This window comes from Mesorhizobium sp. M0195 (assembly GCF_040322115.1).
Taxonomy (GTDB): Bacteria; Pseudomonadota; Alphaproteobacteria; order Rhizobiales; family Rhizobiaceae; genus Mesorhizobium.
Genome location: NZ_JAMYSV010000030.1, coordinates 1 through 42,938, shown reverse-complemented (window position 1 = coordinate 42,938; position 42,938 = coordinate 1). Strand labels below are relative to the sequence as shown.

Here is a 42,938-nt window from a genome sequence, read left to right as displayed (position 1 = left end):
TCCGAAGACCTCGGCATCAAGCTCGAGAATGTCGGCCTCAACATGCTCGGCCGCGCCAAGAAGGTGTCGATCTCCAAGGAGAACACCACCATCGTCGACGGCGCCGGCAAGAAGGAAGAAATCCAGGCCCGCGTCGCCCAGATCAAGCAGCAGATCGAGGAGACCACCTCGGACTACGACAAGGAGAAGCTGCAGGAACGTCTCGCCAAGCTGGCGGGCGGCGTTGCCGTCATCCGCGTCGGCGGTGCGACCGAAGTGGAAGTCAAGGAAAAGAAGGACCGCGTCGATGACGCCCTCAACGCGACCCGCGCGGCCGTCGAAGAAGGCATCGTTCCCGGCGGCGGCGTCGCCCTGCTGCGCGCTTCGCTGGCCATCACCGTCACCGGCGCCAACTCCGACCAGACCGCGGGCATCGCGATCGTGCGTCGCGCGCTGCAGGCTCCGGCCCGTCAGATCGCGGCCAACGCCGGTGCGGAAGCATCGATCGTTGCCGGCAAGATCCTCGAGAACAAGGGCGCGACCTTCGGCTACAACGCCCAGACCGGCGAATATGGCGACATGATCGCCATGGGTATCGTCGATCCGGTCAAGGTTGTGCGCACGGCTCTGCAGGACGCGGCCTCGGTCGCCGGCCTGCTCGTCACCACCGAAGCCATGATCGCGGAGGCTCCGAAGAAGGAGTCGGCTGGCGGCGGCATGCCTGGCGGCATGGGCGGCGGCGGCATGGGCGGCATGGGCGGCATGGACTTCTAAGAAGTCCATAAAGCACGCCCATGAACTCACGTTGCTCAAGCCCGCAAGCGGGCTTGAGTGGCGGCATGGATTTCTAGTCCAGCCCATCTACCTTCAGATACGGAAAGGGCGGCCGAGAGGTCGCCCTTTTTGTTTGCTTTAGCGGTTTGCCCGCTCAGACGGCGGCGTCAATCCGCCGCGAGGGTGAGATTTTGGCAGGCAATGCACCCTCAATCAGCGCCGCGACTTCATCGGCTACTGCCAGCACAGGGGCACGGTCGTGGGTGGCGCGTGCGATCACCATCAACCCTTCCAGCGATGATTCGACCAGCAATGCGAGCGCGTGCGCGCGGCGCTCGGGCACCCCTGCCCTGACGAAGGCGGCCCTGAGCAAGCCTATCCACTGCTCGAAAGCCGAGCGGCACAATTCGGCCAACTCCGGCATGTCTGCCGGCGAGTCCAGCACCACGGGCGCGATCGGGCAACCGAGCGTGAACTGGTTGTCTTCCAGCATGCGGGCGACAGACTGGTAGATGTGGTGGACAGCCACCGCCGGGTCCTTTTCGGCGGCGAGCGCGGCGCCCAGCCTCTGCGTCACCTCGTCGACGCTGTCGCGCGTCACCTCGATGACCAATTGGTCCTTGCCGCCCGGAAAGTGGAAGTAGAGCGAGCCTCTCGGTGCGCCTGAGGCGCTCAAGATGTCGTTGAGCGACGTGCCGTGGTAGCCGCGCTGCCTCAGCAGCCGCGCCGTCGTCTCGATCATACGGGTGCGGGTGTCGTTCGCCATGTCAACCTCTGTCAGGAGTGAACACTATAGGCCTTGCGTCCAATATAGCAATCGGTCTACTTAATATGTAGATCAGTCTACATATTCGGGAAGGAGAGCCGATATGCGCAGTTATCGCCTTGAAGGAACCGGCGGAATCGAACGCCTGGTGAGGCGCGATGAGGCGCAGCTGGCGCCGAAGCAACACGAGATCGCCGTGCGTGTGCGCGCCGCTTCGCTCAACCGCCGCGACACGATGATCCTCAACGGCACCTATCCACTGGCGCCACGCCAGGGCGTTATCCCGCTGAGCGACGGTGCCGGCGAAGTCGTTGCCGTCGGCGATTCCGTCACCCGCTTCGCCGTCGGCGACCGCATCACCGGCAGCTATTTTGCGCGCTGGATCGACGGCCACATCAATGCCGGGCTGATCGACCAGCTCGGTTGCACACTGGACGGGATGCTGACCGAATACGCGGTGCTCGATGAGCAATGGGCGGTGCGGCTTCCCGATCATCTCGACTGGCATCAAGCGGCGACGCTGACCTGCGCCGGCCTGACCGCCTGGAATGCGGTGACGGCAGCCGAAATGCCGAAGCCCGGCCAATGGGTCCTTGTCATCGGTTCAGGTGGCGTCGCGCTGTTTGCGCTGCAATTCGCCAAGCTGCTCGGCTGCCGGGTCGTGGCCGTCAGTTCGCGCAGCGAGAAGCTGGACCGGCTGCGGGCGCTGGGCGCCGACCTCGTCGTCTCGACAGCCGGCATGCCGGAATGGGGTGCTGCGGTGCGTGAGCAGACCGGCGGCGTCGACCTCGTCGTCGAGACCGGCGGCCCGCCGACCTTCGCGCAATCGATGATCGCCTGCGCGCTTTACGGGCGCATCGTGCTTCTCACCATACAGGATGCGAAAGGCGGGACGGTGCAGATCCCCGGCCCGGTCTACCAACGCAGCCTCGCCACCATCAGCCGGCTGTTCGTCGGCAATCGCGCCAACCTCGAAGCCATGCTGCGCGCCATCTCGGTGCATCGGCTTAAGCCTGTCATCGACAAGGTGTTCGCCTTCGACGAGGCCCAAGACGCCTATCGCTATTTCCAGCAAGGCGACGTCTTCGGGAAAGTGGTCGTCGACGGCGCCTGACTGGTTCACCCCCAAAATTCGATCGAGCCTCAAACTAAAAGGAGAGACGCAATGACCATTCGTGAAGCAGAAGCTCAATGGCAGGGATCGTTGAAGGAAGGTTCGGGTCGGCTGAGACTAGGTAGCGGCGTCTTCGAAGGTGCCTACTCCTTCCCGTCGCGTTTCGAGAACGGTCCCGGCACCAACCCGGAGGAATTGATTGCGGCGGCGCATGCCGGCTGCTTCTCGATGGCGCTAAGCGCCATTCTCGGCCGCGAAGGTTACACCCCCGCGCGCATCCACACGATCGCGAAAGCCCATCTCGGCGCCACCGCGGCCGGACCGACGCTGACCCGTATCGAGCTGGAGACCGAGGCAAGCGTCGCCGGGCTGGCGGCGGGGGATTTCGAGCGGCTGGCGCAGACGGCCAAGGAGAGCTGCCTCGTATCGCGGGCGCTGGCCGGCGTCGCCGTGATCACGCTCACGGCCCGCCTCATCGAAACCGCTACTGATCACTGAAGGGAAAGGAATATCCAATGACACAGGAACTCATCATCGACATCGCCGCGGCCAAACGCTCCGCCGAAACGGCCGAGATCATGCGGCGCTACAACGAGGTCTTCCAGCGCCACGACCCATCGGCGCTCGACGATCTGGTGGCGGAAGACTGCGTGATCGAGAACACCACGCCGGCCCCGGACGGCGGCCGCCGCATCGGCAAGGGCGCCTGCGTCGAACTGTGGTCGGCGATCGCGACCGGACCCGGCACGCGCTTCGACATCGAAGAAACCTTCGTCGCCGGAGACCGGGCGACGATCCGCTGGCGCTACTGGATGGCCGACGGCAATTCGCTGCGCGGCGTTAACCTGATGCGCGTGGCGGACGGGCAGATCGTCGAGGCCATGGGCTATGTGAAGGGATAGATTTGCGCTGCCCGCGACCTTCCTGTCTACCGGTCCGCCAGCGCCAGTTTGGCGCCGAGCATGACAAAGGCTCCGGCGAAGGTACGGCGCATCCAGGTCAGCACCTTTGGCCGCGACACGACATGGCTGCGGATTGACGCCGCGAAAACGCCGTAGCCGACAAAGACCGCCAAGGTGAGCAGCATGAAGACGCTGCTGAGCTCCAGCATCTGCGACAGCGCATGCGGTTCGGTGGTGCTGACGAATTGCGGGAGGAAGGCAAAGAAGAAGATCGACAGCTTCGGATTGAGGATGTTGATGAGGATGCCCGAAGTGATCACTTTGCCGGCCGAGCGCGGCGCAACATTTTCTTCGACGCTCAGGCCACCCTTCTCCTTCAGCGTGTTCCAGGCCATGTAGAGCAGGTAGGCGACGCCGAGATATTTCAGCGTCTCGAAGGCGACGGCACTGGTATGCAGCAGAGCCGCGAGGCCGGTGATGGCGGCCGCCATGTGCGGAATGATGCCGAGCGTGCAGCCGAACGCGGCAATGATGCTGGCGCGCGCACCACGCGAAAGCCCGGCGCTCAGCGTATAGAGAACGCCGGTGCCGGGCGAAGCCACGACAATCAGCGACGTCAACAGAAATTCGATGCTCACAGATGGTCTCCCGGTGCTGGCCCCGCCGCCGGCAGCGTAATCAGCGAAACGTGCGGGCACAAGCCAGCCTGAGAGCCTGTCCGCATTCAGATCATGCTATTGGCGTGCAGCTTGCTATCCGCGATGGGCTGCCGAACTTCCCAGTGTTCGACCAGCTTGCTGTCCTTCAGCCTGAAAATGTCGACAATGGCCAAGCCCTCCTCCTCCGGTTCGCGTTTTGCGTGCATGTGCACGATGACGAAATCCCCTTCGGCAAAAATCCGCTTCACCTCTCCCCTCACGAGGGGAAATGACTGTTTGAGCTGCTGCAGATAGGCTTTGAAACCGTCCGCACCATCGGCAATGTTGGGATTGTGTTGGATGTAGCGTTCGCCAAAATGCATCGAAGCAGCTTCGATGTTGCCTTGATTTACTGCTTTGTCGATGAAGTCCAGGACGATCGCCTTGTTGGTCTCGAGCGAATTATGGATCTTGGCTGGAACTGGATTTGATGGTTCGTCACGCATGTTTTTGCTCCTTCAGGTGCCTGCTTCTGCCTGTTGTGGACTGGAGCGTCCGCAGGCTCGGCCGACATTGCCAATATAATCAGCCACGCTTGTGAGATGATCGATATGCTATTCGCCTGGATTCTTATCCAATCGTCTAATATCGTCTGGTTCATTGTCGGAGGATGGTTCTCATGGACGCCTTGTCCGAACTTCTTGCTTCGCTGCGATTTGGCAGCGCCATGATCGGCAGCGCGACCCTGCATCGGCCATGGGGTATTTCGGTGGATCCGACAAGGAATGCCGCCATCCACGTCATACAGAACGGCGAATGCTGGTTGCGGCTGACTGGTCCAAAAGAGCCGATCCGCTTAGGCGAGGGAGATGTCATCCTTGTCGCGAGCGGTATCGGGCATGCCCTTTGCAATCCGGCGGATGCACCGACGGCATCGATATCCGCCGTCCTTTCCGCAAATCGGAGCGGACTGGAACCGAAAAGCGAGAGCGACGCGACAACTCTTCTTTGTGCGAGATATTCACTCGACGGCGTCGGGCCATACCCGATGGTTTCGCTGCTTCCTCCGCTGATCCATTTGACCCGAAATCAGATTGGCACCAGCGAGCCGCTGCGGCTTGCCCTGGAACTTCTGCAGGTCGAAGCGAAAGGCGATCTCGGCGGCCACGACATTGTCGCCCCACGCCTTCTCGACAGCACGTTGATCTTCTTGTTGCGTGCCTGGATCGAACATCAGCCACTCGGAACAGGGGGATGGTTTGGCGCCTTGCGCGACAAAGGCATTGCGCAGGCTTTGCGCCTGATCCACGAGCGGCCGGGCAATCCCTGGACCATCGCTTCCCTTGCCAGCGGCGCAGCACAGTCCCGGGCCACCTTCGCGCGTCGCTTCGCTCAACTGGTAGGACAGCCGCCGCTGTCCTATGTGACCCGGTGGCGGATGAACCTTGCCGCCAAGGCTCTGCGGGAAACGAACCAGAACATTGGCGAGATCGGGCGCGCCGTCGGATATGAATCGGTGCCGTCGTTCTCGCAGGCATTCAAACGATTGACCGGACGATCGCCCGGCCTCTACCGCAGCGACTTTCGCGCATCTGATTGACGAAATTCAAACTGAGACGCCAGCCCGAGGGCCGTCATTACAGCGTCGGCAGACCGTGAGCCCGACGCGCGATCAGGCAGTCGTCATCGCCCGGCATGCAGGCGCGGCAGACGTCGGGGCGGATGTCGTAGATGCCGCAGGCCGTCGACTTGCCGACCTCGCCGCACAGTGCCGAACAGCGCGCGCCGTCGCAGCGCATACCGGCTTCGTCGGCAGCCACGTATTTTTGCGGGATAAGGTCGAGCTGCGCGTCATCCTCGGTGGAGAAGCGCGGCCATCTGGACGAGTAGGCGCAGCAGGCGCCACAGGTCTGGCAATCGAAGGCAATCGGACCGGCGCCCTCTTGTAGCGACGAAAACTCCTCTGCGACCGCCAGGTCAAGCAGCCTTGGCGCAGATTTCCGGTCGGCATTTTGCTGCAAGGGCGCTATTTCTTCTTGGGCTTACGCGGCGGTGCTTCCGCCGGCGACCTGAACAGATCGGTGCCCGCTTCGGCGGCTTCGCCGGTTTTTGGCGCGGCCGCCGGTTTGGCCGGCTTCACGGCGGCAGCAGGCGCTGCCGGCTGGCCCTTGGCGGAAAACTTGATTGCCATATCAATCCTCGTCAGAGAAACGCGATGATGGCGCATTCGGATTGCGAAGGCGGCCGATGAGCGCCGAAACGGCCGTGATATTCATTTCTTCGGGCGACCAGTTCCTGGCTTCCTCGATGTGCCGGGGCGCCAGCTCGCGATGCGTGCTGCCGCTGTAGGCGGCATCCTGAAAGGTCACGCGCTCGCGGGTCTTGGCGTTTTCCCGGACGTATTCGATCAGATAATTGGGGCATTCGGCACGACCGCGCACGCCGAGCCGAACCTGGGCATCGCCGTGGACACGCCTGCAGCGCTCGAGCTTTTCGAGCACGCGCCGGACATATTCGACCGGCTTGTCTAGTTCGCCCACGACATCGGCGATGGTCGAATCTGCGGCGATCGCCTTTTGAGGCACGCGTTTGGTGGCCATCAGCGTTTGCCTGCGCGTTTCGGCGAGGCCGCGAGCGCAACCGCCGCCGCCATGTCGTCGGCTTCCTTCTCCAGGCGCAATTCGCGCAGCCGCGCGGTCTTGGCTTCGCGGGCCTGGCTGACGGCATCCCGTTCGGAATTGATGCGGTCGAGCGACATCGACTGGGTCCGCGTCTTGCTGAAAATGGATTCGGCCTGGTCGCGGGGTTTTTTTGAAGTTGCGGTCAAGGTCTTTCTCCCGGTTCGGAGCACGCCGCCGAAAAGTGGCGAGACTGGTCTTTCGGCCAGGATCCCGCACAAAGCAATACGGCAGCCGGTTTCAAATTGCTGGAACGTCCTTAGCACGTCCGGGCCGTCGAGCAGCGCTCTTTCGGCGATCGAAGCGCAAAAATGAAAAAGGCCAGGCACCGCCTGACCTTCCATGAGAGCGCCCGAGCATCCCGAGAGACGCGCAAGGAAACGTTCTTCTCATGCGCATGAGCGGGGACTTAACATCCCCGCGATCATGCGCTGGAATTTGCCATTCACCGGTGCCAGTACATCCGTGGTCACCGGTGAGGCTTAATTCCGTTTTAGGCCGCCTTCAACTGGTCGGCGGACATCTTGCCCGACTTGTTGTCGCGGACCATCTCGTAGCCAAGCTTCTGGCCCTCGACGATGTCGCGCATTCCGGCGCGCTCGACGGCTGAGATGTGGACGAAAACGTCGGCAGAACCGTCGTCAGGCTGAATAAAACCAAAACCCTTGGTGGCGTTGAACCATTTAACTGTGCCTGTGCTCATAACGAACCCTTTCCATGGCAAATATTCGTTCGCCGTCATGCGGATGCACAACAACGTTTGTCTCGATTTTGATGGGGGAAGTTCGCCAAAGGCGCGCCTAAGCACGCGGATAACAAAAGTCGGTCAAACAAATATCGACAAAATTCTTATAGACTTCTTTGCGCGTTGTGTCAATTTTTTTGATTTTCCACACTCGCGGAGACGCGCGGCGGCGGCCCGCGCCAGCACATCGGACGGCGAAAGCCGGGCTATTGCCCGCCGAAAAAACCACTTAGCCGGGAACCATTTTGGCACCGCGGGCATTCTTTCGGTGTCGAAAGCCGTTCTTGAAAGAGCGATCTTGAGAGAAGCGGACGACAAACAGGACGCCCCCCGCGCAGATAAAAGGCACGAGGGGCGTTCCTGTGATGCGACCATTCGCGCCGCTTCACCCTGCCCCTCACAGCATGGCCCGGCTGAGCCCGCCATCCACCGGCAAAGCCACGCCGGTGATATAGGCGGCGTCGTCGCTGGCCAGGAATGCGGCAACCGCGCCGAATTCGGCGGGGGTGCCGTAGCGCTTTGCCGGGATCTCGGCCTGACTCTCGGCGGCGACCACGGCAACGTCGACACCCCTGTCGGCTGCGTCCACGACGTCGAACTGTTTCGTCCGGTCTGTTGCAAAACGGCCCGGCAGCAACAGGTTGACGGTGACGCCGTCCGCCGCCACTTCGCCGGCCAGGGTCTTGGCCCAGCCGGCGAGCGAGGCACGCAACGCGTTCGAAGCGGTAAGGCCGGGGATCGGTTCGCGGACGGAAGTCGAAGAAACGGCGATGATGCGTCCCCAGCGCCGCGCCCGCATGCCTGGCAGGAAAGAAATGGCGATGCGCATCTGGCTCAGGACCATGCTGGTGAACTGCTTCTCCCAGACGCTCGCATCGAAGACGCTAGCCGCGAAGGGTGGCGGGCCGCCGCCATTGAGCAGGACGATGTCGATCCGCTGATGCTCGCCCTCGACGGCACGGATCAGCCGGGAGACGCTGTCGTTGTCGGAGAGGTCGGCGCTGAAGGTCGAGCAGATGTGGCCTGCGGGCTCGATTGCGCGTCGCGCCGCATCCAGGGTCGCCTCCCCTCGTCCGACCAGGATGATCTCGGCGCCTTTCGCCGCGAGCGCTTCGGCAACGCCGAAACCGAGGCCCTTGCCTCCGCCGAGAACAAGCGCCCTCCGCCTCTCAAGATTTGCACCTATCAAGCCAAGCCTCCTCTGGTTTCACTGCGCACTCCCGGATAAGCGCCGAGTGCATGCTTTGGGGGTGCATCAGCGGACATGCACGATAGCGTCGGCTTCGACCGGAACATTGGCCGGCAAGCCGGCCATGCCGAGCGAGCAGCGGGCGTGCTCGCCACGCCCGCCGAAAACATGGAGCAGAAATTCGGATGCTCCGTTGCCGACCTCCGAATAGGCCGAAAAGCCGGCCGCCGCATTCACATAGACGGTCAGCTTGGCGAATTTCACGACGCGGTCGAGATTGCCGTCCAGTTCCTTGTCCAGCCAATAGACGACGTTGGCCGCGCAAAGCCGGGCGGCGTTGCGCGCAGCAGCCAGATCGATCTCTGCGCCAACCTGGCCGATCGCGGCGATTTCCTGCCCGATTTCGGGGATCTGACCGGAGACATAGACGATGTCGGCAACGCGAACCGTCGGCGAGAACGGCAAAGCGGGCCGGTCGAGCGACGGCCAGGCGACACCGAACTCCTCAAATCTTCTTCTGTAGGACAAGGTGGCTGCTCCTGTTTTCGTTCGTGCGAGCAGACCTTGAATTCAGATCGGGCTTTCGGATAGCCTGATAGTGCTGACACAGCTATCAGGAATTCTTATGACCGGAGATATCGACGTCAGACTGCTGCGTGCCTTCGTCACCGTGGCCGATACCGGGACGGTGAGCCGGGCAGCCGATCGGCTTGCCCGCACCCAGGCGGCGGTGAGCATGCAGCTTCAGCGCCTCGAAGGCGAAGTCGGCGCGGAGCTGCTGCACCGCTCGCCGCGCGGCGTGACGCTGACCGAGCCCGGCGAGATCCTGCTCGCCTTCGCCCGCAAGGCCATCGCGATCGGCGACGATGCCAGGCGTGAGATAGAAGGCCGCAGGCTGGTCGGCCGTGTCCGGCTGGGCATCGTCGAGGATTTGGCGGTAACGCGGCTGCCGTTGATCATCGCCGACTTCCGGCGCCGGCATCCTTTCGTGGAGATCGAACTGACATCGGCCAGCAGCAGCGATCTCAGCAAGTCGCTGGGCGAAGGAAAATGCGACATCGTCATGGCCGATCCGGCGCGCTTCACAATGGCGCCGCGAGGCCATCTGTCGCGACAGCTGGTCTGGGCGGCAAGCCGCATGATCGAGATCGACGACGAGGTCGAGCTGCCGCTGATCATCTTCGAGGGCGCCTGCTCCTGGCAGGACAGGATGCTGGCTTCGCTCGCCAAGGCGGGAATCGGCTGGAAGATCGGCTGCCGCGTGTCGACCTTTGCGACACTGATCTCGGCGCTGAGGGCCGGGCTTGGCATTGGGCTTCTGCTGCATGAAGGACTGCCGCCCGACTGCCAAAGCCTCAACGGACGCTTCAACCTGCCGCCGGCGCCGACGGCGGATTTCGGCGTCTACCTTGCGAGGGACCCGTCGCGGCTGGTCGAGGAATGTGGCGATTTCCTGCGGACGGGATTTGAGGCGTAGTGAAAAGATCCGACGCCGTTCATCGTTCCTGGTCGGTCGGGCGGATGACGATCTCGTTGACGTTGACGTGTGGCGGCTGGCTCACGGCGTAGAGAATGGCCGCGGCGATGTCCTCGGCGGTCAGCGCCTCCATGGCGGCGAGCCGCTTGTCCAGATCAGCCTTGAACGCCGGATTGGTGATGTGGTCGCCGAGCTCGGTGCGCACCAGGCCGGGCTCGATGACGGTGACGCGAACCTTGTCGGCGTAGACTTCGCGGCGCAGCGATTCGGAAAAGCCGACGACACCGAACTTGGTTGCTGCGTAGCCGCTGGCCCCCGGATTGGCGACACGGCCGGCGACCGACGAGACGTTGACGATGTGACCCTTGGCGGCCCTGAGATGCGGCAGCGCCGCCTTGGTGACCCCCATCAGCGCCAGCAGGTTGAGCTCGACCATGCGGCGCCAGTCGTCGAGCACCGCTTCGGCGGCGGGCGACAGAAGCATCACCCCGGCATTGTTGACGAGGATGTCGAGGCGGCCCCATTCGGCGACAACCTTGTCGACCATCTCGGTGACATCATCGTTGCTGGTGACGTCGGCCTCGATGCGGAGCGCCGCGCCGCCGGCCTTTTCGATACGCGCGGCCAGCGCTTCGAGGCGATCGGCGCGGCGTGCGGCAATCGCCACCTTGGCCCCGGCGGCGGCCAAAGCCGCAGCCGTCGCCTCGCCAATGCCCGACGATGCGCCGGTGACCAGCGCGACCTTGCCGGCCAATGCGGAAGGAACAGATATCATTGTGAAGTCTCCGAGGCCCCAGCCCGATCTTCAGATAGGCCGCGGGCGGCGAAGCGGAAGACCAGCTTGCGGGTTGCTCGGCTCTATTCGTCTGGGCCGGGCTCCGGCCAAGGCTCTTTTGCCGCCTCGGCATACCAGTGGCGCATCGCCGGCATCGAAAGCACAGCGTCGACATAGGCGCGGGTATCGGTTGCCAGCGTGCCGCCATAGGTGTCGAAGCGGGTGACGACCGGCGCGTACATGGCGTCGGCCGCGGTGAAATGGCCAAACAGGAACGGGCCGCCTTTTGCCGTATTTTTCGCGGCATTCGCGCCATAGCTCCTCGATGCGCGCCCGTTGTGCCTCACCTTCGGCGTCGAGCGGCTTGTGGCCTTTTGGCCGGCGCAAATTCATCGGCCAGCCGTAGCGGACCTCGCGAAAGCCGGAATGCATCTCTGTCGCCGCCGAGCGGGCCAGCGCGCGGGCGCCGATGTCGGCCGGCCAGAGCTTTTTCCCGGGAAACAGCTCGGCGAGATATTCAAGGATGGCAAGGGTTTCCCAGACGATCCGGACCGCGCCATTCGGCAGCCGATGGTTCAGCACCGGCACCTGGCCTGTCGGCGATATCCTGGCCAGATTGGCCGCGGTCTCGGGCGTGCGCAGGCGCACAAGACCTTCCTCGAACGGGATCTCCAGATACTTCATCGCCAGCCACGGCCTCAGCGACCACGACGAAAAACATTTGTTGCCGATGAAGAGCGTGAATTCAGCCATTGTCCCTCCGGCCCCTGTCTGTTCGGGCGTCCTGGTGCACCCTATCCTGTCGGCTTCGCGACCGGAAGCTATGCCAATCGACGGGCCGAACCCGGAACCTAAGCGATCCGCGACCGTTTCTCCAGGCGAACGGATCAGGAGATGCGAGATGGTGAACAAGGATCAGGTTGCCGGCGTTGCCAAGCAAGCCAAGGGCTCGGTCAAGCAGACCGCCGGCAAGGCCACCGGCAACAGGCGCACCGAAGCCGAAGGCGACGTCGACAAGGCGACCGGCAAGATGCAGAAGGCTTACGGCGACGTGAAGCACAAGGTGAAGAAGGCGCTTTGACGCCGAGCCCTTCGCAAACCAGAAAAAGGCGGCTCGGCCGCCTTTTTGCGCCCTCTCCTGCCCGTCAGAAAGTCAGACTTTTGCTGTAGGCATTGGTGAAGGCGACCTCGCCATGATCTCCGGCGGCTTCGCCCAGCACCACATCCATGCTGCTGCCGGTCACCCGCGCCAACGCAAAGCCGCCCATGAAGGCAGCCTTCGGCTTGAACAAATCGAGCCCGTCACGGTGATAGATCATCGGCGTCGCGTGCTGGTGGCCATGGAAGATGCCGACGATGTTGTAGCCCTTCAGCACAGCCAGCAGCGCCTGCCTGTCGGCTTCGCTCCACCAATGCGGTGGGCCCGTGCCGTTGTCGTCGAAGGTCTTCTCGGCGGCGTCCCATCTTTCGATCGAAAAATTATCCCAGCCATAATGCTGGAACAGGATGACCGGGCGGCCGTCGCCGGCATAGGTCGCCAGGTCCTGCTTCAGCCATGGCAGGCTGCTGGTGGCGCCATGGCCGGTATCGCCGGCAAAACGGTGCGTCTGGACAAGATGCAGACCGCCCCAATCCCATGAATAGCAATCGGTCTCGAGATCGTAGTTGGTCGCCGGCGCGGGCGGCTTGAAGAAAACGCCGGGGCGGTGATTGACCTCGACGTAGTCGCGCATTTCGCGGCGGTACCAGTCGACATGCGAGCGCGGGCCGTTCTGGTCGAGGTCGTGATTGCCGAGGCCGACATAGACCGGCATGTGCACGCGGTCGGGGCCAACGCCCTGCTGGTAGCGCTGGCTGAACTGGAGCAGCTGCGTGCCTTCGCTGGGCTGGGTGATCTGGCCGCCACCATCATCGGTGATGTCGCCGCCAACGACGAGGCCGAGCGGCGTGCCGATATTGCCCGTCGAATGCAGACCGGTGGCGACGCCGTTGATTTCAGCCGGCCATTGTCTGTCGGCGATGCCGTTGAGCGCGGCGACATTGCGCAGCAGGGCGGCGTCGGTCTTGCCTTCCTGCTCGCAGTGCGGGCTCAATCCGTTCGCCATGCGGCAGGCATGGACATCAGCGATAAACAGGAAGGTGGCGTCGATCGGCGGAATGCGCTGCCCGGTCTGGCCGAAGGCCGGGCGCGAAACGGCGCCGGCCGCGGCAACGGCCGCTGCCTTCATCAGGAAACTGCGCCGGGAGACCGGTCGGGCGGAAATACGATGCATCATGCGCTAAAATTCAGCACGACGCGAACCGGCAGTCCAGTTGCTCGCAAAGTGTGTCGACACGTTCTCCCAGGTCTGGCATTGCTTTCGGCATTCAACTTGCGCGGGCAGAGGAGGACGCCATGAAAACTGCATCCAGCGGCATGACAATGGCGATCCTGGCGATGACGAGCGCAGCGCACGCCTCGGCGTGCATCGACGCCAAATCGGCCAAGGCCGGCTTCGTTCTCGAAAGGCCTGGCATCCACAGCGAATTTCGTCCGGCGGCGGGCGGAATGGTGGCGGTTGCCAACAAAATACCAGTCGCAATCGCCGCAGTCGCAGTACCTGTTCGGCGGGCTGATCGAAGTGTTTCGCGACAGCAGCACAGGGGAGATGGCGATGATCCCGTTTTCCGATCTCAGGAAGGTGTTCCCACTGAAGGCGGGGGCCAAGAGCAAGATCGTGTTTGCCCGTCTTGCACCGAACAAGCCGCCGAAGGGCACCGAGACGCTGGAGATCAACGTCAAGGGCAAGGAGACGTTCAGCCTGGGTGATTGCAAATACGCCGTGCTCGCGGTCAAGCAGACGATCAGGAGCGAGGCCGGCGAGACGCGGGACGAGTTCACCGCGCTTTACGCACCCGATCTGCAGGCAGTTGTGGCCAGGCGCTATGACGAGGGCACCAGCGCCGAAAGCGTGGTCGGCTACGAGCTGATCAAGCCGCTAGCGAATTAAGAGCTCGGCCTCCCCGCCTCGGTCATAGTGAGCGACGGTCCTGCGGGCGTCAAAGGGCTCTGTGCAATATACTGCTACGTCGCCTCGTTCCTGTTTTGGACGACATAACTCCCTGCTCCAACGCCATCAGGCAGTCGCGCAGCACGCTTGCGTCCTGTGCGGTCTTGGCCATCGACATGGCGCCCGAATAGCTGGCGACAGCAAGCGCTGCGAAGCGCTGCGGATCAGTGCCCAGCTCCCGTCCCGCCCGCTGGTCGGCGCTGATCTTGTCGGCGATCGCCTGGCGCCAGGCCGAAAAAATGCCGGCAAGGGCAATGCGGAAATCCGGATCGGCAAGCGACAGTTCATGCGCCAGGTTGTTGAGCGGGCAACCGCGCACGAAACCTTGCCGCTCCAGCTCCGCCGCGACGGCCGTGAACACGGAGCGCACGCCCTCGCGCGCTGAGGGAGCCATCCGCACCGGTGCGATCCATGTCTCTTCGACCGCGGCGGCGACCCGCTCCTCGATCACTGCAAGCGCCAGCGCCTTCTTGGTTGGGAAATGGTGGTGCAGCGCGCCGCCGGTGACGTCCGCCGTCGCCATCAGGTCGCCCATGCTGGACGCATGATAGCCGCGTGCCTGAAACGCCTCCTCGGCGACGTCGAGCACTTTCTTGCGCATGCCTTCGGGGTCGTTGGTGCGTTTTTGAGGCCGCGACCTTGGGCGAGCGGATATCTCTGCTGACATCTTCACACGATAGCAGATTGACAAAACAGGACAACCGGTCTGTTTTGCAAAACAGGATGACTGTCCTGTTTTGGAGCTCGCGCGATGAACCTGCCTTTGAACGCCATACCTAATCCCGATCTGCTCGCCTTGCCCGTCTTCGAACTCAGGCAATACACGCTGAAACACGGCCAGCGCGAGACGCTGATCGGCATCTTCGACAATCACCTGATCGAGGGCCAGGAAACCGCGGGAATGACCATCATCGGCCAGTTCCGCGATCTCGACCGACCGGACATGTTCGTCTGGCTGCGCGGCTTCGACGGCATGGAAGCGCGGAAAAACGCTCTGACCGCCTTCTATGACGGGCCGGTCTGGGCAGCCTGGCGCGACGCCGCCAACGCCACGATGATCGATTCCGACGACGTGCTGCTGCTGAGGCCGGCCTGGGCGGGCGCCGGCTTCGATCTCTCGGGATCGCAACGAGCAATCCAGACGGATCTCGAAGAACCAAGCACAAGCAGTGCTTTGCAGACAATTGTTGTCATCAAGATTCATCATTTGCGACCGGGCCTGGAAGCCGGCTTCGCCCGGGACTTCCAGACCGCGGCTCTTCCGGTGCTTGCCGCATTTGGCGCACAGCCGCTGGCCGCCTTCGTCACCGAACATGCCGAAAACAGCTTTCCGCGGCTGCCGGTGCGGGCCAGCGAAAACGTCTTCATCAGCGTCACGGGTTTCGCCAGCGCCGAAGCGTATGCCCGCCATGAGGCAGCCTTGGCTGCCTCCCCGGACTGGCAGGCGCTTCAGCAGACCGTACAAGGGGAATTCGCCAGGCCCGCGGAGGTTTTGCGTCTGTTACCGACGGCGCGATCGCTGCTCGGGCAGCACCCAATTTCGGTATGAACCAACATCGTCGACGCCCCCCTACGTCGCCGGAGCCTCCTGGTTCATGCCTGAAAGTGCCTGGCATGGATCGCCTGGTAACGCGTGGTCCATGCGGTTGCCTGCTCCAGGTCAAGGGAAACGCGAAGCAGCCGGTGGTCCTCGTTCTTGCGGCCAATAAGCTGGATGCCAATCGGCAGGCCGCCTTTCGACTGGAACAGCGGCAGGCTGGCGGCCGGTTGCCCGGTGACGTTGAAGATTTCCGTGAAGGGCGCAAAGCCGTAGGCCCGGCTCGCCCAAGCCTCGTAGTCGAAGACAGCACCATCGCCATGGATGGCGCCAATCCGGGGCGTAAGCTCGGCCGTCGTCGGCGTCATGATCAGGTCGAACGCATCGAATGCCATCGCCATCGCCAGCGAAGCGCTGTGCACATGGTCCTGCGCCTTGAGATAATCGGCGGCCGAGGATCGCCGAAAACAGTCGAGCGCGTGACGAGTCAGGCTTTCGATTTCGCCGGCACCCGGCATCCGCCCGATCTCATCGGCGCGCTCGTCAACCAGCCGCGCGACCTCCGACATCCAGAAGATGCTCCAGTCCGCTTCGGCGCCGGCTTCCCGCGGGAAACGCGCCTCTGTGACCTCGAGCCCCCTGTCCTCGAGGAGGCGCATGGCTTCCTGGAATTTTTCCCCGATCTCGGACGCGACCGGCGTGCCATCCGGCCGGTGCGCCAGGCACGCGACGCGCAGACGCTCGCCGGGCGAAAACAGCGAGTCCAGGTAGGATGGCACCGATTTCGGCACGGAGTAAGGCGCTCCTTGTTCTGGACCGGCAGTCATGTCCAGCATGGCGGCGCTGTCCCGAACGGTGCGGGATAGGACACTGTCGGCGTAGAGCCCGGCGCCGACCTGACCTCGATCAGGGCCGACAGGCGTGAGCCCGCGCGACGGCTTCATGCCGAACACGCCGCAACAGGCAGCCGGCACCCGGATCGAGCCGCCGATGTCGGAACCGTGGGCGACCGGCACCATGCCGCTTGCCACCGCGGCGGCAGCTCCGCCGCTTGAGCCGCCCGCCGTCAGCGAAGGATCCCAGGGGTTCAAGGTGGGGCCGCGAAAGCTGGGTTCGGTGACGAAGTCGTTGGCAAATTCAGGCGTGTTTGTCTTTCCCAGCAAGATCAGACCGGCGGCCCGCCAGCGCCGGACGATCTCGCTGTCGGGCTTCGGCGCGGCATCCTTGAAGTAGAGCGACGAGTGCGTCGTCGGCCACTCCCGTACATTGACGCCGGTGTCCTTGACCAAGAAGGGAATGCCGGCGAGTGCGGCCTGCCGGTTGCAGCTTGCCGCCACGGAAAGCGCCCGGTCCGCATCGATCAGTGTCACGGCATTGATGGCGGGATTGATGCGTTCGATCGCTTCGATAGCCGCCTCAACGACCTCGACAGCCGACAGTTCACCCGAGCGAACATGCCCGGCCAGGGCGACGGCATCCAACGCCACGTATTCGGAAAGGTTCATGACTGCTCTCAGCCCAGATTGCCGGTCGCTTCGAGGTCGGCTTCATTCCAGACCTTGAAATACCGGGCGATGGCTGCCGCAACCAATGCCGGATCCTCCCAGTGCGGGTTGTGTCCGCATCGCACCGCGCTTACAAGCGCGGCGGCGGGGATTTCTTCGAGGAGCCGCCGTTGGTGCGTTTCGTCGAAGAGCAGGTCGCGCCCGCCCGCAATGACAAGCGCCGGCAGGTGCAGCGTGCGCGCCTTGTCGGTCAGATCGACGCGCCGAACCTGCTCCAGGATTGCGCACCAAAGTGCCGCCGGCATGGCTGACGCTTCCTTTGCAGCCATGGTCAGGAAGTCCGCTGGAACCTCGGCCTCGCAGGCATGCCAATATTCGTAGAACGGATCGGCCGGCGATATCGGGTCTCGAAGTGCCCGCACACCAATGGTCATCGGGTGATCCTCACCGATCTGCGGGCGCAGCGTTCCGGCCATCAGCACCAGGCCACCGATCATCTCGGGGTAGCGCGCGGCTGCCTCGATCGCCACCATGCTGCCCAGGGAATGCCCGACCAGAACCGGCCGCTCGAGCCGCAATCGCTCGATCAAACTCGCCACATCTTCCGCGAAATCCGCCGGGGCGAAGCCGCGTGTCCCGGCCGGCGAGGCGCCATGCCCGCGCAGGTCTGGAATGACACGCCGGCGCCCGGCGAGATGCGGCGCCAGCAAGGAGAAGCTGCGGCTCGTGTCGGAGAAGCCGTGCACCAGCACCAGCGCGGGCTCCTGCCCGGCGATTTCGACGCAGGCCGTTTCAGCACCGACCTTGCGCTTGCGGCCGTTCCAGCCCGCCTGATCGGCCGATATCACAGGCCGAGCTGCTGCTTGACTGCGTCGAGCGCGGGCTTGCCATCGAATGTGGTGACACCGGCAAGCCAGGCGCCGAGCCTATCCGGATTCTCCTTGACCGCCTTCAGGCCGGCTTCCTCCGGCTTCATGCCGTCATTGATGAGATAGCCCATGCCGAGATTTTCGAAATCGATGTCGAAGGCGAGATTCTTCAGCAACTGCCCGACATTCGGGCATTGCTGCAGATAGCCCTTGCGCACCTGCGTCGTCACCGTCGCGGCGCCGAAGTTCGGTCCGTAGAACTTGTCGCCGCCGCTCAGATATTTGAAGTCGTACATCGTGTTCATTGGATGCGGCGCCCAGCCCTGGAAGACGATGAAGCGCTTTTCCTTGATCTCGTAGCCGACCTCGGAAAGCATGCCGGCTTCACTCGATTCGACGACCTGCCAGCCATCGAGGCCGAGCGACTTATCAGCGATGGCGTCCATCATCAGCTGGTTCGAGCCCGGCTCGATGCCGTACATCTTCCTGCCGAACTTGTCGGCGAACTTTTGCAGGTCGGCAAAGTCCTTGACGCCGGCCTCCCAGACGTAAGTCGGCACGGCAAAAGTGTATTTGGCGCCGACGAGATTGACGCGCACATCGTCCACCGAGCCGTCCTTCTTATAGGGCTCGTAGTAGGTGATCATCGCCGGATCCCAATAGCCAAGGAACACGTCTAAATCATTGTTCTTCAAGGATTCATAGATGACGTTGATGCCCAGAAGCGAACTTGCCGGCTTATAGCCGAGCGCATCGAGCAAGACGCTGGTGACGCCGGTGGTGAAGGCAAGGTCGTTCCATCCAGGCTCGGCCATGCGCACGACCTTGCATTGCTCGGGTTCAGCCGCAAAGGCCGGCCGGATCGCCACCAGGACGCAGAGCGAGGCTCCTATTCCAAGGCAACGAAGCATTTCGGTTCTCCTCATTTCACCAACGACGTTGACCATTCGGTTTTTAAATTGTCCCAACGGTCAATCATTGATCTCGGCGGACAAAAATGTCAACGTCGGTTTTCGATGCATGGATCCCCGCCCGTGAAACTCAAGCGTCTCAGCGACATACGCCGCAAGGAGCTGCGGCAAGCCGCCTTTGCCGTGCTTCAGCGCGAAGGCATAGCTGGCGCCACCATAGAAAAAGTGGCGGCACAGGCCGGCGCATCAAAGGGCATCGTGCTGCACTATTTCAACAGCAAGCGGGAGCTTTTCGAGCATGCCATGCGCGAATCGAACCTGGTGCTGCGTCATGCGGTGGTGGAGCGGTTGAGGCAGGCGCGTACGCCAATGCAACGGATAGATGCCATCATCGAAGGCAATTTCGAGCCGCATCTCTTCCAGCCGTCCCTCTGCCACGCCTGGCTTTCACTTTGCGCGGAGGTGCCGCGCGACGAAAAGCTTGCCCGCATCCAGAAGGTGATCCATGCGCGCATGCGCTCCAACCTGCTGTCCGGCCTGCGCGGTCTGGCGCCGGGGCGCGATGCTGACGAGATCGCTTTCGGCGTCACCGCCCTGATCGACGGGCTGTGGTTGCGGCTTGGCCTGCAGCCCGGCAGCGTTACGCGTGAACAGGCCATTCATCAGGTCAAGGATTTCGTCGCTACCCGCCTGGCTGTTCGGCGCGGTGCAGCCGCTGCCGAATAGACAGGCGCATCAGCCGAAAGTTCATATTGTAGGATAAGCCGGAGGCTTGACCACAATCGGCAACGGCGCTGCTCTCCTTACCAGACAAGACGGCAAAGCGCGGGCGTGTTGGATGAGACTAGGCGGCAAACGGGCACTGGTCACCGGCGGTTCGGACGGGATCGGGCTGGCAATCGCCGAGGCGTTTTTGCGCGAAGGCGCGGACGTGCTGATCGTCGGCCGCGACGGCAAAAAACTCGACGCCGCCCGCAAGCAGCTCGGGGATAATGTCGAAACGCTTTCGGCCGACCTATCGGCCAGCGCCGGCATCGATGCCGTGGTCGAGCATGCCAGGCGCGGCCCACCTGTCGATATCCTCGTCAACAATGCCGGCGTGGCGTTCCTTGTGCCGTTCGAAACCGTCAGCGAGGATCAGTTCCAGCAGTCCTTCGCGCTCAACGTCACGGCCGTATTCTTCCTCACCCAGCGGCTGTTGCCGCATCTCGCGCCGGGTGCGGCTTCGGTGATCAACATCTCGTCCTATTTCGCGCACAAGATGATCCCGAAGCGGCCGTCCAGCCTCTATTCGCTGTCGAAGGGCGCGCTCAATTCGCTGACCAAGTCGCTCGCCTTCGAGCTTGGGCCGCGCGGCATAAGGGTCAACGCCATCGCGCCCGGCACGGTCGACACAGCGATGCGGCGCAGGTCGATCGAAAACCTGCCTGAGGCCGCGCAAGCCGAGCTCAAGGCCTATGTCGAGCGCAGCTATCCGCTCGGCCGCATCGGCCGAACCAGCGACCTTGCCGGCATCGCCGTCTATCTCGCCAGCGACGAAGCGGCATGGACCAGCGGCGGAATCTTCGCCGTGGATGGAGGATACACGGCGGGGTGAGGTTGCGATCTCCCCCCTCGAGGGGGAGATGGCCGGCAGGGCCAGAGGGGGTCGTCTCGCGTGGAACACCAGCCTGTTCCGTCCGCTATGGGAGTTGCGTCAAGACCTACCGACCCCCTCTGTCGCCTTCGGCGACATCTCCCCCTCAAGTGGGGAGATTGCCAGCACCTTCAACCGATTTGCATTCCCGTCACCCGCAATCTCCGCTTGAAGGCGTTTGTGCAACGCGATACGCCGTTTGCAAATTGCAAACCGGAGAGACTGCGTGAGCGCGCCAGAGACCAGAACCGAAACCGACACGTTCGGTCCCATCGAGGTCGCCGCGGACCGCTATTGGGGCGCGCAGGCGCAGCGTTCGCTGGCCAATTTCAAGATCGGCTGGGAGAGGCAGCCGGCCTCGATCGTGCGGGCGCTGGGCATCGTCAAGCGGGCGGCCGCCGAAGCCAATATGGAGCTGAAGCGGCTCGATCCGGCGATCGGCAAGGCCATTATCGAGGCCTCCCAGGAGGTCATCGACGGCAAGCTGAACGACCATTTCCCGCTGGTCGTCTGGCAAACCGGCTCAGGCACCCAGTCCAACATGAACGCCAATGAGGTGATTTCCAACCGCGCGATCGAGCTTTTGGGCGGCGTCATGGGGTCGAAGAAGCCGGTGCATCCCAATGACCACGTCAACATGAGCCAGTCGTCGAACGACACCTATCCGACGGCCATGCACATCGCCTGCGCAGAGCGCATCATTCACGACCTGCTGCCGGCGCTAAGGCATTTGCATGCGGCACTCGACGCCAAAACCAGGGCTTTCGCCCACATCGTCAAGATCGGCCGCACCCACACGCAGGATGCGACGCCGCTGACGCTCGGCCAGGAATTCTCCGGCTATGCGGCGCAGGTCGCCTCGTCGATCAAGCGCATCGAAATGACCCTTCCCGGCCTGCAGGAATTGGCGCAAGGCGGCACCGCGGTCGGCACCGGTCTCAACGCGCCGGTCGGTTTTGCCGAAAAGGTGGCGGCGCGCATCGCCGCGATCACCGGCATCGATTTCGTCACCGCGCCGAACAAGTTCGAGGCCCTGGCCGCCCATGATTCCATGGTGTTCTCGCACGGCGCCATCAATGCCTGCGCGGCGGCGCTGTTCAAGATTGCCAACGACATCCGCCTGCTCGGCTCCGGCCCGCGTTCGGGCCTCGGCGAATTGTCGCTGCCGGAAAACGAACCGGGCTCGTCGATCATGCCTGGCAAGGTCAATCCGACCCAATGCGAGGCGATGACACAGGTTTGCGTGCAGGTGTTCGGCAACAATGCGGCGATCAGCTTCGCCGGCAGTCAGGGCCATTTCGAGCTCAACGTCTACAATCCGCTGATGGCCTATTGTTTCCTGCAATCGGTACAACTGCTGGCCGACGCTTCGGTGTCCTTCACCGACAATTGCGTCGTCGGCATCGAGGCCCGCGAAGACAACATCAAGGCGGCGCTCGACCGTTCGCTGATGCTGGTGACGGCGCTTGCGCCGACGATCGGCTACGACAACGCCGCCAAGATCGCCAAAGCGGCACATAAGAACGGCACCACGCTGCGCGAGGAAGCGCTGGCCACCGGGCTGGTCAGCGAAGCCGACTATGAGCGGCTGGTGCGGCCGGAGGACATGACGCATCCGGGCTAGGCGGCGTGGACAAATTTGAGCGGCCTGCAAATCGCTCGTTGTGTGATTTTCATGGCTTTGGTTAGATGAGGCATGCAAGCAGCCACACGCTCCTCTTGGAAAACGCTCCCCCTCCCAGCGCAGCAAGATCGGATAGATCTTGCATTGCTGTATTCGGACGCCGAAGGCGAGAAGATCAGGCTTGGGCACGTTCCGCGGGATATGGACGATAAGTGGTTCATATTTTTTGAGAATGGCTGGCTCTATTTTCATCGTTCGTGGACAGGAGCCTGCATCTATGGCGTCCGTCTCGAGGGTTCGCCGAATGGTATTCGTGTGACTGATGCATGGGTCAGCGGGGATAAAGAGTGGTACCAATCGCCCGGCCCTGAGCACGACGCACGTTTGATCCAGCAACTCATCTCCGGCCGCCTGCTGTCGTAAGGTCGACACGCACTGCCAAGCCTTGCGCAGCGGCTATTGACGACGTCGCACTGTATTGATTCAAGGCTGCTTTTGGAGGCGGACTTGAGCAGAGGCGATCTGACAGAGGCGGAATGGCGAATTCTGAAAGGATTGCTGCCGATCAATGGTCCATACCGCCACCGCCAGATACCGGCTAAAATTTGTCCACGCCGCCTAGGGTGTTGATATGCCTGGATCACAACACCCATGTTCATCGCGAAAACGTTACCTGGGTGAACAATCCGTAACCAATCTGGCGTCTTTGGTGAACAGTCGGCCTGCGCTAACTAGGCGGGTATCCCAAGCCGTTTGGCCAAACCCTTCTGGAGAGTTACGCATGTCCACCAACACGTCCACCAACACTTCGTTTGCCGGTTCCGGCACCGCCGCCGGCGCCTCGGGCACGATCCTGCTCGGCCGCATCCTGCTTTCTGTCATCTTCCTGCTTTCCGGTTTCGGCAAGCTGACGGCGATTGCCGGCACCGCCGGCTATTTCGGCAGCCTTGGCCTGCCGCTGCCGATGGTGACCGCCATTGTCGTCGGCCTTATCGAACTGCTTGGCGGCCTGGCCATCCTCGTCGGCTTCCAGACCCGGATCGTCGGCTGGGTAATGGCGATCTTCACCGTCGCCACCGCGCTGGTCGCCCACACCGGCTGGGCCGATCAGATGCAGATGATCAATTTTATGAAGAACCTCGGCATTGCCGGCGGCTTCCTCGTGCTCGCCTCCTCGGGCCCAGGCGCGTATTCGATCGACGCCAAGCGCGGCTGAAGCAGTCCAGCGTTCCTGAACAAAGGGGCGCGGAATTTTCCGCGCCCCTGTTTCGTTGTCGGTTATATCCGCTGGCTGGAACTCTGCTAGGATCGGTCGCCGATATCGGAGGACACCATGCCTCGCAATGCGCTGCTCTTGCTTTCCCGGCTGCTGCTCGCCGCGCTGTTCGTGCCGTCCGGCTTCCATGCGCTTGCCGACATCGCCGGCACATCAGGCTATTTCGCCGGCCTCGGCCTGCCGCTGCCGACGCTGGTGGCTTGGGCGACAGGCCTGTTCGAGCTGATCGCCGGGCTGCTCATCCTCGTCGGCTTCAAGACGCCGGTCGTGGCGCTGCTGCTCGCTGCCTTCTGCATCGCGGCGGGCTTCCTCGGTCATTATGGCCAGGGCGGCGACGATCCGACGCTGACCTTCATGCATTCACAGATGCTGATGAAGGACATCGCCATAGCAGGCGGTTTCCTGGCGCTGGCAATGGCTGGTGCGGGCGCCTGGTCGGCCGACGGGCGGCTGGTTGCAGCGAGCGCCTAAGCTGCCGCCCGGTTTATTCAGTGTCCAGAAAAACGAACTTTGCGAGACGGCTCACATTGACGGGCCCGCGAAGAGGACGAAGATCCCGGCAACCAACAGCTGAAGAACCTGCCTGGATTTCACGGCGTTTCCCTTCTTTCCTCAACGGTCGCGACGCGACAGCGCGGGCGTCTATTTGACAGACATGCTAGGCCCGCCCTCGACCGCCAGCACCAGCCGGCGGTTGGTGACCCTTGCCAGCTGTGCCAGCCGGCCGGCCGGCCGCTCGCCGTAAAGATCGGCCAGCGCTGCCGGCAGCACCAGCGCCAGCACGCCATTGCCGCGGTTTTCCCATTTCAGTCGCGGCATGACGCCGGGCATTGCCGCGCTCAGCAAATAGACGACGCGCAGCAGCGCGGCCAGCACGCGGGCGCGCTCGAGATAGCGCGGTGTCGCCAGCCCGCGGATTTCCGGAGCGGCTTCATTGAACACGCCCTCGTGACGAAACAGGCTGACAAGCGCCAGGAAGGCGCGGCCGGGATGGTCGACGCCAATAAAAGAGGCGTGAGCGATGATGTTGAGCGATTGCTTGCCGCGATATTCGGGATGGGCACGCCAGCCGATATCGGCGAGCAGGCAGGCGGCGTGGCGGTAGCGCGCCTCATCCCTGGTTTCGTCGATGCCGAAGGCGGCGAACGCCTTGCCGGTCCATTCGACAAGCTCATGCGCGTGGTCGACCGAGCGCGAGCGCAGGCGGGCAAGCTCTTCCGCAGCCGAGATCAGCGGATCGGCCTTCTGCTCGGCCTTATCGAGCAGTGAATAGAGAAAGCCCTCGCGCACGCCCAGCGCCGACACGATGATCTTCGACGGCTGCATCGCCGCCATGATCTCCTGCAGCACGATGGCGCCATAGGGCAGCAGCGAGCGGCGGTTCTTGGAGATGCCCTCGATGCCTTTGATCTTATCGATCTCGGCTTTGGCGACCTGCCGGAGGAAGTTCGCGGCGCTTTCGATGCCGATCTCGTAGTGGTGCATGACGCCGAGCGGGTAGTTGGTCATTTCCATGTGCAGCCGGGCGAGGTTTCGCCAGGTGCCGCCGACCGTGTAGAAGGCCCTGCCCTGCCCGCCCTTCAGCAATTTCGCCCGCGCCAGTTGCTCGCGCGTGATCCTTGCCGCCTGGGCCAGCGAGTTCTTCGCCATGTCCTGCAGGCGCAAGCCGCCCAACGGCAGCGTGATGCCGTCACCGATCGTCTCACCGTCGATATCGATCAGTTCGAGGCTGCCGCCGCCAAGGTCGCCGGCGATGCCGTTGGCCGGATGGAAACCGGAGATGACGCCGAGTGCCGAATAATGAGCTTCCTCGCGACCGCTCAGCACCTGGATCTCGGTCCTGAGCACATCCTCGGCGCGGTGGATGAAGTCGGGGCCGTTGACCGCCTCACGAGCGGCGGCGGTCGCCAGCACATACATGCGCTCGGCGCCGGCCTGGTCGGAGAGCGCGCGGAAGCGGCGGAACTCTTCCATCGAACGTGTCACCGCCTCGGGATCGAGCTTTCCGGTCGAAACGATGCCGCGGCCGAGGCCGGCCAGCATCTTTTCGTTGAACAGCAAGGTCGGCGAGCGCGCCAGCCCCTCATAGATCACAAGACGGATCGAGTTCGACCCGATATCGATGATGGACAGCGGTCGGCGGTCCTGGAGCCGGCCCTGGGACGCTGAAATCATCAGCCCGTCGCTGCGTTCTGTTTCTTGCGGCGTTTGAACTGCGCGATGCGCTTGGGCGCATGCGACTTCAACGCATCGCCCCGTCCGGACAGGCTCGGATTGGTCATGAAATATTCCTGCGCGTTGAACGGTTCCTCGCCCTCCTCCAGCACGACGCGCCGGGAGGTTCCATCAGCCAATACGTCGAAACTTTGCTGGTTGTCCATGATGTTGCCGAGCATGATCTGGCCGAGCACCTGCTCATGCACAGTTGGATTGGTGATCGGCACCATGGTCTCGACGCGGCGGTCGAGATTGCGCGGCATCAGATCGGCCGAGGAGATGTAGACGATCGCCCCGTCCGAGGGCAGGCCGTGGCCGTTGCCGAAGCAATAGATGCGGCTGTGCTCGAGGAAGCGGCCGACGATCGACTTCACCCTGATGTTCTCCGATAGGCCGGGCACCTGCGGTCTCAGACAGCAGATGCCGCGCACGACGAGATCGATCTCGACGCCGGCGCGGCTGGCATCGTAGAGCGCATCGATGACGATCGGGTCGACCAAGGCGTTCATCTTCATCCAGATGCGGGCCGGTCTGCCCTCCAGCGCGTGGCTGATCTCATCCGAAATGTGCTGGAGGATGCGGTCGCGCAGCGTGAACGGCGAGATGGCCAGCCGCATCTGCTCGGCCGGCTCGGCATAGCCGGTGATAAAGTTGAACAACTGGGCGACATCGCGCGCGATTGTCGGGTCGGTGGTGAAGAAGGACAGATCGGTGTAGATGCGGGCGGTGACCGGGTGGTAGTTGCCGGTGCCGAGATGCACGTAATTGCGCAGCCTGCCGTCCTCGCGCCGCACGACCAGCGACATCTTTGCGTGGGTCTTCAGTTCGAGAAAGCCAAAGACGACCTGGACGCCGGCGCGCTCGAGGTCGCGCGCCCAGCGGATGTTGGCCTCCTCGTCGAAGCGCGCCTTGAGCTCGACCAGCGCCGTCACCGACTTGCCGGCTTCCGCCGCATCGACCAAAGCCCGTACGATCGGGCTGTCGTTGGAGGTGCGGTAGAGCGTCTGCTTGATCGCCACCACTTCCGGGTCGGCCATTGCCTGGCGCAGAAACTGCACCACCACGTCGAAGGATTCGTAAGGGTGGTGGACGATGATGTCCTTCTCGCGGATCGCGGCAAAACAGTCGCCGCCATGCTCGCGGATGCGCTCGGGAAAGCGCGGATTGTAAGGCGTGAACTTCAGATCGTCGCGGGCGACGGCGACGATCTCCGAGATCTGGCTGAGCGCCAGCGGACCGGTGAGCACGCTGATCCGGCTGGCCGAGACGCCGAGCTCGCCGGCGACGAAATCGCGCAATTCGGCCGGCATCGACCTGTCGAACTCGATGCGGATGACCGAGCCGCGGCGTCGCCGCTTCAGCGCCGTCTCGAACAGCCGCACCAGATCCTCTGATTCTTCCTCGACCTCGATATCGCTGTCGCGGATGATGCGGAACGTGCCGGAGCCCTTGACCTCATAGCCGGGGAACAGCTTGCCGATATAGAGACTGACCGCCTCTTCGAGTGGAATGAAGCGGACATGATGCTTGCGATCCGGCAAACGGATGAAGCGCCTCAGCGCCACAGGCAGGCGCAGAAGCGCGCTCATTTCCTCGCCGTTCTTGCGATGGCGCAATTGCAGCGCCATCGAGAAACCGAGATTGGGAATGAACGGAAACGGATGCGCCGGGTCGATCGACAGCGGGGTCAGGACCGGAAATACCTGCTCCTGGAAATGGTCCTCGAGCCAGGTCTTCTCGTCCTTGGTCAGCGCATCGCGGGTGATGCTTTCGATGCCTTGTCTGTCGAGCAGCAGCATCAGCGCCGAAAGGCTGTTCTGCTGGTCCTCCTGCAGGCGCTCGACCTCGCGCAGCAATTGTTCGAGCTGCTGCTCGGGAGTGCGCCCATCCGGGCTCTTCAGCACGATGCCCTCGCGCACCTGGCCGGCAAGACCGGCGACGCGGACCATGAAGAACTCGTCGAGGTTGGCGGCCGATATCGACAGAAAGCGCACGCGCTCGAGCAGCGGATGATTTGCGTTCAGCGATTCCTCGAGCACGCGCCGGTTGAATTGCAGCCAGGAAAACTCGCGATTGACGAAGCGGTCGGGATTGCCGCCTTCGTGGCTCGCGGCCTCGACGGTGATGAATTCGCTCTGCACCGGCTTCAGTTCGTTCATGGTTTCCGCTCTTCCCACACCGTTCGACGACCACAGCCTTAACCGGCTTAACTTATCCTCTGACAGGCTTTTGCGACAGTTTCATTTCATCGATCTTGCAAAGAGATGGGTTATGATCCAGATGCAATCGACAAGATCAGGAGACGACGATGGCAGGCGGTTCCATTCCCCATTTCCAGAACGATGCGGGCTATCCGGCAATCGACATCGGCGTCAAGGAATTCATGTGCACCGGCGCCAATCCGCCTTTCGACCACCCGCATGTATTTCTCGATATGGGCGACGACAATGAAAAAGTCTGCCCCTATTGCTCGACGCTCTATCGCTATTCGCCCAAGCTGAAGGCATTGGAAACGCAGCCGCCGGGCTGCCTCTATATCGACCAGGCCGCCTGATTCTTCCGCGACAAGCCTGATGCGAGAAACGCAGTCCCGGCAGGTGGTCATCGCCGGGGCGGGCGTCGCCGGACTGACCGTGGCACTGGCCTTCGCCGAGCGCGGCTATCGGACAAAACTGTTCGAACAGGCGCAGCACCTCGAGGCTGCCGGTGCCGGCATCCAGCTTTCACCCAACGCGACATGCATCCTTCGACAATTCGGCCTACTCGATCGGCTGCTGCCGACGGCGGTGCGGCCGGAGGCGGTCGTGCTGAAGGATGCCGTCACGCTGCGCGAGCTGGCGCGCGTACCGCTTGGCCAGGCGGCTGAAACGCGCTGGGGAGCACCCTATCTCGTCGCCCACCGCGCCGACCTGCAGTCAGCGCTGATGGCGCGGATAGCCGAGCGCTCCGAGGTCGAGCTTGTCACTGGTGCCCGCGTCGGCGGCGTCGCAACCGGACCGAATGGCATCACCGCAACAGTCGAGATTGCCGGCACGACCATCGAAGCCGAAGGATCGTTGCTGGTCGGAGCCGATGGCGTCTGGTCGTCGGTGCGAGAAACGCTCGCCCGCAAGGCGGCCGATTTCCGGAGAAGCCGCTTCTCGGGCGAGCTTGCCTGGCGCGCAACGGTGGCCGCGGACAGCCTCGCCGGACAAGCCTTCAGGGTGATCGGAGCGCCCGATTGCGTTACCGCATTCCTCTATCCAGGCTTCCATATGGTCGCCTATCCGGTCAGCCGTGGCGCGGTCTTCAACCTCGCGGCCTTCACCAAGGGCGAGCGCATCGCCGAGAACTGGTCGGGGCATGCCGACCCCGCCATCCTCGCCAACGCCATGCGCGGTACCGCGCCGGCGCTGGTCCGTCTGGCGAGCGAGGCCGCGCCATGGACGGCATGGCCGATCCATACCGTCGAGCAGCGGCGGTGGACGACGCCGGAGGGCATAGCGCTGATTGGCGATGCGGCGCATGCGATGACGCCGTTTGCCGCACAGGGAGCGGCGATGGCGATCGAAGACACGGTAACCCTTGCCGGTTTCGTTGCCAGCTCGCCTGCCGACCTCAGCAGCGCGCTTGTCGCCTGGGAACAGGCGCGGCGGCCGCGCGTATCCCAGGTCGCCCGCCGCGGCGCCCTCAACCGCCTCGCCTGGCATGCGGCCGGGCCGGTGGCGATGGCCCGCAACCTGTTCCTGGCGATGCGCTCACCCGAAAAACTCGCCGCTGATCTGGACTGGCTCTATGGCTGGCGGGCGGACGCTCGGCGGTCCTAAGTCATCGGAGCCTTGTCAATTGTAAAGCCGCATCGACAGGCTAAGCGAGGCCGGCAGCGGGTTCCACCAGCCGGTGCGCAGGCCGGCGGTGCGCAGTGCCGCCGCCGCCCAGGTGTTGCAGCCGACCAGCGCGTTGAAATGGCCATTGGCTTCGAAGAAACGATCGAAACGGGAGTAGGCCGCATCCTCGATCGGCATGGCCCCGTTCGGTCCCTGCTGAAAACTCGCTGCAATGAAATCGAGCAGCGCCGCAAAGCGTTCCTCACTTACGTCGAAGCCGGCGACGTCGGGATGCGGCTCGGCGATTTCGCCTGAAATGTCGACATGCATCACCGAGGCATCGACGGTCAGCGCCTTCATCACCGGCACTGCCTTCAGTTCCGACCAGGTCGGCGTCTCGAGATAGAAGGCGCGGCCGCCCCAGCCGAAGACGATGTAGCGGACCTCCGCCATGTCGGCCGGAATGCCGGCATCGACCAGGAAGTGGAAGCGCCGGCGCACATCGTCGTCGACCGGGATGGCGATGTCGGTGTGGATCGGATTTTTCAGCACCACGATGCGGTGGCTTGCGCCGATCGGATCGGCAGCGGCCGCCGGCCAGAGCGGGCGCGGCAGCAGCGTGCCCAGCGCCACCGCAAGGACTGCTGCAACGACCAGCAGGTCGAGAAAACGAGCAAGCTTCTTCATGGGGAAGGCATAGGCCAAGCAATGTTCAAGGTGAAGCCTCTCCGGAAATTGCACAGCTGACTTAGCGCTTGACGCGTATCCTCCCGGGGAGGATATGCAGAGGCATGTCAGATCACCTCCACGCTTCGCATCCTTCCATCATAAAGCGCCTGAAGCGCGCGCAAGGCCACCTCGCGGCGGTGCTGGCGATGATCGAGGCGCATCGCCCTTGCGTTGATCTGGCGCAGCAGCTTCATGCCGTCGAACGGGCCATCAGCAGCGCCAAGCGCGAGCTGATCAATGATCACATCGAGCATTGCCTGACGGACAGCGTCGAAACCGGCGGCAACTCGCTGGCGGAACTCAAGCAGCTGGCGAAATATCTATGAATGCCATCGTAGCCCGCATTCTGGAATGGCTCGGGTTCGGCTCGCACGCCGCACATCATCACGGCGATCACGGTCCGCACGGCCACAGCCATGGCGTCATCGATGCGACAATTGCCACCACCGATCGGGGCATCTGGGCAATCAAATGGTCGTTCGTGATCCTGGCGATCACCGCAGCATTGCAGATGGTCGTGGTTGTGCTGTCGGGGAGCGTGGCATTGCTGGCCGATACGATCCATAACATCGGCGATGCGACCACGGCGATCCCGCTATGGATTGCGTTCGTGCTGGCGCGGCGCAAGCCGTCGCGGACCTTCACCTATGGCTTGGGCCGGGTCGAGGATCTGGCCGGCATCATCATCGTGCTCATCATCCTGTTCAGCGCTGTAGTCGCCGCCTACCAAGCCATCGACAGGCTGATCAATCCACAAGCGGTGACGCACCTGGGCTGGCTGGCGGCGGCGGGCATTGTCGGCTTCCTCGGCAACGAGGCGGTTGCCGTGTTCCGTATCCGCGTCGGCCGCGAAATCAACAGCGCGGCACTGATTGCCGACGGCTATCACGCCCGCACCGACGGACTTACCAGCCTTGCCGTGGTCATCGGAGCCACCGGCGTCTGGCTTGGCTTTTCCTTGGCCGACCCGATTGTCGGCCTGCTGATCACGATTGCGATCTTCGGTATCGTCTGGCAATCGGCCCGCTCGGTGCTGACCCGCGTGCTGGATGGAATCGAACCCGGTGTGATGGATGAAATCCGACATGCCGCCGAGCACGTTCCGGGCGCACGCATTGTCGATGCCAAGGCGCGCTGGATCGGTCATAGATTGCACGCCGACATCGCAATTGCCGCAGACGAAACCCTGCCGCTGTCGGAAGCGAATAACATCGCGGCGGCGCTGAAGGACGAACTGTCCCAGCATATGCCGGCCTTGGCTACGGCGAATGTGCGGTTTTCAACCGAACGTGGAGAGAACGACCATCCTCACCCTCACGAGACGTGCATGACGAAAACCACGGCCACGAGCACTGAAGGTCCCTTTTAGACGGCTACGGTCAGGTGACATCGATGACGACCATCAGCCCGCCGCCGCCCTTCTCCTCGACATTGTTGTTCGTGGTGTGATGCGGGATGTGGCAATGGATCAGCCATTTGCCCGGACGCTGCGCCTTCCAGATCACGTCGTAGCGCTGACCCGGCCCGACATTGACCGTATCGGCAAGGAAACGACCGGGGGCAGGGATCGTTTCGCCGTCGCGGGCAACGACCTCGAACGGTCCGCCATGGATATGCATCGGATGGATGAAGCCGTTGTTGGTGCCGATGAGCCGCACCTTGAGCGTCTCGCCAACCTTCATTTTGATCGTCTCGGTCGAGGGATAGGCCTTGCCGTTGATGGTGAAGAAATTCGGCATGCCGCCGTCCATCGGCATCGACGGGTAGGTCAGCCCTTCCCGCACCAGCCATTCCTGAAGCTCGATGACGTAATCATGGTCGGCCGCGACCTCATCGGCGGGATTGGCGGGATCGATGATCAGCGCACCGTAGAGGCCGAGCGCCTGGGTCCGGTCCGGCTTGGCATGGGGGTGGTAGAAATAGGTTCCGTGCTGGGTTGCGGTGAATTCGTATGAATAGGATTGGCCGGGCTCGATCGGCGCCTGCGTGATCTCGGCCGGCCCATCCATCTGGTTCGGCAGGATCAAGCCATGCCAATGCACCGTCGTTTCCTCAGGCAGGCCGTTGGTGACGTTGATCCTGACCCGATCGCCCTGGCGAATGTGAATTCGCGGACCAGGAATCTGGCCATTATAGGCATAAGCGTCGACTGCAACATCCGGCAGGATCTGCCAGCGGACCACCGAAGGCCTGAGGTCGAATACCTTGATGCCGTTCTCCATCCGAAACGGCAGGTCCTGGTCACCCCTTGTCGACAGACCATAAGAGGCGGCAACGAGGCGCGGATCGGTAGCGGCCATGTCGCGCATTGCGTCGGCCGGCGTGTCGCGATCCATGATCATGCCCCGCGCCATGATCACCCCGCCGACGTCGCGTGCCGACAGCGTCAGGTTCAGCCAGTTCGCCGGCGCGACCATGCCGATGGCGAGCGCCAGCAGGGAGACGGCACCCAGGGCAGCGACCTGCGGCGTCGTGGCATCTGTCTCCATGTGATGGCCGCCGCCTTTGCCTTTGTGGGAAGCCATATCGTGGCGCTGCCCGCGATGGCCGCTGGCGTCGGCCTGCTGCATTTGCATCTGCGCATGTTGCCTCGTCGCAGGCTGCTCCTGACCATCGATGCCGGCTGCCTGCGCGCGCTGCGTCATCAGCCCATGCTTCAGCCCCCGCGCGACCAGCCAGACATTGGCCGGATAGGCAAGCGCAAAACCGGCGATGACGCCGATCGACATCACGCCCCAGAACAACAGCTCCATCGGTTCCATCGCGCGCATGTCGCGGCCCATCATCAGGAAGCTCATGACCGGCGCCATGCCGGCCATCATGAAGTTCATGGAGATGAACTCGGGCAGGAAGCTCTTGCGCACGTTCTCCCAATAGGTGCCGCCCATCATCGATTTCATGAACAGCGATTGGAAGATGAACAGGCCGAAGGCAAAGCCGGCCAGATATTCGACGATCAGGTCGATCCACATCGGCAGGCCGAGCGCCGCCGTGACGGCGGCGGCAAGAATGATGCCGGTGGCATCGCCGGCGACGCAGTGGATGGTGGAGCCGACGCCCTGCTTCCAGAGCGGGCGGGTGAAGAGTTCATGCTCGCCGGGCCGGGGCTCCTTGTCGGCGAGCACGTAGAGCAGCAAGCCGAGCGGACCCATATAGAGGGTGACCAGAATGAAGCCCCATTTCATCACCACCGGCTCGGGATTGTTGCGATATTGGTCGAAGCCGACATAAAGCGTCGAAGCCAGCGCCAGCGCGAACCAGACGACGAGGAAATAATCGATCGGTTGGATGAGCATCAGGATGAACCCGTGACCTGCCGCCGCACGCGCCCACGCGGCTCGCTATACAACTCCCAATGGCAATGAACGCAGCCGGCGCGCTTATGATCCGCGCCGGCCTTAGTTACCAGGTTGCAACGTGACCACTCGAACGACCTGAAGCGCGCTTGCTATCTTCTCGCGCAGTGCACGGTCAGCGCTCGTCGAATACGCGCGAAGCCAGCAAGACAGAGGCTTGATCCGCCGCTCTTGTCCGAACCGGGGTACAGGATCAGTGCAGGATCTGGGACAGGAACAGCTTCGTGCGCTCATGGCGCGGGTGGTCGAAGAACTCGGCCGGCGTGTTCTGCTCGACGATCTGGCCTTGGTCCATGAAGATCACACGGTTGGCGACTTTACGCGCAAAGCCCATCTCGTGGGTGACGCAGAGCATGGTCATGCCTTCCTCCGCCAGCCCGACCATCGTTTCCAGCACTTCCTTGATCATTTCCGGGTCGAGAGCCGAGGTCGGCTCATCGAACAGCATGATCCGCGGGTTCATGCACAGCGAGCGGGCGATCGCCACGCGCTGTTGCTGGCCGCCGGAAAGCTGGCCGGGATATTTGTTGGCCTGTTCCGGGATCTTGACGCGCTTGAGGAAATGCATGGCGATTTCCTCGGCCTGTTTGCGCGGCATCTTGCGCACCCAGATCGGCGCCAGCGTGCAATTCTCCAGAATGGTCAGATGCGGGAACAGGTTGAAGTGCTGGAACACCATGCCGACCTCGCGGCGCACCTCGTCGATCTTCTTCAGATCGTTGGTCAGTTCCTTGCCGTCGACGATGATCTTGCCCTTCTGGTGTTCCTCCAGCCGGTTGATGCAGCGGATCATCGTCGATTTGCCGGAGCCCGACGGGCCGCAGATGACGATGCGCTCGCCGCGCATCACCTTTAGATTGATGTCCTTCAGCACATGGAATTCGCCGTACCATTTGTGCATGGCGATGATGTCGATGGCGACATCGGTGGTGGAAATGTGCATCTTGGCGGCATTGACCTTGATCTCTTCCGCGCTGACGGCGTTTTCTATGGCCATGACAAGGTCCCCTTTTTAGCGTTTGTGGCCGGTGTCGAGACGGCGTTCCGTGTACATTGAATAGCGCGACATGCCGAAGCAGAACAGCCAGAAGATGAAAGCCGCGAACACCAGGCCGGATCTGGCCGTCTGCGGCGTCGCCCAACTGGCGTCGGAGAAGTTCTGCTTGACGATGCCGAGGAGGTCGAACATCGAGATGACGATGACCAGGCTGGTGTCCTTGAACATGCCGATGAAGGTGTTGACGATGCCGGGAATGACCAGCTTCAGCGCCTGCGGCATGACGACCAGACCTATCTTCTGCCAGTAGCTGAGGCCGAGCGAATCGGCGCCCTCATACTGGCCTTTGGGGATCGCCTGCAGGCCGCCGCGCACCACTTCGGCCATGTAGGCGGCGGCAAACAGCGACACGCCGATCAGCGCGCGCAGGAACTTGTCGAAGCTGACGCCGGCCGGCAGGAACAGCGGCAGCATCACGCTGGCAAAGAACAGCACCGTAATCAGCGGGATGCCGCGTACCGTCTCGATGAAGATCACGCACAGCAGCTTGACGATCGGCATGTTCGAGCGCCGGCCGAGCGCCAGCACGATGCCGACCGGCAGCGACACGGCTATGCCGACGAAGGACAGGCTGAGTGTCACCAGCAGTCCACCCCAGAGCGGGGTTTCGACATAGGGCAGGCCGAACATGCCGCCGACCAGCAGAACGAAGGCGACGACCGGCAGTACGAAAAAGAGAAGAATGGCGTTCAGCCCCTTGCGCGGTACGCGCGGAATGAGCAGCGGCACCAGCAGCGCCACGAACAGGATGGCCACCAGGATCGGGCGCCAACGCTCTTCCAGAGGATAGCGGCCGAACATGAACTGGCCGAACTTGGCGTTGACGAAGGCCCAGCAGGCGCCGGTCCAGCCGTCCGGCTGGATGCCGCCCTGCGCCACGGTGGCGCAGACCGTGCGGTCCGGTCCCGTCCACTGGGCGTTGATGAAAGCCCAATTGACGATCTGCGGCAGGATCATGGCAACCAGCACGATGCCGATGATGGTCAGGATGGCGTCGCCGGTCGATGCGATCAGATTCTTGCGGACCCAGGCGGTGAGGCCACGCTCGCTCGATGGCGCCGGTTGGGCCAGCGCCATCTCCGTCCGCACCCAGGACATGTCGTGTTCCTGCATGTCCCTACCTCTCCACCAGCGCCATCCTGGCGTTCACGACGTTCATAATCGCCGACGTGATCAGGCTGAGCGCGAGATAGACAGCCATCATGATCACCACGCCTTCAACCGCCTGCCCGGTCTGGTTCAAGACCGTGCCGGCAGTCGCTGTCAGGTCCGGATAGCCGATGGCGATGGCGAGCGAGGAATTCTTGGTCAGGTTGAGATACTGGCTAGTCAGCGGCGGAATAACGATGCGCATCGCCTGCGGCACGACGACAAGCCTGAGGATCGATCCCGAGCGCAGCCCGAGTGCCGCGGCCGCCTCGGTCTGGCCTGCGCTGACGCCCCTGATGCCGGCGCGCACGATTTCGGCGATAAAGGCGGCCGTATAGCAGGACAACGCCAGACAGAGGGACAGGAACTCGGGCCTGACCTGAAAACCACCGACGAGATTGAAGGTCGACTGCTTTGGAAATTCGAAGCTCAGCGGAAAGCCGCTCAGCGCGTAGGCCAGCAGCGGCAGGCCGACAATCAACGCTATGGATGTCCAGAACACCGGGAATGGCTGTCCCGTCGCCATCTGCCGCTGCCGCGCCTTGCGGGCCACGAACCAGGCCATGGCGATGCCGAGGAGCAGTGCGACCAGGATCAGCCAGGAGCCCTCGCCCCATATAGCGCGGGGAAAATAGAAGCCGCGCTGGTTGAGGAAGGAGCCGAACGGCAGATTGATGCTCTCGCGCGGCGGCGGCAGCACGGCGAGCACGCCGGAATACCAGAAGAAGATGACCAGCAGCGGGGGGATGTTGCGGAACACCTCGACATAAACGGTGCAGATCTTCCTGATCAGCCAGTTATGCGACAGCCGGCCGATGCCGACGATGAAACCGATGATGGTGGCGGTGATGATGCCGACGACGGCCACGATCACGGTGTTGATAAAGCCGACCAGGATGGCACGGAAATAGGTCGAATCCGATGAATAAGCGATGGCGCTTTCGCTGATGTCGAAACCGGCGCGGCCCTTGAGAAAGCCGAAGCCGGAAGCGATGTGCAGCCGCGTCAAATTGGCGATGACGTTGTGGGTAACCCACCAGACACCCGCTACCAGCAGGACGAGGACCAGCGCTTGAAAGAATATGCCGCGGACGCGCGGATCATTGATGAAGGAACCGCGGCTTGGCTCCTCGCGAAGAACTTCCTGCGATGCCATTCGACAGTCCCCTGGAAAGAGAGACCGGAAGGCAGACGATCTGCCTTCCGGATCCATTTTCGATCAGCGGATCGGCGGAGCGTACTGCAGGCCACCCTTGGTCCACAGCGCGTTGATGCCGCGGGCGATCTTCAGCGGGCTGCCGGAGCCGACATTGCGTTCGAACATCTCGCCGTAATTGCCGACGGCTTTGACGATGTTGACGACCCAGTCATTGGAGACGCCGAGATCGGTGCCGATCTTGGTGTCGGCTTCCTGGCCGAGCACGCGCTTGATCTCGGGATTGTCCGAGTTCTTCATCTCGTCGACATTGGCCTGGGTGATGCCCAGTTCCTCGGCGTTGAGCAGCGCGAAATAGGTCCACTTGACGATGTGGTACCACTGGTCGTCACCCTGGCGCACGGCCGGCCCAAGCGGTTCCTTGGAGATGATCTCGGGCAGCACGACGTGGTCGGCCGGCGAGCTGAGCGTCAGGCGAATGCCGTAGAGACCCGACTGGTCGGTGGTGTAGACGTCGCAGCGGCCGGCGTCATAGGCGGCGTTAACCTCATCCAGCTTTTCGAAGACGACGGGGTTGTACTCCATCTTGTTCGACTTGAAATAGTCGGCAAGGTTGAGCTCGGTCGTGGTGCCGCTCTGCACACACACCGCCGCGCCCGAAAGCTGCAGTGCCGAATTCACGCCCGGAAGCTTCTTGGCGTTGATCATGAAGCCCTGACCGTCATAATAGGTGACGCCGACGAAGTTCAGGCCAAGCGCCGTGTCGCGGTTGATGGTCCAGGTGGTGTTGCGCGACAGGATGTCGACCTCGCCCGACTGCAGCGCGGTGAACCGCTCCTTGGCACTGAGCGGCGTGAACTTGACTTTGCTGCCATCGCCGAAGACGGCGGCCGCCACGGCGCGGCAGAAATCCACATCGATGCCTTTCCATTCACCCTTGTCGTCAGGCGCCGCGAAGCCAGCAAGACCCGTATTGGTGCCGCACTGGATGAAGCCTTTCGCCTTGACGTCGTCGAGCGTGCTCGCCGACGCAGCCGAAGCCGCGAATCCAAACGCGGCGGCGCCCAAAACGCCGATTGCAATGTGTTTCATGACCCACAGACCCTTTTCTGTTTTTTCCAGGCGAACCTGACTTTTTCCCGTGTGAACGCAGCTATGTAATCCCGGCCCATCACCGGAATCGCGCATCGTAACCGACGCGCTGCCTCCCATTCACGAACAACATCGAAGGCGATTATTCCTGTGAGGTCAAGGGAAATGACCAAATCCGAAAGACTTTGAAAACCAACCGCCTGAAATGCCTCAATTGCAGACAAACGCGCTCGCAAATTGGTCAGCGCGCCAATTAAGCCGGCAAAGTCCGACCGTGACTTGCCAAGCGCACCTGGCAGCCGTTCAGAGGATCTACGGCGCATTGCTGAATTGGCATATTCAAGACCTTGGCCTGGCGAGTGCGGTGCGGTTGCGCGGCCAATGCCGCCGCACTATGGCTAACGACCAACCCATGGGACGAAAAGCAATGGCAAAAGACGGCAGCGAGATGGGCGTCAACACGCGGCTCGCCCATTCCGGCAACAACCCGCATGACTATTTCGGCTTCGTCAATCCGCCGGTGGTGCATGCCTCGACCGTGCTCTATCCCAATGCGGCGGCGATGGCTTCACGCAGCCAGAGATACACCTACGGCACGCGCGGCACGCCGACCACCGATGCGCTGAACAGCGCGATCGATGCGCTGGAAGGTTCGGCAGGCACGGTCGCGGTACCGTCCGGCCTTGCGGCGGTGACGCTGCCGCTGCTCGCCTTCCTGTCGGCCGGCGATCATCTGCTGATCGTCGATTCCGTTTATCATCCGACCCGCAACTTCGCCGACACGATGCTGAAGCGGCTGGGCATCGAGGTCGAGTATTACGAACCGCGCATCGGCGCCGGCATCGCGGCGCTGATCAAGCCCAACACCAAGGTGGTGTTCACGGAATCGCCGGCCTCCAACACTTTCGAGGTGCAGGACATACCGGCCATCGCCAAGGCAGCACATGCCGCCGGCGCCATCGTCATGATGGACAACACCTGGGCGACGCCGCTCTACTTCCGCCCGCTCGACCACGGCGTCGACATCTCCATCCACGCGGCGACGAAATACCCGGCCGGCCATTCCGACGTGCTGCTCGGCACGGTGTCGGCCAATGCAGCTTACTGGAATCAGCTTTGCGAGACGTTCAACACGATGGGCTGCTGCGCTGGACCGGACGACGTCTACCAGGTGCTGCGCGGCCTGCGCACGATGGGCGTGCGGCTGGAGCATCATCAAAAGACCGCGCTTTCCCTCGCCGGCTGGCTGGAGGGTCAGCCCGGCGTAGCGCAGGTGCTGCATCCGGGGCTGCCCAGTCATCCCGACCACGCTATGTGGAAGCGCGATTTTTGCGGATCGAGCGGCATCTTCTCGATCGTTCTCGCGGGCGGCGGACAGAAGCAGCAGCACGCCTTCCTCGACGCGTTGAAGTTTTTCGGCCTCGGCTATTCCTGGGGCGGCTATGAGAGCCTTGCCGTGCCGGTATTCCTGGGCGACCGTACTGTCGCCAAGGGCCCGTATGACGGGCCGCTGGTGCGCCTGCAGATCGGGCTCGAGGATGTCGAGGATTTGAAGGCCGACCTGGCGCGCGGGCTGGCGGCGGCCGCTGATGCCTGAGCCAGCACCATTCCAGACTGAGTCAGAAAATCGGCGTAACAGCCTGGAAAAATTGCGATCCTGAGCGATATCACGGCGACCGATCGGTCGACTCTACAAAACAGGGGCGGCAGTGTGGTGAAGGCGGTAGAATAGTCTCTGCCAGTCCTTGAAACGGATCGAGGTTGGCCGGCGGGATCGGTCGGGAACCTTTTGTCGGCCGATGCATCCAATGTCGCGATGAGAAGCCTATCAGGAGATCGGCCATGCCTGCTGCGTTGACGGCAACGCCCGCCGCTTCCCGCGATATGCAGCTTGTCGGCCGCGCGCTGGCACGTGATGGCGATGCATTCCGCACCATCATCAAGACGCACAACCAAAGGCTCTACCGCATCGCCCGCGGCGTTGTGCGGAACGACAGCGAGGCCGAAGACATCGTCCAGGAGGCCTATGTCAGCGCCTTTGCCCATCTCGAGGCCTTTCGCGGCGATGCCTCGCTCGCCACATGGCTGTCGCGTATCGTCATCAACGAAGCCCTCGGCCGCTTGCGCAAAAGGCGGCGAATGGTAGCGATGCCTGAAAACCCGCAAGCCGAAATCATCCGGTTTCCCTTCAACCCGAGCGACGATCCGGAGCGGACGATGGCCCAACGGCAGATCCTTGAGCTTGTCGAACGGGCAACCGACAGTCTTCCCGATGTCTATCGGATCGTGTTCGTGGCGCGCGTCATCGAGGGATTGAGCATCGAGGAGACCGCCGAACTGCTTGGCGTGCGACCAGAAACCATCAAGACGCGGCTGCACCGCGCCCGCGCGCTGGTGCGCAAGGCGCTGGACGACCAGATCGGCCCGGTGCTGCTCGACGCCTTTCCGTTCGCGGGCCGGCGCTGCGAACGGCTGACCAATGCCGTGATGCAGCGGCTTGGTCTTTCCGGATAGGCCGCGGCGATTTTCGCGGGAACGTTTTCCCGTGTCCTGCATCCAATGAGCATCACTGAAAACGAAGCCCGATGCAGTTCCGCGTCGGGGCGAAGGAGAGCATCATGTTTATTCGATCGACCACGGCACTGGCCGCAATTTTCCTGCTTGGCGCAGCGCCCTCGTCGCAAGCTGCCGACAAACCGACCGATCCGCAGATCGCACATATCGCCTACACAGCGGGCGTGCTTGACGTCGAGGCGGCCAAGCAGGCGCTGAAGAAATCCAAGAACAAGGAAGTCGTGGATTTCGCCAAGGACATGGTGCGAGATCACGAGGCGGTCAACAAACAGGCTCTCGACCTAGTCAAGAAGCTCAAGGTCACGCCTGAGGACAATCCGACGAGCAAGGCGCTGACCAAGGCGGCGGCCGAGGAACGTGCCAAGCTTGCCAAGCTCAAGGGTGCGGCTTTCGACAAGGCCTATGTCGCCAGCGAGGTGGCCTACCACAAGCAGGTCAATGGCGCGCTCGAAACTCTGCTGATCCCGTCCGCCAGCAACGCCGAGCTGAAGAGCCTGCTGGAAACCGGCCTGAAAATATTCCAGGGCCACGAACAGCACGCCGAACACGTCGCCGGCATGCTGAAGTGAGGATCGAGCCAATGATGTCGCGGCGGCATCTGTGGGTTGCTCTGGCATTGGCCATGGGTGCCGCGCCGGCCAAGGTCGAAACCATCGAGGTGACGATCGAGAAGCTTGTGTTTTCGCCGGCGAAGATCGAGGCGAAGGTCGGCGACACGATCAGGTGGGTAAACAAGGACGTGTTCGCCCACACGGCAACCGTCAACGGCGCCTGGGAAGTGATGATCCCGCCGAAGAAGGCGGCGAGCCTGACGGTGAAGAAGGCGGAATCGGTCGATTATTTCTGCCGCTTCCATCCCAACATGAAAGGCCATCTGACGGTGACATCGCCCTGACCGGCTAATGCATGCCGCGCAAAAGTGTGCAGCGGTTTTGCGACAACGACATGATGAAAAAGAGCCTAATGCGCGCCGCATGAGGTCGGTCGAATGCGACGCGCTTCTAGGCCGCCAGCCATGCCGTCCCGGCAAGAAGGGTGACCAGCGTCAACGGCAGGCCGACCTTGAAGAAGGCGATGAAGCCCAGCGGTTTGCCGGAGACCCGCGCGTGCTCGGCAACGATCAGATTGGCGACCGAGCCGAGCAACGTGAAATTGCCGGCCAGCGTCGAGCTCATGGCGACGACCAGCCAGGCCCGCTCGGGGTTTTCCAGTCCGGGCACGAACGGCTTCAGCGCCAGCACGGCCGGGACATTGCTCATGATGTTGGACAGCACCGCGGTGAAGCCGGACAGCCGCCACACATCATTCAGCCCAAGGTCTTTTGCCGAAGCGACGATGTCGGGCGTAAGCAGCGTCTTCTCGGCTCCGGCGACGACGATGAACAGCCCGGCGAACATGAACAGCAGCGGCCCATCGATCTCGCGATAGATGCGCTCAGGTTTGATGGCGCGGGTCAGCAACAGAATCGCGCCGCCGATCAGCGCCGCCTTGGCAACCGGAACGCCGGCAAAGAAGGCGATGGCCAAACCGATACAGACGACCACCGCCTTCAGCACCTGTCCCGGCAGCATGCGGCCTCGGTAGACTTCGGGGCTGAGCTCGGCCTTGCGCGAAAATTCGGCATGGTAAACGATACGGACGATGACGATGACGGCGACGAGGCCGAACAGGGCCACCGGCGCAAGCGCCGCCGAGAAGGCCGGATAGGAAATCCCCGACAGGGCGCCGATGACCATGTTCTGCGGATTGCCGGTGATGGTCGCGACACTGCCGCAATTGGATGCGGTCGCCGTGGCGATCAGATAGGGAACCGGGTTGCGGTTGATGACGCGGGTGACATGGACGACGATCGGCGCCATGACCAGGCAGATAGCGTCGTTGACGAGGAATGCCGACAGGACGCCGGTCAACAGCGTCACCATCACCAGCAGCATGAATGGCGCATGCGCATGCTCGATGGCGAACCCGCCGAGCGCGCGAAAGGCGCCCGACACTTTCAGATGCGCCACGACGATCATCATGCCGAGCAGAAGCGTGATGGTGTCGAAGCTGATGGCGCGGTAGGCGTCTTCCATGTCCAGCGCGCCGATGGCGATCATCGCCGCACCGCCGAGCAGTGCTATCCCTGCCCGGTCGAGGCGCAGCCCGGGTATTCTGCCGACGGCAACGCCGGCATAAGTCAGGACAAGGATCAGCAGCGCCGCCGCGCCCATCGCTGTCATGTGTCGGAAATCCTATGCGACTGGCGAGTGAACCTGTCCCGAATGGACCTGTGTGAGCGGCCCGAGACATAGGTGACGATTTGTACCGGACACATAGGTAACACTTTTCGGTTTTTGCCGGGAGGTGTTGATGCC

At 62.7% G+C, this 42,938-nt stretch carries 47 protein-coding genes and 2 pseudogenes; 23 read left to right on the top strand and 26 right to left on the bottom strand.

Translation table 11 applies throughout. The features are described from left to right. The coding region (locus tag NKJ12_RS29485) for a TCP-1/cpn60 chaperonin family protein (protein WP_352706949.1) at positions 1-753 on the top strand (753 nt) is incomplete at its 5' end. A 154-nt stretch (positions 754-907) separates the two neighbouring features. On the opposite strand, the gene NKJ12_RS29480 is transcribed toward NKJ12_RS29485, so the two are convergent. After that, positions 908-1,519, bottom strand: coding sequence for a TetR/AcrR family transcriptional regulator (locus tag NKJ12_RS29480; RefSeq protein WP_352479322.1), 612 nt, complete (start codon positions 1,517-1,519; stop codon positions 908-910). A gap of 103 nt (positions 1,520-1,622) precedes the next feature. On the opposite strand from NKJ12_RS29480, the gene NKJ12_RS29475 reads away from it, so the two are divergent. Genes NKJ12_RS29475 through NKJ12_RS29465 form a run of 3 tightly spaced genes read left to right on the top strand, consistent with a single transcriptional unit; the run spans position 1,623 to position 3,535 of the window. Next, positions 1,623-2,633 (top strand): zinc-dependent alcohol dehydrogenase family protein, encoded by a 1,011-nt coding sequence (locus NKJ12_RS29475; protein ID WP_352706946.1) that lies wholly within the window; start codon positions 1,623-1,625, stop codon positions 2,631-2,633. Between the two features lie 51 nt (positions 2,634-2,684). Beyond that, positions 2,685-3,131, top strand: a complete 447-nt coding sequence (locus tag NKJ12_RS29470) for an OsmC family protein (RefSeq protein WP_352479320.1) — start codon at positions 2,685-2,687, stop codon at positions 3,129-3,131. Between the two features lie 17 nt (positions 3,132-3,148). After that, entirely contained in the window at positions 3,149-3,535 is a 387-nt protein-coding gene (locus NKJ12_RS29465) for a nuclear transport factor 2 family protein (RefSeq protein WP_352706944.1), read from the top strand. Between the two features lie 26 nt (positions 3,536-3,561). Here NKJ12_RS29465 and NKJ12_RS29460 read toward each other — a convergent pair whose 3' ends face one another. Then, positions 3,562-4,173: a LysE family translocator gene (locus NKJ12_RS29460; RefSeq protein ID WP_352706941.1), complete on the bottom strand. Its 612-nt coding sequence runs from the start codon at positions 4,171-4,173 to the stop codon at positions 3,562-3,564. 86 nt (positions 4,174-4,259) lie between these two features. Next, on the bottom strand, positions 4,260-4,679 hold the full coding sequence (locus NKJ12_RS29455) for a nuclear transport factor 2 family protein (RefSeq protein ID WP_352706938.1): 420 nt from the start codon (positions 4,677-4,679) through the stop codon (positions 4,260-4,262). Between the two features lie 164 nt (positions 4,680-4,843). Here NKJ12_RS29455 and NKJ12_RS29450 point away from each other — a divergent pair, with 164 nt between their 5' ends. Beyond that, positions 4,844-5,773, top strand: coding sequence for an AraC family transcriptional regulator (locus NKJ12_RS29450; protein WP_352706936.1), 930 nt, complete (start codon positions 4,844-4,846; stop codon positions 5,771-5,773). Between the two features lie 37 nt (positions 5,774-5,810). Here NKJ12_RS29450 and NKJ12_RS29445 read toward each other — a convergent pair whose 3' ends face one another. The 7 genes from NKJ12_RS29445 to NKJ12_RS29415 form a co-directional block, all read right to left on the bottom strand. Continuing rightward, a complete protein-coding gene (locus tag NKJ12_RS29445; protein WP_352706953.1) occupies positions 5,811-6,149 on the bottom strand; it encodes a YkgJ family cysteine cluster protein in 339 nt (112 codons plus the stop codon). Positions 6,150-6,199: 50 nt separating this feature from the next. Then, on the bottom strand, positions 6,200-6,364 hold the full coding sequence (locus tag NKJ12_RS29440) for a hypothetical protein (RefSeq protein WP_023722752.1): 165 nt from the start codon (positions 6,362-6,364) through the stop codon (positions 6,200-6,202). A gap of 1 nt (position 6,365) precedes the next feature. Further along, positions 6,366-6,773 carry a hypothetical protein gene (locus NKJ12_RS29435; RefSeq protein WP_292664441.1) on the bottom strand — a complete coding sequence of 136 codons (408 nt, stop codon included), beginning with the start codon at positions 6,771-6,773 and terminating at the stop codon, positions 6,366-6,368. Beyond that, positions 6,773-7,000: a hypothetical protein gene (locus tag NKJ12_RS29430; RefSeq protein WP_023677608.1), complete on the bottom strand. Its 228-nt coding sequence runs from the start codon at positions 6,998-7,000 to the stop codon at positions 6,773-6,775. Before NKJ12_RS29430 ends, NKJ12_RS29435 begins: the two co-directional genes overlap by 1 nt. Before the next feature lie 344 nt (positions 7,001-7,344). After that, complete coding sequence (locus NKJ12_RS29425) at positions 7,345-7,554, bottom strand: cold-shock protein (protein WP_010915421.1); 210 nt, start codon at positions 7,552-7,554, stop codon at positions 7,345-7,347. A gap of 439 nt (positions 7,555-7,993) precedes the next feature. Then, entirely contained in the window at positions 7,994-8,785 is a 792-nt protein-coding gene (locus NKJ12_RS29420) for an SDR family oxidoreductase (RefSeq protein ID WP_352706934.1), read from the bottom strand. A gap of 66 nt (positions 8,786-8,851) precedes the next feature. Then, the gene (locus tag NKJ12_RS29415) at positions 8,852-9,313 is read right to left on the bottom strand and encodes a RidA family protein (protein ID WP_352706932.1); all 462 of its coding nucleotides are present in this window, start codon (positions 9,311-9,313) and stop codon (positions 8,852-8,854) included. Positions 9,314-9,410: 97 nt separating this feature from the next. On the opposite strand from NKJ12_RS29415, the gene NKJ12_RS29410 reads away from it, so the two are divergent. Continuing rightward, entirely contained in the window at positions 9,411-10,262 is an 852-nt protein-coding gene (locus NKJ12_RS29410; RefSeq protein WP_352706930.1) for a LysR family transcriptional regulator, read from the top strand. Between the two features lie 19 nt (positions 10,263-10,281). Here the strand turns inward: NKJ12_RS29410 and NKJ12_RS29405 are convergent, their stop codons facing one another. Then, a complete protein-coding gene (locus NKJ12_RS29405) occupies positions 10,282-11,037 on the bottom strand; it encodes an SDR family NAD(P)-dependent oxidoreductase (protein ID WP_352706929.1) in 756 nt (251 codons plus the stop codon). 83 nt (positions 11,038-11,120) lie between these two features. Next, positions 11,121-11,790: pseudogene (locus NKJ12_RS29400) on the bottom strand (glutathione S-transferase family protein). A gap of 148 nt (positions 11,791-11,938) precedes the next feature. Between NKJ12_RS29400 and NKJ12_RS29395 the strand changes: the two are divergent. Then, positions 11,939-12,118 carry a CsbD family protein gene (locus NKJ12_RS29395; protein ID WP_352479307.1) on the top strand — a complete coding sequence of 60 codons (180 nt, stop codon included), beginning with the start codon at positions 11,939-11,941 and terminating at the stop codon, positions 12,116-12,118. Between the two features lie 64 nt (positions 12,119-12,182). Here NKJ12_RS29395 and NKJ12_RS29390 read toward each other — a convergent pair whose 3' ends face one another. After that, complete coding sequence (locus tag NKJ12_RS29390; protein ID WP_352706927.1) at positions 12,183-13,313, bottom strand: metallophosphoesterase; 1,131 nt, start codon at positions 13,311-13,313, stop codon at positions 12,183-12,185. 282 nt (positions 13,314-13,595) lie between these two features. Here NKJ12_RS29390 and NKJ12_RS29385 point away from each other — a divergent pair, with 282 nt between their 5' ends. After that, positions 13,596-14,027 (top strand): hypothetical protein, encoded by a 432-nt coding sequence (locus NKJ12_RS29385; RefSeq protein WP_352706925.1) that lies wholly within the window; start codon positions 13,596-13,598, stop codon positions 14,025-14,027. Positions 14,028-14,076: 49 nt separating this feature from the next. On the opposite strand, the gene NKJ12_RS29380 is transcribed toward NKJ12_RS29385, so the two are convergent. Beyond that, positions 14,077-14,688, bottom strand: a complete 612-nt coding sequence (locus NKJ12_RS29380) for a TetR/AcrR family transcriptional regulator (RefSeq protein ID WP_352706923.1) — start codon at positions 14,686-14,688, stop codon at positions 14,077-14,079. 150 nt (positions 14,689-14,838) lie between these two features. On the opposite strand from NKJ12_RS29380, the gene NKJ12_RS29375 reads away from it, so the two are divergent. Next, positions 14,839-15,636: an NIPSNAP family protein gene (locus NKJ12_RS29375; RefSeq protein ID WP_352706921.1), complete on the top strand. Its 798-nt coding sequence runs from the start codon at positions 14,839-14,841 to the stop codon at positions 15,634-15,636. 44 nt (positions 15,637-15,680) lie between these two features. Here NKJ12_RS29375 and NKJ12_RS29370 read toward each other — a convergent pair whose 3' ends face one another. Genes NKJ12_RS29370 through choX form a run of 3 tightly spaced genes read right to left on the bottom strand, consistent with a single transcriptional unit; the run spans position 15,681 to position 18,909 of the window. Then, positions 15,681-17,129, bottom strand: a complete 1,449-nt coding sequence (locus tag NKJ12_RS29370; protein ID WP_352706919.1) for an amidase — start codon at positions 17,127-17,129, stop codon at positions 15,681-15,683. Between the two features lie 8 nt (positions 17,130-17,137). Further along, complete coding sequence (locus tag NKJ12_RS29365) at positions 17,138-17,977, bottom strand: alpha/beta fold hydrolase (RefSeq protein ID WP_352690680.1); 840 nt, start codon at positions 17,975-17,977, stop codon at positions 17,138-17,140. Further along, entirely contained in the window at positions 17,974-18,909 is a 936-nt protein-coding gene (gene choX, locus NKJ12_RS29360) for a choline ABC transporter substrate-binding protein (RefSeq protein ID WP_352706917.1), read from the bottom strand. The genes NKJ12_RS29365 and choX overlap by 4 nt, the downstream gene beginning before the upstream one ends. A 123-nt stretch (positions 18,910-19,032) precedes the next feature. Here choX and betI point away from each other — a divergent pair, with 123 nt between their 5' ends. From betI to NKJ12_RS29330, 6 genes are all read left to right on the top strand, one after another. Next, positions 19,033-19,635, top strand: a complete 603-nt coding sequence (gene betI / locus NKJ12_RS29355; protein ID WP_352690677.1) for a choline-binding transcriptional repressor BetI — start codon at positions 19,033-19,035, stop codon at positions 19,633-19,635. 112 nt (positions 19,636-19,747) lie between these two features. Further along, complete coding sequence (locus NKJ12_RS29350; RefSeq protein WP_352706915.1) at positions 19,748-20,506, top strand: SDR family NAD(P)-dependent oxidoreductase; 759 nt, start codon at positions 19,748-19,750, stop codon at positions 20,504-20,506. 265 nt (positions 20,507-20,771) lie between these two features. Beyond that, positions 20,772-22,169 carry a class II fumarate hydratase gene (fumC, locus tag NKJ12_RS29345; RefSeq protein ID WP_352706912.1) on the top strand — a complete coding sequence of 466 codons (1,398 nt, stop codon included), beginning with the start codon at positions 20,772-20,774 and terminating at the stop codon, positions 22,167-22,169. A gap of 72 nt (positions 22,170-22,241) precedes the next feature. Then, the gene (locus tag NKJ12_RS29340) at positions 22,242-22,592 is read left to right on the top strand and encodes a hypothetical protein (RefSeq protein ID WP_352508871.1); all 351 of its coding nucleotides are present in this window, start codon (positions 22,242-22,244) and stop codon (positions 22,590-22,592) included. A 358-nt stretch (positions 22,593-22,950) separates the two neighbouring features. Then, positions 22,951-23,385 (top strand): DoxX family protein, encoded by a 435-nt coding sequence (locus tag NKJ12_RS29335; protein ID WP_352472646.1) that lies wholly within the window; start codon positions 22,951-22,953, stop codon positions 23,383-23,385. Positions 23,386-23,502: 117 nt separating this feature from the next. Then, positions 23,503-23,916: a DoxX family protein gene (locus NKJ12_RS29330; protein ID WP_352508872.1), complete on the top strand. Its 414-nt coding sequence runs from the start codon at positions 23,503-23,505 to the stop codon at positions 23,914-23,916. Positions 23,917-24,087: 171 nt separating this feature from the next. Here NKJ12_RS29330 and ppx read toward each other — a convergent pair whose 3' ends face one another. Further along, the gene (gene ppx / locus NKJ12_RS29325) at positions 24,088-25,620 is read right to left on the bottom strand and encodes an exopolyphosphatase (RefSeq protein WP_352690666.1); all 1,533 of its coding nucleotides are present in this window, start codon (positions 25,618-25,620) and stop codon (positions 24,088-24,090) included. Then, positions 25,620-27,821: an RNA degradosome polyphosphate kinase gene (locus NKJ12_RS29320; protein ID WP_352706910.1), complete on the bottom strand. Its 2,202-nt coding sequence runs from the start codon at positions 27,819-27,821 to the stop codon at positions 25,620-25,622. Before NKJ12_RS29320 ends, ppx begins: the two co-directional genes overlap by 1 nt. 149 nt (positions 27,822-27,970) lie before the next feature. Here NKJ12_RS29320 and NKJ12_RS29315 point away from each other — a divergent pair, with 149 nt between their 5' ends. Continuing rightward, complete coding sequence (locus NKJ12_RS29315; RefSeq protein ID WP_254820632.1) at positions 27,971-28,216, top strand: zinc-finger domain-containing protein; 246 nt, start codon at positions 27,971-27,973, stop codon at positions 28,214-28,216. A gap of 19 nt (positions 28,217-28,235) precedes the next feature. Continuing rightward, positions 28,236-29,468, top strand: coding sequence for an FAD-dependent monooxygenase (locus NKJ12_RS29310; protein WP_352508874.1), 1,233 nt, complete (start codon positions 28,236-28,238; stop codon positions 29,466-29,468). Positions 29,469-29,483: 15 nt separating this feature from the next. Here the strand turns inward: NKJ12_RS29310 and NKJ12_RS29305 are convergent, their stop codons facing one another. Next, entirely contained in the window at positions 29,484-30,155 is a 672-nt protein-coding gene (locus NKJ12_RS29305; RefSeq protein WP_352508875.1) for a TIGR02117 family protein, read from the bottom strand. A gap of 104 nt (positions 30,156-30,259) precedes the next feature. Here NKJ12_RS29305 and NKJ12_RS29300 point away from each other — a divergent pair, with 104 nt between their 5' ends. Together NKJ12_RS29300 and NKJ12_RS29295 are read left to right on the top strand one after the other, a co-directional pair. Next, the gene (locus NKJ12_RS29300) at positions 30,260-30,523 is read left to right on the top strand and encodes a metal-sensing transcriptional repressor (RefSeq protein ID WP_023719742.1); all 264 of its coding nucleotides are present in this window, start codon (positions 30,260-30,262) and stop codon (positions 30,521-30,523) included. A gap of 5 nt (positions 30,524-30,528) precedes the next feature. Beyond that, positions 30,529-31,482, top strand: a pseudogene (locus NKJ12_RS29295) (cation diffusion facilitator family transporter); the annotation flags it as partial. A 94-nt stretch (positions 31,483-31,576) separates the two neighbouring features. Here the strand turns inward: NKJ12_RS29295 and NKJ12_RS29290 are convergent. The 5 genes from NKJ12_RS29290 to NKJ12_RS29270 form a co-directional block, all read right to left on the bottom strand. Beyond that, positions 31,577-33,493 carry a multicopper oxidase domain-containing protein gene (locus tag NKJ12_RS29290; protein ID WP_352706907.1) on the bottom strand — a complete coding sequence of 639 codons (1,917 nt, stop codon included), beginning with the start codon at positions 33,491-33,493 and terminating at the stop codon, positions 31,577-31,579. Positions 33,494-33,746: 253 nt separating this feature from the next. Then, positions 33,747-34,496: an amino acid ABC transporter ATP-binding protein gene (locus tag NKJ12_RS29285; protein ID WP_031212005.1), complete on the bottom strand. Its 750-nt coding sequence runs from the start codon at positions 34,494-34,496 to the stop codon at positions 33,747-33,749. A gap of 69 nt (positions 34,497-34,565) precedes the next feature. Continuing rightward, positions 34,566-35,723: an amino acid ABC transporter permease gene (locus tag NKJ12_RS29280; RefSeq protein ID WP_352649728.1), complete on the bottom strand. Its 1,158-nt coding sequence runs from the start codon at positions 35,721-35,723 to the stop codon at positions 34,566-34,568. Positions 35,724-35,727: 4 nt separating this feature from the next. Beyond that, positions 35,728-36,915, bottom strand: a complete 1,188-nt coding sequence (locus tag NKJ12_RS29275; protein WP_352706905.1) for an amino acid ABC transporter permease — start codon at positions 36,913-36,915, stop codon at positions 35,728-35,730. A 63-nt stretch (positions 36,916-36,978) separates the two neighbouring features. Continuing rightward, the gene (locus tag NKJ12_RS29270; protein ID WP_352649730.1) at positions 36,979-38,007 is read right to left on the bottom strand and encodes an amino acid ABC transporter substrate-binding protein; all 1,029 of its coding nucleotides are present in this window, start codon (positions 38,005-38,007) and stop codon (positions 36,979-36,981) included. A 427-nt stretch (positions 38,008-38,434) separates the two neighbouring features. Between NKJ12_RS29270 and NKJ12_RS29265 the strand changes: the two genes are divergently transcribed. The 4 genes from NKJ12_RS29265 (at position 38,435) to NKJ12_RS29250 (ending at position 41,476) form a co-directional block, all read left to right on the top strand. Next, positions 38,435-39,604 carry a cystathionine beta-lyase gene (locus tag NKJ12_RS29265; protein WP_352706903.1) on the top strand — a complete coding sequence of 390 codons (1,170 nt, stop codon included), beginning with the start codon at positions 38,435-38,437 and terminating at the stop codon, positions 39,602-39,604. Between the two features lie 245 nt (positions 39,605-39,849). Beyond that, positions 39,850-40,521, top strand: coding sequence for an RNA polymerase sigma factor (locus NKJ12_RS29260; RefSeq protein WP_352706902.1), 672 nt, complete (start codon positions 39,850-39,852; stop codon positions 40,519-40,521). A gap of 104 nt (positions 40,522-40,625) precedes the next feature. Beyond that, positions 40,626-41,150 carry a DUF4142 domain-containing protein gene (locus NKJ12_RS29255; RefSeq protein WP_254820743.1) on the top strand — a complete coding sequence of 175 codons (525 nt, stop codon included), beginning with the start codon at positions 40,626-40,628 and terminating at the stop codon, positions 41,148-41,150. 14 nt (positions 41,151-41,164) lie between these two features. Beyond that, the gene (locus tag NKJ12_RS29250; protein ID WP_352706951.1) at positions 41,165-41,476 is read left to right on the top strand and encodes a cupredoxin domain-containing protein; all 312 of its coding nucleotides are present in this window, start codon (positions 41,165-41,167) and stop codon (positions 41,474-41,476) included. A gap of 106 nt (positions 41,477-41,582) precedes the next feature. On the opposite strand, the gene NKJ12_RS29245 is transcribed toward NKJ12_RS29250, so the two are convergent. Then, positions 41,583-42,803 (bottom strand): anion transporter, encoded by a 1,221-nt coding sequence (locus tag NKJ12_RS29245; RefSeq protein WP_352508881.1) that lies wholly within the window; start codon positions 42,801-42,803, stop codon positions 41,583-41,585. Positions 42,804-42,938 lie beyond the last annotated feature (135 nt).

Coding starts and splice junctions, on each gene's coding strand:
- NKJ12_RS29480 (WP_352479322.1), bottom strand. CDS start 1,519: ATGGCGAACGACACCCGCACCCGTATGATCGAGACGACGGCGCGGCTG.
- NKJ12_RS29475 (WP_352706946.1), top strand. CDS start 1,623: ATGCGCAGTTATCGCCTTGAAGGAACCGGCGGAATCGAACGCCTGGTG.
- NKJ12_RS29470 (WP_352479320.1), top strand. CDS start 2,685: ATGACCATTCGTGAAGCAGAAGCTCAATGGCAGGGATCGTTGAAGGAA.
- NKJ12_RS29465 (WP_352706944.1), top strand. CDS start 3,149: ATGACACAGGAACTCATCATCGACATCGCCGCGGCCAAACGCTCCGCC.
- NKJ12_RS29455 (WP_352706938.1), bottom strand. CDS start 4,679: ATGCGTGACGAACCATCAAATCCAGTTCCAGCCAAGATCCATAATTCG.
- NKJ12_RS29450 (WP_352706936.1), top strand. CDS start 4,844: ATGGTTCTCATGGACGCCTTGTCCGAACTTCTTGCTTCGCTGCGATTT.
- NKJ12_RS29440 (WP_023722752.1), bottom strand. CDS start 6,364: ATGGCAATCAAGTTTTCCGCCAAGGGCCAGCCGGCAGCGCCTGCTGCC.
- NKJ12_RS29435 (WP_292664441.1), bottom strand. CDS start 6,773: ATGGCCACCAAACGCGTGCCTCAAAAGGCGATCGCCGCAGATTCGACC.
- NKJ12_RS29425 (WP_010915421.1), bottom strand. CDS start 7,554: ATGAGCACAGGCACAGTTAAATGGTTCAACGCCACCAAGGGTTTTGGT.
- NKJ12_RS29410 (WP_352706930.1), top strand. CDS start 9,411: ATGACCGGAGATATCGACGTCAGACTGCTGCGTGCCTTCGTCACCGTG.
- NKJ12_RS29405 (WP_352706929.1), bottom strand. CDS start 11,037: ATGATATCTGTTCCTTCCGCATTGGCCGGCAAGGTCGCGCTGGTCACC.
- NKJ12_RS29395 (WP_352479307.1), top strand. CDS start 11,939: ATGGTGAACAAGGATCAGGTTGCCGGCGTTGCCAAGCAAGCCAAGGGC.
- NKJ12_RS29390 (WP_352706927.1), bottom strand. CDS start 13,313: ATGATGCATCGTATTTCCGCCCGACCGGTCTCCCGGCGCAGTTTCCTG.
- NKJ12_RS29380 (WP_352706923.1), bottom strand. CDS start 14,688: ATGCGCAAGAAAGTGCTCGACGTCGCCGAGGAGGCGTTTCAGGCACGC.
- NKJ12_RS29375 (WP_352706921.1), top strand. CDS start 14,839: ATGAACCTGCCTTTGAACGCCATACCTAATCCCGATCTGCTCGCCTTG.
- NKJ12_RS29370 (WP_352706919.1), bottom strand. CDS start 17,129: ATGAACCTTTCCGAATACGTGGCGTTGGATGCCGTCGCCCTGGCCGGG.
- choX (WP_352706917.1), bottom strand. CDS start 18,909: ATGCTTCGTTGCCTTGGAATAGGAGCCTCGCTCTGCGTCCTGGTGGCG.
- NKJ12_RS29350 (WP_352706915.1), top strand. CDS start 19,748: ATGAGACTAGGCGGCAAACGGGCACTGGTCACCGGCGGTTCGGACGGG.
- NKJ12_RS29340 (WP_352508871.1), top strand. CDS start 22,242: ATGCAAGCAGCCACACGCTCCTCTTGGAAAACGCTCCCCCTCCCAGCG.
- NKJ12_RS29335 (WP_352472646.1), top strand. CDS start 22,951: ATGTCCACCAACACGTCCACCAACACTTCGTTTGCCGGTTCCGGCACC.
- NKJ12_RS29330 (WP_352508872.1), top strand. CDS start 23,503: ATGCCTCGCAATGCGCTGCTCTTGCTTTCCCGGCTGCTGCTCGCCGCG.
- ppx (WP_352690666.1), bottom strand. CDS start 25,620: ATGATTTCAGCGTCCCAGGGCCGGCTCCAGGACCGCCGACCGCTGTCC.
- NKJ12_RS29320 (WP_352706910.1), bottom strand. CDS start 27,821: ATGAACGAACTGAAGCCGGTGCAGAGCGAATTCATCACCGTCGAGGCC.
- NKJ12_RS29315 (WP_254820632.1), top strand. CDS start 27,971: ATGGCAGGCGGTTCCATTCCCCATTTCCAGAACGATGCGGGCTATCCG.
- NKJ12_RS29310 (WP_352508874.1), top strand. CDS start 28,236: ATGCGAGAAACGCAGTCCCGGCAGGTGGTCATCGCCGGGGCGGGCGTC.
- NKJ12_RS29305 (WP_352508875.1), bottom strand. CDS start 30,155: ATGAAGAAGCTTGCTCGTTTTCTCGACCTGCTGGTCGTTGCAGCAGTC.
- NKJ12_RS29300 (WP_023719742.1), top strand. CDS start 30,260: ATGTCAGATCACCTCCACGCTTCGCATCCTTCCATCATAAAGCGCCTG.
- NKJ12_RS29290 (WP_352706907.1), bottom strand. CDS start 33,493: ATGCTCATCCAACCGATCGATTATTTCCTCGTCGTCTGGTTCGCGCTG.
- NKJ12_RS29285 (WP_031212005.1), bottom strand. CDS start 34,496: ATGCACATTTCCACCACCGATGTCGCCATCGACATCATCGCCATGCAC.
- NKJ12_RS29280 (WP_352649728.1), bottom strand. CDS start 35,723: ATGCAGGAACACGACATGTCCTGGGTGCGGACGGAGATGGCGCTGGCC.
- NKJ12_RS29275 (WP_352706905.1), bottom strand. CDS start 36,915: ATGGCATCGCAGGAAGTTCTTCGCGAGGAGCCAAGCCGCGGTTCCTTC.
- NKJ12_RS29270 (WP_352649730.1), bottom strand. CDS start 38,007: ATGAAACACATTGCAATCGGCGTTTTGGGCGCCGCCGCGTTTGGATTC.
- NKJ12_RS29265 (WP_352706903.1), top strand. CDS start 38,435: ATGGCAAAAGACGGCAGCGAGATGGGCGTCAACACGCGGCTCGCCCAT.
- NKJ12_RS29260 (WP_352706902.1), top strand. CDS start 39,850: ATGCCTGCTGCGTTGACGGCAACGCCCGCCGCTTCCCGCGATATGCAG.
- NKJ12_RS29255 (WP_254820743.1), top strand. CDS start 40,626: ATGTTTATTCGATCGACCACGGCACTGGCCGCAATTTTCCTGCTTGGC.
- NKJ12_RS29250 (WP_352706951.1), top strand. CDS start 41,165: ATGTCGCGGCGGCATCTGTGGGTTGCTCTGGCATTGGCCATGGGTGCC.
- NKJ12_RS29245 (WP_352508881.1), bottom strand. CDS start 42,803: ATGACAGCGATGGGCGCGGCGGCGCTGCTGATCCTTGTCCTGACTTAT.